Source organism: Arthrobacter sp. KNU40, from assembly GCF_051515115.1.
Lineage (GTDB): Bacteria > Actinomycetota > Actinomycetes > Actinomycetales > Micrococcaceae > Arthrobacter.
Map to the genome: position 1 here is coordinate 1016193 of NZ_CP195850.1, position 53904 is coordinate 1070096.

Sequence of the window (53904 nt, forward strand, 5' to 3'; positions counted from 1 at the left end):
TGAACCCCAGGGACCGGTAAGTGCCACAACGCTGCTGTCGTTGCTGTTGGTCAGATTCTTTAGTAGGTCCGCAACCATGCTGAGGAACGGCTGTCTCCCAAGGAGGTCATCCTTCGGATTCCTCAGCGGCGCGTCTGTCCAGGGTTCGATTAAGGCTTGTTGGAGGTGGTCATTCATCCCTGGAGCTCCTCGTAAACCAGCTCACTCAGCATCTTCAGCAGTGCCCTCATCTTCGTCTTGTCACCCAAGGCCTGCAGGCTCAGGTTGTAGTGGCTGTCCATCGAGTTCGACACGGCATCGGTGACGGCCTTCTCTAGATGGGGACTGCCGCCGAAGTGGCTTCGCGAGTTGTTCTGTGCCTGTTTCTGCAACGTCTCATTCTTCACCAGCTCGCGCCGCACGCCTTCGACGAAGTGTGCAACCGCATCCAGTTCCTCCCCCTCGAACGGCAAATTGGCCTGCCGGATGATCTCTTCCCACGTCGCCAGAACAGGATCCTTAGCCTGCCCGGTGCCCACCTCGGTCGGTGGTTTCAGAAACGCATCCTCGCCAGAGAGCTGAAGCTGGGCCTGCCCCTTGTCCTTGAGCGCGTACTTCGCAAGCACGACCCCGGATAGGTCCAGCGCCACCTTCGCATCGTTCACGCGGAGAACGGGAAGGAGGTGCTTGTAGTAGATGGAGCGCTTCTCCAGGTCCGTGTCGGCGAAGTCTACGATCTGGGAGAGGAAGTCGTAGGCGCGGACGAAGGAGCCGAGGTCCTTCCGGAACAGGTCCAGCTCCTCTTGGGCCGCCTTGTCACACTCAGCCACGGCGGCGTTGTACCGAGTGTTGAAGCGCGATTTTGCCGGAGCCACCCAGCCGGAGAGCGCGTTGTTACCTGCCTCCAGAACGTAGGACTTCACCAGCCCGTCCACCTCGGACTCGAGGTAGATCTGGGCGGCGTCGAGCTTGGCCTGAAGGTCGTGCACGACATTCGGATCCGAGACGCCCTCCAACGCGGCCTCGCGGAAGTAGGGCTGGAAGGAAGCGAGGATCTCGTCCGGATTGTTGACGAAGTCCAGCACGAAGGTCTGGTCCTTGCCCACGGCGGTGCGGTTCAGCCGGGACAAGGTCTGGACGGCCGACACTCCCGAGAGCTTCTTGTCCACGTACATGGCGACAAGCAGCGGTTGATCGAATCCAGTCTGGAACTTGTTGGCCACAAGCATGATCTTGTATTCGTCGGTGGAGAACGCCTCTGAGAGCGTGCGCCCCTTGAGCCCTGGGTTCATGTTGATCTCGGTGAATGCCTCGAGGCCCGATTCGTCGTCGTTCACTTCCCCGGAGAAGGCGACCATGGCGCCCAGGCCGGAGTAGCCGGCGTCGTGGATGTATTTGTCGATGGCGAGCTTGTACCGGACGGCTTCCTTGCGGGAACCGGTGACCACCATCGCCTTGGCCTTGCCGTCGAGGCGCCAGGCCACGTTGGCGCGGAAGTGCTCGACGATCACCTGGACCTTCTGGCTGATGTTGTACGGGTGCAGCTTTACCCAGTTCATCAGCGACTTCAGTGCCTCTGATTTCTCCACTTGAGTGTCGTCCGAGTCGTAGTCCCGGCCCTCGTGGGCTAGCCGGTAGGCCACCTTGTAGCTGGTGTAATTCTGCAGCACGTCCAGGATGAAGCGCTCCTCGATGGCCTGCTGCATGGAGTACAGGTGGAACGGCTGCGGCAGCCCGTCCGGGCCCTTGCGGCCGAACAGCTCCAGGGTTTTGGCCTTGGGCGTGGCAGTGAAGGCGAAGTAGCTGATGTTCTTGGCATCGGCACGCTCGGCCATCTCGGCCGCCAGATAGGATTCGACGTCGAAATCGCCGCCGTCGTTGACGTCCGCAAGTTCCTCCGCAGAGAGGACTTTCTTCAGCTTGTTCGCCGTGGACCCGGTCTGGGAGGAGTGGGCCTCGTCCGCGATGATGGCGAAGTTCCGGCCCTTTAGCGACTGGGATTCGGCGATTGCTTTCAGCGCGAACGGGAAGGTCTGGATGGTGACGATGATGATCGGTGTTCGGGCCACTAGCGCGGCCGTGAGTTCGGCGGACTTGGAGCCGGCGTTGCCGCGGATGGGGACCACGACACCGGACTTGTGTTCGATCTGGTAGATCACGTCCTGCAGCTGGGCATCCAGGACGGTCCGGTCGGTCACGACGATGACGGAGTCGAAGATCTTCTGGTTGCCGGCGCCATGCAGGGAGCTGAGTTGGTGAGCGGTCCAGGCGATGGAGTTGGTTTTGCCGGAGCCCGCGGAGTGCTGGACCAGGTAGCGGTGGCCGGGGCCTTCATTGCGGGCGGTCTCGATGAGCTGGTTGACCACGTCCCACTGGTGGTAGCGCGGGAATAGGAGGGATTTGCGGACTACCCGTTCTCCGGTGACGGGGTTGGTTTTGTCGCTTATCTGTAGGTGCAGGAATTTGCCGATGATGTTCAGCCAGGAGGCGCGCTGCAGGACCTGTTCCCAGAGGTAGCTGGTGGCCGATCCTTTGGCGTTGACCGGGTTGCCGGCGTGGCCGTCGTCGCCGAGGTTGAAGGGCAGGAAGTAGGTGTCCTTGCCCTTGAGCTCGGTGGTCATCTGGATTTCGTTGTTGCTGACCGCGAAGTGCACCAGGGCCCGGCGGCCGAAGGACAACAGCGGCTCGTCCCTGTTCTTGCCGTTGCGGGGCTGTCGGTCTTTGCGGTACTGCTCGACGGCATCATTGATGTTTTGCGTGAAGTCCGTCTTGAGCTCGATGGTCGCGACCGGCAGGCCGTTGACGAACAGGACCAGATCGATGCTCTTCATGGTGTCCACCGTGGAGTAATGGACCTGCCGGATCACTCGAAGGCGGACCTTGCCGTAGCGTTCCAGCGTTTCGGGGTTCAGACCCATGGCCGGCCTGAACTGGCACATCTCAAATTTCGCAGCGACGTCCTTGAACCCCGTACGGAGGACCGAGAGCATGCCGGCTTCCTTGGCAGCGGGCTTGTCCAACACCTTGCACAACCTGTCCAGAAGGAGACCCTTAGCGACGTCATGCTCGGCCGGGGAGTCCGCGGGTTTCAGGACCTTCGCCAGCTGCTCAGGCTGGGTATCCGCCAGCCATGCGATGACATCTTCAGGGACGATGGCCCGGGTGGCGTCGTAGAGGCTGCGAGCCGGCCGGTGAGGCTCGTAAATCCAGCCCTCGGCCGCGAGGGCCTGACAGATCTCCTCTTCGAATGTCACTTCATTGTGCTGTGCCATGGTCACCAATCCGGATGTTCTTTAGACATGAACAGGACGTATGCGAGAAAAGCAGTCATGCTGGATTTACTATGGGCAACTTTAGTTGCCGTTCCAGACGAGTGGTGAATTTTCTCAAGTCCGGGCCCGCCAGTTGGCTGTTATCAACGCAACTCCGCCTCAATGTTTCTAAGCAACTCAACCATCTCCCATTCCAGATTCTCAGGTGACACTGCCGATGCGAGCTTCCTGGCCGACAGCACTGGAAACCTTGTTTCCTGCGTTCGTCGGTTCCAAGATGCAATGAAATCCTTTGGCGGTATCATGCCAAGACGTCGATCCAAGCCCTTATCCCATAAAGCCTTGAAATCTCTCAGCGCCGTCGTTATCTTCGTTGACTCGTCATAGTGAGCAGGTAACGTCTTTGCAACGCTTGAAGAATACTGTCCGAAAACGTCGTCGAAAAATGATTCAGCAATCAGTTCCAGCTCTGATCGAACGATTGAATCGTTGAGTTTTGTAAATGTGGAAACTATTTGAGGGGAGATGAGATAGCTTTCCAATTCCTTCTTATTCCACACGTGGGCTTTTACGCCAGAGGCTAAGAGATCTTCTTCAATCTTCTGGCACTCGATTTGCTGGCGATAGTCTCTATCCAAGATCAGCCTAATATTTATGGTTTCGCCCATATATCGAGAAGAAAGCCAAGCAAATGACTCAACGCTTGGCCATCGGCTGAAGCCCCCAATTGGAATGATGGCTAGATTGCGCTCCATTGCGAGTCCAGCGCAACCAAGGCGTTCGGCCACCACACGCAGAATCTTCATGTCCTGCCCTTCCACGAAGAGAGCATTCTTCGCCTTGAGAGCTCGAGCCATTGAAAGGTTAAAAGAACTGCCGAGACCATCGGCAATCACACCTAGCCCATTCTGATTCGAGGTGCGGACGGCAGACGCTGCAGTTCGTTCTATCCAAACCAGGGATGATGGTTGAGCTTCGGACGCCACTTCTGCAGCGTGCGACGACATGATGACCTGCTGTTTGGCAGCCTCGACGACCCTGACCAAGCGGCGCTGGAGATCAGGGTGGAGAAAAACGTCAGGCTCGTCCAAAAGGATGGATGCGCAATTCCGATTTCGCCAAAGATGAAATAGAAGCTGTAGCCAGATTTGAATGCCGTCTCCAGCCCAGAAGATCTCTTTCTCGGTGCGGCTACCTCCGTCCATGTAGAAGACGTCTAACCAGTCTTCCCCATCTACGCGTCGAGACGTTAACGCCAATGTTGTAATTTCCGGAGTATTCGTCAGAAGGAATGAGATCAAATCATTATGTTCATCCGAATCGCCGGATTGTGAAACCTTTAGATGATTTCGGAAGTGTCGGCTTGAAAGTCGCGTTTCCAAGTGCCCCTTTAGGTGAATCGCGGTCAATCGCTTTTCATTGCGTTCAAGTGGCGTCAGAGTCGGGACGATACCAATTACTGATACGAGTGCCTTTGCCGCCGCAGCAGTTTGTACATGGCTGCCTTTATGTTCGAGCCAGAAAAATGGAGGATCGTCGGCGGGCCAGGTGATTCTGAGTATGGCGCCAGAAGTGTAGCGCAATTCTAACTTAGATTCGGTGTCATCACTAAATTCATGTCGCACATTTTCGAGATTAAATGATTCGGTTCGAATTTTCCCGAGAAAATATCCATTTATCGTTTTGCCGTTACTCGAAAAGTATTCCTGGGGTCTGTTTCGCGTGGCAAACCGGGCGGCTTCATTGCAAAGTCTTATTGCCGAAATTAGGGTACTTTTTCCAGCGTTGTTCGGCCCGAGAAGGAGTGCACTTCCAGAGAAAGAAACAGAGTATGATTTAAAGCCCTTGAACATTGTGAGCCTCAATGACTTAATCATTTGGTTCCTTTGGTCTGAACGTCGATCACACCGGTGACTGCGGCCGAGATGAGGGCGGAGCGACGTTCGCGCAGGAGCGAAATCGACCGCCGGGCTAATTCAAGCAGATCATCGATCCGAGTCGTCGACTCATCGAGATACCGGGTTATCTCGATCTGTTTGGATGTCTCGGGCACCGGAATCCAGAGTCTTTTGATGTCTTCGAGGCTTAGTTGGAGCTTAGTTCCCCCGTAGGCACCCTGGTTCAGTTGGCGCTGCCCGAACTCTGAAAGGACGAAGTACGCGAGGAATCGTGACTGGAGTCGATTTTGATCGAGTCGAGTGAGAGCTACGTGCTGACTAACGTACGAGCCGGCCTCCTTTTCCGATGCCACTCCAACGGACCCAAGATACGCGGTGATCGAGAAAAGAACGTCGCCCGCTTCAACCACAGCACGTGTGCCCTCCGAATCACGAGGGATGTCGACGTGTTGAGTCTCGGACATATCTAGGTGGAGGTGTCCTCGCGTAAGATTGCCAATTCGAACAAATGGCGTTCCATGGTCCGCATAGAATTCTGCCCATCCTCGCGAGCCGCTGGTAATGAAGGTGAGAGCCCGCTTCAACTCTGTAGTCCACCATGTTTCAGGTATGTGGCCGAGCCATGGGATGCCCGAGGGCTTGGTGGGTGCGGTGGGGTCGAGGCCCTTGGTGACGGCGTGGGTGATGATGGCCTGGCGTTTCTCGGCGAGCAGTTCGATGAGCCGCTCCTGCTTGCCGATCAGTTCGTCGATCTGGGCGGTTTCGCGGTCGAGGAAATCAGAGATCGCACTCTGGATCGCGTGGCTTGGGTATGGCATTTGAAAAGAACGAAAATCATTCTGGCTGAGGTTCTGCATGCTACTGCTGGTGCCAACACATATGGCGGCAACCTGGTCGCGATATTCCCGAGTTTGCATCCACCAGTAGACAAATCTTGCGACTGCGGCTTCGGACGTCCGCACTTGCCAAAGACGATCCGGAAGATACAGATTGTCATAATCACGCTGAGTGTGGCCAGCAGCACCCACAAGAGCCGGCGTGTTCATGCGACTGACGATCAGCCGGTCGGAACGAACGGGACAGGACGCGCGTTCAATCTCGTCTGGATCCACGACTTTGTTTTCCGTTGCATCGAAGAATCCGTTGGAAACACAACTGGTCTTCAGCACGCCTACTTCGTCTTCAGCTGATGGGAAATCAATCGCATTTACGCTGGTGCCGCTTTCGATCGCTGCCACCGCACGGCGGACCGCCAATTGAGGGTGCGTCACTTCTCAACCTCGGACAGCAGCATCGTGATCTCGCCGATGAGCTTGTTGAGGTCCTTATCGATTTCCTCCAAGGACCTGGGCGCGACGTATTTGTAGAAGTGGCGGGTGAAGGGGATCTCGTAGCCGACCTTGGTCTTGGCTTCGTCGATCCAGGCGTCGGGGACGTGGGGGACGACTTCGCGTGCGAAGTAGTCTTGAATGTCCTCACCGAGCGGCACATTTTCGGTGTCGCGCAGGTCCGTGTCCGCCTCGGGAGTGCCCTTGGGGCCCTGGCAGATGTCGGCGGTTTCGTCGCGTTCGGAGAGGCCGGCGAGGACCGCTTTCAGGACGGGCGCGCCGAGTTTGAGACCAGCACCTGCGAGACCCGTCTTGAGGGCCTTGAGGAATGTCTCACGGTTCTTCCAGAGTTTCGTTTCGCTTTCGCCGAGCCGGGTGAGCGTCTTCTCGAGAAGCTGCCGGTCGTCGTCGGACAGTTTCTCGACCGGTTTTTGCGCCAGCACGGCGTCGACCCGCTCGGGCGTGCAGGCGAAGTTGAGCTTCAATGGGCGTTCCACCGTAATGGTGGAGTAGCCGAAGTCCTGGTTGTTGAAGATCTTAGAGGTCTCGCCGTCGTCCTCGAAAGTGCCATAGAGCCGGACGATCTTGGTGATGTCTTTGGGCCCGAGTTCCTTGCGTTTGGAGCCGAGGCTTTTGCGCATTTTCTGGAAGAAGTCCACGCCGTTGATGAGTTGGACCTTGCCGACACCCTCCGGGTGTTTCTGCTTCTTGTTGTTGGAGAGGATCCAGACGTAGGTGGCGATGCCGGTGTTGTAGAACATGTCCGTGGGGAGCGCGATGATGGCCTCCACGAAGTCGTTCTCGATCAGGTACCTGCGGATCTCGGACTCGCCCGAGCCGGCGCCGCCGGTGAATAGCGGTGAGCCGTTCAGGACGATGCCGATGCGGGAGCCGCCGTCGTGCGACGGGCGCATCTTGCGGACCAGGTGCAGCAGGAAAAGCAGCGAGCCGTCGCTCACGCGGGGCAAGCCCGGGCCGAAGCGGCCGTCGAAGCCGTGGAGTTCGTGTTCCTTCTGGATCTGCAGCTGGATCTTCTTCCATTCAACGCCGAAGGGCGGGTTGGAGAGCATGAAGTCGAACTGCTGGCCGATGTTCTGATCGTTGGCCAGGGTGTCGCCGACCGAGATCTTGGAGATGTCCTGGCCCTTGATCAGCAGGTCCGATTTGCAGATGGCGTATGACTCGTCGTTGATTTCCTGCCCGTAGGCGACGAGGGATGCGCTGGGGTTGAGTGCATGGAGGTGTTCCTGGGCGACAGTGAGCATGCCGCCCGTCCCGGCGGTTGGGTCGTAGATGGACCGGACGATGCCCTCTTTGGTGAGGACGTCGTCGTCGTAGTTCAGCAGCAGCTGGACCATGAGCTGGATGACTTCGCGCGGGGTGAAGTGCTCGCCGGCGGTCTCGTTAGAGGCTTCGGCGAAGCGGCGGATGAGTTCCTCGAACATGAGGCCCATCTCGATGTTGCTGATGGTCTCCGGGTGGAGGTCGATCGCGGCGAAGTCCTTGGTCACGCGATAAAGCAGGTCCGAGCTGTCCAGCTTCTCGAACGTCTTGTAGAACTCGAAGCGCTCGAAGATGTCGCGGGTGTTCTCCGAGAACCCCTGGACGTAGTCGAGGATGTTCGCCTTGATGTTGGTGGGGTCATCCAGGAGCTTGGCGAAGTTGAACTGGGAGGTGTTGAAGAAGCTGTGGCCCGAGGCCTTCTGCAGGAAGGTGTCCAGCGGGATATTCAGGTCTTTCTTGGCCTGCGCTTCCTGCAGGACGGCGTCCTTGGTGGCGTCTAGGACGCAGTCCAGGCGGCGGAGGATGGTGAACGGCAGGATCACCGAGCCGTACTGTGCCGGTTTGTAGGTGCCTCGCAGAATATTCGCGATGCTCCAGACTAGGTTGGCGTTGTTGTTGCTGGCCACTGTTCCCACTTCCGTTGCTGCGGGCAATGAGGGGACCAGCTTCTTAACTTGATGCTGGCATCGTCCCCATTGCCGTGCAGCATTCATTGATCACGCACGTACTCGCTTTGCATTCTATTGGGAGCAGGCGATCGGAGCTGACGGATTGGCCAACTTGAGGGCCCGCGTGTCCTGACGCGACGCTACGTTTCGCAGGACCGTGCTGAGCCAGCGGACCTCCGTTGGCGACCGAGCTCGCGGAGGTGGATGTCATGGCGGCGCCGGCGCAGGAGAGGAATGGGTTGCAGGCGAAACGTGAGTTGCTCGCAAGGTGACGTCCCCGTCAGCCGCTTGCTGCTCACCAGAATCGTCAAGCGATTGACCGTGCTCGTCAACCAGTACCGAGTGGTCGAGCGCCCGCGTCCAAGTTCAGGACTTACTGTCCGACCGTCCTAACCGGCCCTACTTCTTTCTTGTTGGGAACCAAGGAACTCCTGGTTTGATGGCAAGAGCGAAGAACGGGAAGATGATGCTGAACATCACCAAGCTGGCTAGAGTGGGCTTGGGTGTCCAACCAGAGGTCGCCCAGTAAAGCAACCATTGAGCTGCCCACATGCCGCCTACCGAAGCGACGTAAACATAAAGTCGTCCCCACCCGGTCTTTGGGGTCGTTATCTTCGGTTTGGCCGAAATTGTCCGGCGCCCGTCCTATCTGCAAGCGTCATTCCAGTTTGTTCCCGCGCCAAATGCTCCGGATCCGGCCCGTGTAACCCGCCCAATGCCGAGACTGAACCCCAGACGGCCCCGCAGCTCGCCTCGTCGCAGCCGAGTGGTCTCCCATGGCGGACCACCCTTGCCAGCACGACGGGCCCGACCAGCCTGCGGTGGTGATCGCCGCCCGGGGATTTGCAGCTTCTTGTAGACAAACCACGTTGCAAGACTCGTCCCCGAATGCTTTCAGGATGCTCGGGCCGAAGGTGAAGGTCGCGAACAGCGGACCGACCTGAAGTGGATAGAACCAGAAACGTGCCATCCGAGCGGTGACGATGCTAGCTGCAGCGGGATAGCAGCCGTCTACGTGTTTCGGTCTTGAACACGTAGACGCTCCTTTTGTGACACGTAGATGGAGCCTTTATTACACGTAGATTGGCCATTTTTGCACGTATTTTTCGTGGTCTCACCACTTAGATGGCAAATCCAGACATAGCCTTTTTACGGCGAACTGGGCGGCCCTTGCGCCTCCCAATTGCCGGAATGACGTGATTGCTACAGCAAGCTCGCACCTGAAGGGGCGCGAACCGGACATTCCCGCCGAACAACAAAATCTGGAGGAAACGTGAAAATTAGTTCAGTATCCTTAGTTATTTCGGTCTCAGCCGCTGCAATACTTTCTTTGTCAACTATTTCTCCCAGCGTGGCGGCCGAGAGCGTGCCACCGATAAGTCCGGCAATCCGCGCCATCGAGAATTCGGCACCGGGATTCATTCCGACGGCCAACGTGCGAGGATCTGCAGATTTGAACACCTCGCAGGCCAGGGCCCTAGCCGGGAACGCCTCGAATGAGCTTCCCACGAATTCTAGTGATCCTGTGGCAGTCCAGAGTTCGAGTGGGGCCGTGATTAGGTTGGGGCTTCCCTTCCGTGAAAAGGCCGTTGAGGGCAAGAAACAGTCCAACGGGACAGTCGTTTTTGATAATGAGAACGGAACGAGTTCCGTGCTGGTGCCTAAGGAAGGAATGGGCGTTGCCGCAGTGACCGTCCTTTCCGACTCCTCCTCACCCAGTCGTTTCAACTACAATCTCACGGTTCCATCCGACGGCACCGCAATTTTGAATAATCGAGGTGCCGTCGAAATCTTCGATGCCAAGGGCGCTTTCTCGGGCGTGATTGCCCCCGCCTGGGCAAAGGACTCCAGAGGCACGGTCGTGGCGACTCATTACGAGCTAAATGGTCCCACTCTCACCCAGGTTGTAGACCACACGTCCCAGTCGTACACGTACCCCGTCGTGGCGGATCCATGGCTAGGAATCGACTTGATTGACAGGTTTAGCTGGGACGGAAACAATATCAAGGTTCACGTTACCCCCATGATGGGCTTCGTGAACGAGACTGTCGCCGCCGGCGCAGGCTGGGACGAGCTGAAGACAAAGACCCGTAACCGGGTGAACCAGGCTACCCTCCATCAGCAATGGCTCTGCCATGCCCTAGGAAAGTTCGTGATCTTCTTCGAGCCGCCACCCAACAATACTTGGGATCTGGAGGGTTGGCGCCGAGTTGTGACCAACCCACTCGACTTCATCTGGTACCGGTGCAATTGGTAGCACGTAAACGAAGGACGAAATGAGTAAACGAACAGCCCCCATCATCATAGGTGCCCTTGGTCTCGTAGTCTTTTCAGTCGTAACAGTGATCTGGACAGTGCGGACATTTGAGATTGACGCTGCCAATCTGACAGAGGCCACCCCACCACTGCAGGCGGCCCTCTGGCTGGGGAGCATCCTCGTGGTTGCGGGATCTATTACTTGGCTCATTGTGCTCAGAAGACGGGGACCTAAGGAGTAGCAGCCACTCGATCATTTCATCGACGAGCGCGGGTTCGCGGATTTCGCTCGCGGAGGTGGATGTCTCGCTCACACCCCATGCGCTTGCTGAGGCGGCCTCGACTTTTGGCAGGCGTCCGGGGAGGTCGTCCGTTACGAATAGCTCCCATGGCGAACCATCCTTGTCAGCAGGATTGGCTCGGCCGGCCTGCGGTGATGCTCCTTGCCCGGTAGAGCAGGCTGTTGGTGGTGCTCAGAGCGACGGAGGGTTTGGCGCTTTGCCAGTCGATAGCTCTAATGAGAGCGGCTCTGACCGCCTTTTCCTACCCGGTAACGGTGAATCGCCGGGACCCCAAGAAGGATGTACCCAAACGCTATGGCCGGGTAGCCGGTCCACAGCGGTCCAAGCAGCTCGCGCAGGGGGCTGATGAAAATCATGGCGACGCCCAAGAGCGCAATTGCGAGCGTCAGTAAGCCGCTCCGACCATGAAGCATCACATGACGCGCTTGTTCTGCGGGGATCATTTGATTGCTCCTGTTTCTTTGGACAGTGCGGTTTTCACCTGGTTGTCATTCGAGCTCGAATTGCCGACGTGATCTCTTCGGGATGGGCGGTTGAGACGATCCATCGGCGCGTCTTCGTTTCCAAGGCGACCGCAGGCCCTCCCACCAGCAAGCCTCGGGTGTTTTTGCCCATGATCCGGAAGCCATATCCGTCAGCGAGGGTTGTCTCCGGGACCCCAGCTACGGCCACAACGTCTGAGATCGACATTTCGGTTGAATAGAACGGCGCGAGGCGCAGCACGATTTTCTCCTCAGTTATGGCGATGGAGACGGTCATCCGAACAATCGCCCAGGTGAAGGCGACGATGCCGGCGGCCATGAGAAGCCCGGGCAATACGATGCCCGAGACCAGAGCTGACACAACCAACACGATGACAGACGCGCCTACAATTCCCCAGATCAAGACTTGGGAGCGTCCTGCCAGCCGGGCCTCTGATATCACCATGTCTTTCCCACACTTCCGCGTCCGACTTGGACCGGACTCTCTAAGATCTTTCGTACGGCCTGCGGAGCCCCCGATGCCGCGCTTGTGAGTAAATAATCCATGCGATTGAGCCTGCAAACGGCACTGCAAAGATCACGACGGCAACGGCCACCTTACTTAGAGGGGGAATCCACTTTGATGCCATAAGCGATGCAAGCGCTACGACTACCAACACGAAATAGACGATGCCCAAAAAAGGCGTAGCCCAGGCGTCGCTGACGACTGGGTTATCCGTATCAGTTGGGCTCAACACGACCGACCTGCTTTGTTTGCTTCTTATAGACAGGCCACGTCGCGAGATTCGCCCCCGATGCGGCCACGGAGAGGATCCCCATGATGGTCTGATTGTTAAAGAACGCGATGGTAGCGACGATCAAGAGCAATACGGCTGGGAAGAGGGTCAGAAGTTTCATCACGCCGTCACCCACACCCCAAGGCAAGCGACGGGCCGCCAGTTGGTGCCAGTTCATAATCCCCCCAAGGGTTAGGTCGACTTCGCTTGGTTAGGAAAAATCGATCAGCCGTTGAGCTGCTGACGGTCCCATCCTGAGAGAAAGATAAACCTGCGAATGCCCGTCTCCGTGTGGATTTGGTGAATCTCCGTGCGTTTTGGGCGAATCTCCGTGTGAAAACCGCAAAATTCAGTGTGGAAGAGCCGGCGTCTACGTGTTTGGGACTACCCGCGTCTACGTGCGACGCACCCCGCCGTCGTACCCCGCAACTGAACCACGCAGGAAGTGAACGCAACCGCCCAAGTGCCGCCCGCCGTCGTGCACCCCACCCCCGGCGACGCAAGTTACCGTCTACTCCTCAGACTCCGGCAGTTCCTGCGGCCCGGATCCAGGTTCTTTCCTTGGGTGCTCGCCATCCGGGCCAAGTTCGTCGGAGTAGGGTGCTCGACCTTGGGGGGAGGTGTCGATGAGTTCGTTGGCGGCCATCGCCAGGAGGTCGCGTTGTAGGACGGGCAGGGAGAGGAGGCCTTGGAGATAGGCTTCCACCTCGTACTCGCCAACTTCGCCGCCCAGGCTGAAGTACTTGAGCCAGAGTTCGCCGACGTTGATTTGTGCTGACTTCATGGCAGCGGCCAGCATGCGCTGCTGTTGTGGTTCGTGCTGATCGAAGCCCACGGGCCGGCCTTAGTCCAGGGCCGCCGGAATCCCGGCGACGAGATCGGCACTGATCTGACCCAGTGTGCTGTTCTGCCGCCGGGCCCGGCGCATCAGTTCGGCAAGGGCCAAGTCAACGGTCAAAGAGTGGCGCTGCATCAGTATGCCGCAGGCCCGGTTGACGAGGTCGCGACTATGGAGGGACTCGGCCAGGGCTTCACTGATGCGGTGAGGTGCTTCGCTGGCCTGGATATTCGCAAGCAACGTTGCAGCCGGGGCGGCAAATAGTTCCAGCACCCCGGCCGCGTCCTCGCCGAAAGCGCCCGCACGGTCCGAGTAGATCTTCAGGGCGCCGATGCATTCTTGCTCGGCGATCAAAGGGGTGCTGATCACCGAAAGGATAGGCATGCCCTTCACAGCGTCAGACCATTGGCGCCAGCGCGGATCTGTTGCGACATCCTGGACGATCACTGTTTCTTCCATGGCCCAGGCCGTCAGGCACGGTCCCTGGCCCAACTCATATTGGAGGGCATCCGCGCGGGTGACCACTTCGTCTGTGGAGGCGCTGCTGGTCAGCCTGCCTCTCGAATCCACAATGGAAACTCCAGCGCCGGTGGCTCCGGACACGGATTCCTTGATGGCACGGGCAAGCAACCGCACGGCGCGGTCCACTTTCTCTTCCGTCAGCAGCAGGCCCTGGATTCGCGCGATAACGGTCGACAGTTCATCCAGCGGTAGTTTCCGCGCCATAGTCCTCATTCATCTAGGTCCAGTGCATCGAGCCGCAAGCGTTCCTGTGAAAGAGAATCCAGCACGGCATTTGGTGCGCTGTTCCTAGCTTAGTCCGCACCATTCCCCACGTTTTGGCTATTCGTCGAAGTAAACTTCCGGATCCGTCTCGCCCGACACAGAGGCAATGACATGAGCGGCTATATCCCGGAGTTTGACGTTTCGGCTGTTCGAGGCCCGGGTCAAAACCTTGAAGGCGGTGTCGCGTCCGCATCGGTTCTGCGCCATGACAATCCCGACGGCGGTGTCGATCGTCGAGCGGGACTGCATGGCTGCGGTGAGATCGTCCCGGGCGTTACGCAACTGGGAGATCATCAAAGCCAGACGCAAGGACTTCGCTGCACTCTCGGCGAATTCTTCTGCAGCCGTAATGTCCGGTCCGGTAAACCCGTGTGGGGTGGTCGAATAGAGGTTCATGACGGCTTCGGCTTCACCGGCCAGATCAAGCGGGACTGCCAGGATAGATCCGATGCCGTTCCGCCAGACTGCCTCGATGTAGTCACCCCAACGGCTTTCATGGCGGCTATCGACGACGAGCATCACTGAATTGTGCCGAAGCGCCGTGAGGCAAGGCCCGTCTCCGAATTCAATTTGCAGTTCATCGAGCGCGCGCACCCGCTCATCGCTGCTGGCTGTGGTGATGCCCTTTTTCTTCGTGACAACGGTGAGACCGCATGAGACGGCGTTGGAGGCCGTTGTGAGAGCAGCCCCTGCCAGGGTCGCAAGGTTCGCGAGGAAATCGTCAAGGTCGACGCTCTCCAAACAAAGATCCTGGAGGGTGATGCCAAGGTCCTGGTTCGGGTGGGCAGGCAATCCGGCCAACGCGTTGTGGGTCGGGCGCGGCTCTGAGCTAGTCATGTGCCTGCGATCCTTCCCGAATCGAGTTCCCGCATCGCTTCTGTGTCTAGTTCCCGCATTGCCAAGGCCAGAAGGTTCATTTGCGATGGGGGGAGCTCGCCGAGCTCATGAAGATACGCGTCCACAGCCATTTCATCCACATCGCCCCCAATCCCGTAAAAGTAGGCCCATACCCCGGCCAAGGCCGTGCGGCCGTCCCGGTACCAGTCGGCGGCGCTTCTCCGTTGCTCGGATGCCCACTCAGGATGACGCATTCCCGATCCCTCACGATTATTCATGGGATGCACCCGGGGAGGTCCAATCGAGGGGGACTGACGCGTTCAGGATGTCGGTGGCGATGTCATGAAGGCGCCGGTCGTTGTCCCGGGCAGCAAGCTGAAGCAGTTCCATGGCACGGTCCCGTCCACAATGGTTCTGGAGCATGATCAAGGACAGCGCCGCGTCCACCACAGCGCGTGACTGCAGCGCAGATCGGAGGTGTTCGGGGTACGGCTCCGGAACATGAAGCCGCAGCGCCAACCTCAGCGTTTTCGAAATTGTCTCGGCATGCTCCAAAACGCGGGCGACGATGGCCGGGTTAAATGTGCCGGGCGCATAGGCGTAGCAATTCAATGCTGCGCGTGCCGAAGAGTCTGTCTGGATAGGGACTGCGAGGACAGAGCGAATACCTTCGCCGTCTACCTGGTGGGCGTACTGTGCCCAACGATCGTCGGCCTGCAGATCATCAATCAGCACGCGGTGTTGGTGCCGCAACGCCGTAAGGCAAGGGCCGTCGTCGAACGTGTATTGCTTTTCGTCCAAGCGCTGCGCCGCAGCGGTACTACTGGCCACCGTTGAGGGGCCGGCATCCCGCTCGACGGTGATAGCGCACAAGAGAGGTTCCCGACCGTCCAACAAGGATGCTGAGATGGTGGCCAAGCCCAGGAGAAATTCGGTGAAGCCGGGACTTTCAAGCAGGAGGTCCTGCAATTGTTCTGTGGTGGGTACAGCGTTGTTGCTGGCCATGCGGCCTCGATTCCAAGGGGCGCCCGGATCCCTAACCCAGGCCGGTAGCCATGCCCGCTTGCGCGCTGCATAGCCCTTATATTCAATCCCTGGACCCGAACGACCATCCTGAAATCTCCTACTTCGACACTACGCCCTCCCGGGAGCTTTGGACACGAGAGGCCGTGGTCGTGAGCGGAGACGGCTCAGACCTCACCTTTGGTGGTGCTGGCTCGAAGGTCCCGCGTGAGGTTGGGGGACTGGACTATATTCTCGGTCGCCGCCCAGGAGGCGAGGAGCTTCAGGGCTTCTTCCGAGGGGCTGCCGGGAATGGCGGGGTAAACAGTCAGGGTGTGGCCGGGGTCGTCTTCGAGGTCCATGGCCTGGTAGCTCAGTTCAAGGAGCCCGACCACGGGGTGGTTGAAGAATTTGGTGCCTGAGTAGTGGCGGCGGACGTTGTGTGCTGCCCAGCGCGTGCGGAATTCGTCGCTGCGCATGGAGAGTTCGCCCACGAGTGCTGCGATGTCTTTGTCGTGGGGGTTGCGGCCCGCGTCGCGGCGCAGGATCGCGACGTTGACGTTCGCAGCACGGTCCCAGTCGGGGTAGAAGCCCTGGGCGCGGGGGTCCAGGAAGATGAAGCGCGAGTGGTTCGCAGGGCGTGCCGGGCTGCGGTACATCTCGGAGTAAAGGGCATAGCCCAGGGCGTTGGCGGCAACGATGTCCATGCGGTTGTTGCCGATAAAGGCCGGGGCTCCGGTGATGGCGTCGAGCAGATACTGCATCACGGGCCGCACGGCTGACGCGGGTGTGTCGCTGGAGCGTTTCCTTACCGAGGGGACGGCCGCACGTGCCAGGTCGTAGAGATGGTCGTGTTCGGCGCGGTCAAGCTCAAGAGCCCGGGCGATCGAGTCGAGGACGCTGTCCGAGACCCCGGTGAGGTTTCCACGCTCGAGGCGGGTGTAATAGTCGATGCTGACACCGGCGAGACGGGCGACTTCTTCCCTTCGGAGACCCGCCACTCGGCGCCGGCCGCCGATGGGCTCGATGCCCGCCTGCTCGGGGGTGATGCGTCCTCGGCGGGAGACCAGAAACTCTCGTACCTCGGCTCGGTTATCCATATGGAAACGGTACGACCCAACCAGGGACGGTTGGGAGGTTCTGTCATAACCCGTTTCGACAGAGCCCTCGCTACGCCTGCGGATTGCGGGTTTCATGGAAATCGAAGTCAGGCATTCGATGAAATGGAGCACCAGCGTATGCGCGCAACCATCATGCACACCCCCGGAGATGTCCGCGTATGCGGCTCGGACCGGTGGTCCTACCGCCCGTGAGTACGACGCCGACCACCACACGGGCTGCGACGGCCGGGACTGTCCCGGCAGCACTAGTCGCCACTGTCGTCTTCCTTACCGCTGTCGCACCGCTTGCAACCGACATGTACGTCCCGGCGTTCCCGCGCGTGTCGGAAGAATTCGGCACCTCGGCGTCGTCGGTTCAGCTGACTCTGACGACGTTCTTTGCCGGCATGGGACTGGGGCAGCTGGTCGGCGGCCCGTTCAGCGACCAACGCGGCAGACGCATGCCGCTTGTGGCAGGCACGATCCTCATGACCATCGCGACGGTTGGCTGCGCCCTGGCCCCGAGCATCGGATTCATGATGATTGCCCGGTTGCTGCAGGGCTTTGGCGGGGGATGGGCGATGGTGATCGGCCGCGCCGTCATCGTGGACCTGGCCCACGGCCCTCAATTGGTCCGGGTGCTCAACATCGTGATGGGGATCGGGGGCGTGGCGCCGATCATCAGCCCACTGCTGGGCGCCGTGATCCTGCAGTTGACCGGGTGGCGGATGACCTTCTGGACACTGGCGGCCCTTGGTGTCCTGATGACCCTTTGTGCGCTGTTCGTCGTGCCGGAATCCCGGCCGCCCGGGAAACGTCACGCGGGCGGACTGCGTGAATTCGGGCGTGCGGCGTGCACTGTCCTGGCGAACCGCCGGTTCGTTGGATACGTGATGGTGGCATCTTCGGCATTTATCGCGTTGTTCGCCTACGTCGCAACGTCCGCATTCATCCTGCAGAACATGAACGGATTGTCGCCGGTGGCGTACTCCATCGTCTTTGCCGCGAACGCTGGCGGGATGACTATCGCTGCCCTCGTCTCGGCGCGGCTGGCAGGGCAGGTGCCCACGCGACGGGTCATCCTCGTAGGACAGACCATCGCGCTCGCCGCTGGAGTCGTCATGCTTGCCGGCGCCCTCTGGTGGGGCACTCCTTTGCTCGTGGCAATGGGCAGCTTCTTCGCGCTCATGGTGGCCCAGGGACTGATCAATACCAATGGCGGTGCCCTTGCCTCGGCTGAAGTGCCGGCGCACCCGGGCACGAGTTCTGCCGTCCTGGGTCTGGTGCAGTGGACCACTGCCGGCATCATCGCGCCGATCGCAGGGTTGGGCGGTACGGACACGGCCGTCCCGATGGCAGTCATCATGATTGTCGGGGCCCTGCTGTCCCTCTTCGGTCTTGTCATTGTGGCCCGGCCCAGCGCAACCATCAGGGCGTTCACCAGGCCCGTTACTGCTCGAAATAAAGTCAAATCGATTGACATGACCTAAGTCACATTCTATATGCTGGTATCGGTCAAGCAGCTGGCTTCTCGATTTTCGTACGAGGAGGTCAGTCATGGCACCTATTCAACCCAGTCATCCCCATCTTCATGGTCAAAGGGCCTTCCACCTCGATGTTCGCGCTGCACGGCGCGGTGCAGCCTGGACGGCGGACACCTCCGGTGAAGCCTTGCGGGGCTACCTTCCCAGGCCAAGCGCGGTTCAACAACTGTTTCGGCGATGGCCGTTCGTGCCCTCGCGGGAATTGGAACGCATCCGTCTCGTGCTTCTTCATTGCGACGAAATAGCCCACGCGGCCGCAACCCGCCGGCTCTCCGAACCGGCCCAGGCGTTGCTGGATCTCGTGACGAGCGAGCTGGAGCGGCGACGCGAACCAGGACATCATCACCCTCTCAGCAACGGGCCGGCTACCCGGCATCCCGCACTGCCCACGCTTGCTCCCGGCCGCCGTCGGGGAGAACTTCTCTGATGGCGGGACACTTTGAAGTTTTCACTGACAACGGAGGCAGCTGCAGGGTGCGGCTGGTCGACGAGTTCGGGAAAGAGCTTGCCGTCTCCTCACCATTCCGGGACACGGACGCCGCGGTCCGCGGGATCTATACCTTCCGCGAGATCGCGGCGAGCGGACTGATCGAAGACCACACGTCCCGATTCTGAGTCTTGTGCCCTGGTCCTGGTGCCACGGGCCGTCGCCGCAGCGGCAGCTACTTCTTCGACGAACGGGGCTTCGCGACCTTCGGCGGAAGGGTAGCAACGTAGGCGAAAGCCTTCTCAATCCATTCCGCCGTTTGCTCCTCGTCGTCGCTCAAAGCTTCGGGGAGCCCGACGTAGCCACCCATGGCGCGGCCTTCGGGGCCGAACGGGAGCGTTTGGTGGCTGGCCTCCAGTGCCTCGCGGTCGGCGTCGGAAAGCTTGACGCCGATCATCGGGCCGAACAGTCCGGCGAACATATTGCCGTTCACGAACGCGCCCAGGTTCCCGAACATCGGCTTGACGACGACATCAGGGTTCTCTGGCACCACCGCGCGGAAGCGGTCTTTGTCGGCGTCGGACGGTTTGGGGATCTGCATGTGCGTACTCCGCGGTAGGGGATCGAAAGCCTAGGACTGCATGCAGCATACGACGGCGGGATGCGGGCCGCCAGCGTCGGGGCACCGTTCTCCTTTGAATCCAGAACAGGTCAAACGAGGAAAGTAGGATGGGCGAATGCCGAGTTCACCCGAAAACGAGCCTGCAGACCAGCTTCAAGGCATTCTGGACCTCCAGTCTGTTTTGGTGGGCGCAGAGAATGCTTCTGATCGGTGACGGCCCCTGCATCGCGGCGCTCCGGGAGATGTCTCCTGTGATTATCGACGACGGTTCGACAGACCTGCGCTGGCCGGCTCTCACCAAGAAATTCGCAGAGATAGGTGTTCATAGCTCGTTGGGGATTCCCATGGAAATCAGCGAAGACGCCAGTGCTGCGCTGAACTTTTTCACATCCAAGCCAGGTGCATTCACAGGTCTCGGGGAGCGGGATCGAAACTCACTTCGAGGGGTAGGAACGGGTGGACGTTTTTGGGTGCCTCGGCTGTTTGGATGGACCCGGACAGCTACTTGTGGATGGGCTTGGTCAAGGCGAGGCTGATTGTCTGGCCGGGGGCGAGTTCGCCGTTGGGTAGGTCTGTGAAGGCATACCAGACCGCTTCGGTGCCGGTCAGCGGGCGGTTCGCCCATCTCAGGTCTGTCACGCTGAACCGGGACGAGATCTGGCGCTCGGTGTCCCCGGGCGCAGTGGTATAGGTGAGCGGGACGCCGTCGGGGTCGGCGGTGAAGGTGCCCTGCGCTCCGTCGATCTTGAGTTCCCCGGGCATGAGCCTCACCCTGGTGCCTGCGGGGATGGGCTTGTCAGTGGTGAGGGACGGGTTGTACTGCAGCAGTTGGGTCGTGGTGGATCGGAATTTGTAGCCGATGCTGTCGAAGGAGTCACCGTCGACGGTGGTGTAGAAGATGGTCTGGCCGAATGAATTGTTGACCGTTGTTCCTGTACCGGACCTGCTGTCGACGGGATTCTTCTGCAGTTGGATACGGTTCCCGGCACGGACAAAATAGGTGTTGCCCTTCTCGTACACGTATGGGACCTTGTTCGCTTCCGCCAACTGCTCTCCCGTGATTCCGAACCGGTAGGTGATCCCGCCAAGTGTGTCCTCGGATTCGATGACGTAACTCGTGGGGATGCCGTTCTCGTCGACGGTGGCCGCCCCCTTCGCACCCTTGATCGGGCCTGGAGACGGGATCAACCGAAGCTTTGTATTGGGTGCCAATGCGCTCCCGGGCTGAAGCCCATTGAATTCAGCGAGTTTCTCCTCGGAGATGCGGAAGGCTGCGGCCACTCCAGCAGAGGTGTCACCGGAGACGGTGGTGTAGTAATCCACGTTCCCAAATGAATCGGTAACAGTGGGCCCGGCCAGGGAAGACCTCCCGGCGTTGGACGGTGTCGCCATAGCGGTGACGCTCGGCGCCGCAACCGTGTTGACCGGACCCGTTACTAAACTCGAGGCCACGAGTACGCCGGCCGCGACCGCCGCGGCAGCAAGCCCCGCAGCGGCGAAACGCACCCAATGACGTTTGGCCGGTGTGCGGTGGAAGTCGTGGACGGATCCGCCGACGGCGATGTGAGTGACCTCGGAATTCACGAACGACAGAGACCGATCGCGGCTGCGGTCCAATTCCTCGTCGGTGATCATGAGCGCAGGATCGGCGGCTGACAGCAGATCGGCGACGGACTGGTCCTTGCTCATTCTGTTGCTCCTTCTGACACTGTCTGCTCCTGAAGTATTCGGCCTAGTTCCTTGCGGGCCCGGTGCAGGCGCATTCGCACGGCAGTCGCCGTCGTGTTGAGGAGATGGGATACTTCGACGGCGGTGAGTCCGTCCCAATACGTCAGCAGCAACACCTCCCGTTCCTTCGGACCTAGGTAGTCGATGGCATCCCGCACGGCGGATTCCTCCGCGGGTGTCCCGGGGACGCGCTCCGACAGCAAAGCACCGATAAGCCCCGCCGACCGGGACAAGGACCTGTCGTGGTTTCGGAGCACGTTCTTGGCTATTCCGAAAATGACGAGCACCGGGAGCTCAGCATCCTGTCGGGACTTTTCCCAGGCAATCCTGAAAACCTCCGCGCACAGATCCTCGGCGGTGGCGGGGCCGTCCGTCCTGCGCCGAAAATAGCGGTAGATGCGGTCGTGGGACCCCGTGTGGGCGGCAACGAACCGTTTTTCCCTCTCCAGATCCACCCGTTCCCCCATTGTTTGCAAGCTCATGCCCTTGTTAATGTCCGGCAGCCAACAAACTGTAACGAGAATCTTGAAAGAATCTGGGCCATTCAGAAATCCAATGGGCGCTGAACTGCTCGCGTGCGGTATGCGGAGGAAGCTCGGAGAACGCAACTCCCTGCGCGCGCTGAGTGCGTGACGCTTGAGGATTCAGGCCGGAGCACCATTCGGGATAGACGCGGAAACCGCGCTTGCCGGGATGAAGGTCGGAGCTGACGTAGCCGAACGAGATCAGGTGCGGCTTGGTGAATTGGAAGACCCCGAACCGTTCCTGCTCCTCTACGAAGACAAGCAGTCCGGACATCGACTCTTCAGCCGTGAAGGGCCTGGTCGATCCGCCTTCACCGCGCTTCCAGACCGCGACGAAGGCGCCGGGTTTCGTCGGTGTGATCCGGGCCGTGCGGATTCGCCATTGCTCGTTCCCGATGCGGGCGACCCCAGATTCGTAGTCGCTGTTCTGTTCTTCAACCTGGAGGAGAGGCTGAGCATCGGCAAGAGCAGGCGCGAGATCGATGAAACGCTTGAAGGCGTGGAAATTCACTCTCAAACTGTATTCGCTCAAGAGTCGGCCTGGTGGGCATTTAGTATCGCGGAGTAGCGCGGCCGGTTGGTCCCGCTGGGCCCTTACCAAGCCTGCACGGAAACTCGGTCGACCTTCGGGGGCTGGCGAGCTCACGATGCTCGTGCACACGCGACCGATGCAGTGGGCCCGTCAGGCGAGCAGCTGCTCGCTGAGATCCCAGAGCCGTCGCGCGTCTTCGGGGTTGAGCATGGCCGAGTTCGCGTCGGCCGGGATGTTGTCCGGGGTTAGCGGTCGCTCTTCGTCGTCGAGCACGGCCACGTCGCTGTCTTTGAGATACACGCCGCCGATCCCGTCGAGCAGCGGGCTGGCTGCGCCGAACACGAGGGTGGCGGCGCCCTGCTCGATGGTCTTCTTTCCAGCCTCCGGGTCGATGATCGCGTCACCTTGCTCGTCGACGAGGCCCTGTGCCCGGAGGGAATCGAGGCGCTGGGGTGAGTGCGGGCCGGGTCCGATGACGACGCCGGGGTGCGCGGCGAATGCGCGGATGCCGTCCCCGGCGAACCGTCGGTCCAGTTCAACGGTGAAGAGGACGTTGGCGCGCTTGGATTGCGCGTACGCAGCGACAGGGTTGTAGCCGGTGGAGAAGTCGAGGTCATCCCAGTGGATGTCGCCGAACCGGGCCGCACCGGAGGTCACATTGACGACGCGAGCACCGTGCGCCGCGCGCAGTGCCGGGAGGAGCGCCCGGGTGAGCTGGAAGTGACCGAGATGGGAGGTCGAGAACGCCAGTTCGTGGCCACGGGCGTCAAGACGCAGCTCCGGGCCGAACAAGACCGCGGCGCTGTTGACCAGGATGTGCAGGGGGCGTCCGGAATCGAGCCAGCGCGCGGCAAAGGCGTCAATCGACTCCGGGTCTGTGAGGTCGAGCTGCTCGACGCGAACGCCGTCGATCCGGCCGACCGATTCGGCCGCGCGCTCGGTGTCGCGCGATGCGACCGTCACGTAGGCGCCGGCGGCGGCGAGAGCGCGGGTGACCTCCCTGCCAAGCCGGCTGTGCCCGCCGGTGATGATCGCCTCACGCCCGCTCAGATCGACGCCCTCGAGGATGTCGGCGGCGGTGTACGCGGCGGTGAATGGAGTGTGGAGAGGGGTCTGTTCCGATGACATGAGTCCAGTGTCATCTACCGAGCGCGGACGCGGAAGTCCAAGGCGTCCGCCCTGCGCCCCCTGCCCTTGCGGCCGCGAGCGTTTGCGGTCAACCTTCATGCCCGAATTCTTTCCTCACTTAGACGGCGGATTCTTCCAACGCCTCCGGAACCGGGAACCGATTCAGCCATTCCCTGGCCTCCTCGACGGACTTGAAGTATCCTTGCGGGCACTCGTGCTCACGCAACAGGGCCGCGGCCATCACCCGGTCGACCACTGTGGCCCCGACCAGTGCCACAGCGGACACAAACCGCGTCCCGGAAGTCTGCCCTTGAACTGGCTTCCTCTCGATCGAACGTGGTGCGTCGCTAATGACCTCCATGAGGTTCACCATCCCTGATCGGTGGAATACTGGGCGATCCTAATTTGGAGGCTTATTACATTCGGCCCAATCGCACGTTCGTCGGGGAAGATTAGGATTGGGATAAGCCAAGCCAAGTGAGCCAGTTGGTAAACACCCGCAGAACTCATCGTATCTACGCCTCAGGGCTGTGGCCTCGGAAGTGAGTCGCTCAACCAGCGCCGTTGCTGAGGTTCATTGGCGACAGCTGACGGCGGGAACGTCGGCGGGAGCTACGGGGCGTGAGATCAAATAGCCCTGGGCGGTGTCGCAGGCCATGCCGCGGAGTGCAGTGAGTTGCGTGGTTCGCTCGACGCCCTCGGCAGTTGTCTTGACTCCCGCGGCTTGCAGGACATGGATGAGTCCGTTGACGATGGCCGCTGCACGTGCGTCCGTGTCGATGTCGTCGATGAAGGACTTGGCGATTTTGACGGTCGTCAGGGGAAGGGCCCGAAGTAGCGCGAGGGTGGAATGGGCGGTCCCGTAATCATCGAGAGCGACCCCGACGCCGGCGTCGATAAGTTGCTGCAGTTGCACAGCGGCCCCGGGCATGTCGGTGATCGCGGTCCCTTCGGTGAGTTCGATCTCCAGGAGGTCGGCCGGGACGCCGTGACTGTTCAGTGCGCCCAGGACATCGCCGACCAGCGTGCCTGATGCCAGTTGCAGGGGGGAAACGTTGACGGCGATCCTCAGCGGGGTGCCGGCATCGGACCACAGCCTCGCCTGCGCACAGGCCCGATCGATGACCCAGGCGCCGATCCTGAGAATCTCCCCGGTATGTTCCGCGACTGGAATGAACTCGGCCGGAGGGACCTGGCCCAGTTCAGGATCCATCCAGCGCAGGAGGGCCTCCACACCGTGATCCTCTCCGGTGGCCAGGTCCCGGAGGGGCTGGTATTCCAGGCTCAACGCGCCGTCCCGAAGAGCACCGGGAAGCCGGCGGCGGATGAGCGCTTCGCGGGCGAGCCCTGCCGCATTCCCCGCAGGGCAAATCCGCCCGACGCGGCGTTTGCCGGCATGTTTGGCGTTGAGCATCGCATCGTCGGCGTGCCGGAGGACTGCCTCGAGCCGGCTCAAGGCACCCTCATCGGTGACATCACTCGCCATAGCAAGGCCGAGCGTGGCGGTAACGTCCAGGTGCTGCCCGTCGACGTCGAAGTGCTCGTCCATGCATTCCAGCACACGGTCGGCGACGGCTCCGGCTTCGGCTACGTCCACGCCGACCAGCAGCACAGCGAATTCGTCCCCGCCGAGCCGGACGACGGTGTCGCCGTCCCGGACGCATCCGGAGAGGCGTGCGGCGAATTCGGCGAGCACGATGTCCCCGGCCCGGTGCCCGTAGGTGTCGTTGACGCCCTTGAAGTCGTCCAGATCGATGAAGAGGATGCCTATCCGGGACCGGTGCGTGTCGCGGGTCAGGGCCGGCGCTTCCAGCTCAAGCATGCGCCTGTTCGGAAGGCCCGTGAGCGGATCATGCAGGGAGGCATGCCGGAAGACGGCCGACAGGCCTTCGAAGACCTCCGAGACCGGCACGATCCGCGGCACGCCATCGCCGACAACTAGCAGATCCTGGTAGCGGGTCGCTTCGGGCCTCTCCAGGATGACCGCGACCGCTTCGGACATCCCGAGCCCGTCCGGGACGGTGAAGTGGGATGCGCCCAGCATGTCTGTAGCCGTCGCACGGGCATGCAGCGCACGGCCGAACCCCAGACGGCCCGACATCTTGTATTCGAGCTGATCTCGGCTCAACAACGCCGGCCCGGCCGGGGAATCGACCACCACCCCGCGCAGGCTGCTGTTCGCCCTGAAGAGTTCGTCAACTTCGAGGGCCTGCGTGGAACCCGGCAGCACAATCGCCTCAAACCCGAGCGCTCCCAGCACCAGAGCATTCTGCTGGCGGTACGGTGTCGCAATGCTTTCAGTGTCCCTCACCGACTGTTGATATCACGCCAAGACCGCGTGCGGACGCCGGTTTTACTGCCGATGGATGAACAGTGCGTTGCATTCCGGCAACGTGAAACCCGGCGCCTGGGTGCGGCTCTGACCGCCTTCGCAAGATCACCAACGATCACTGTCGACGGAACCGACTTCATCCCCGGTGGAGCAACGCCCCTCTTTAGTGGAGGTTGCCGATCGATGGTTGTCCTCCGACCAGTTCGGAGGAGAAACCTTCGGAGAACCGGACGCCGTCGGCCACTTTCGCTAGGCGTTTCTTGGCGGCGTGTTCGACCAGCACCGGAACATAATCCCGGATCCGGCCACCGCTCAAGCTCGAGTGTTCTTCGGCAACTACATTTTCGACGACCGAGCGTGGAATATCGGGGAACCGCTCGATCAAGTGGTTGATGACAGCCACAAGGGCCCGTGCTTCGTCGTCCCTGATCATAGGCTCAGTGTCCAATGCTGCTGTGGGGACGTCAACATGACCACAGGTCAGTACGGCCTGCCCGCTGAGTGGCAACGGGTGTGCCGTCCATGACGGGCCCGCAGCCGCGGCGCGGCAACGGACGAGCGCCAGCCAGATCATGCGGGTCCATCGGACAGCATGCACGTTGAGGGATCGGCTACCGCACCGTTTTGAAGTGCTCAACCACCGGGAATGGATCGTAGAAATGGTGCAGCAGCTCCTTCCACCGCTCATAGTCGGGGGACCCACGGAAGCCGTCGGAATGGGCCTCGACCGAATCCCACTCAACGAGGAGAAGGTACAGGCTTGGGGACTCTATCGAGCGTGAAATCGAAAGACTCCGGAAGCCTTGCTGCCGGCTGATAAGAGGTCGCGCCCTTCGGAATGCCTCTTCGAAATCAGACTCGCTGCCGGGACGGACGGGGAGAATCGCGTGCTCCAGAATCATTCCCTCAGCTTCTCACGGTCGTCCGGTTGAGGATCGGCTAGCGGTCAGGGGGTGACATTTAGCACTGCGAAAAGTCCGCCACTTATCGCCGCGAATCCGGGGCTTGTCGCGTGTTCCGAAAGGGGAGCGCATTCAACACAGCATTGCGGATCGTGATGCCCGATCGGGTCTTGGGTACGAGGAGGCGCGATGCGATGCCGGCGCCCCGTTGTAGCGAGTGCACGTGTTTGCGGTGGCTGCGTTCATAGCCGGCGAAAGCGGCGGTGTGGTCATCCGGGTGAGCGGCAATCGCGTCGGCGAGGGTCTTGGCTCCAACGATCGCGCTGCTGGACCCTTCACCGAACAACGAGATGCAACTCGCCGCGTCACCGAGCAGCACCACGCGGCCGGCAGCCCACTGCGGTACGTCCATGCGGGTGACGGCGTCGAAGTACCTTTCGTCGGACGCGCCCCATTCCTCGAGCGCGAGCGGGGTGAGCCATCCGCCGTCGGCGTACGTGGCCTCGACGAGGCGTCTGCCTTGGTCCGCGTCGCGGTAGTCGAAATTCTGCTGCCCCCGGAAGATGAATGCGAACCCGGGTTTTCCACCCGCCGGGTGGATGGTCAAGGAGGTTCCCGGTTCGTTGTACAACAGCACGGTGCGCGGATCTTGGATCGGTGCAGGGGCGCGCACGGTGCCCACGAACATGCCGAATGGGCGGGAAAAACGTTCTTCGGGGCCGAATACCAAGCGCCGAACGGTGGAGTGGAGTCCGTCGGCTCCGATGACCAGGTCGAAGCGACGGGAAGGGGTCCGCTGAAACTCGACGTCGATTCCGCCGCCGTCCTGGTGCAAGGCGGTGATCGAGTCGTCCCGGATGATGAGGCTTGTCTCCTGGGCCTTCTCAAGCAACAGGCCGACGAGGTCAGTGCGTGAGACCTCGACCTCCCCGTCGCCGTCGGCACGTTGGCGGGTGCGGATGGTGTCCTGCGGCCGCCCGTCGGCATCCACAAAGACCAGGCGTTCGACGCCGGTGGCAGCCTCCTCCAGGTGCGACCAGATGCCCATTTGCCGTGCGATAGCGACTGCTGCTCCGCGCACGTCGATGGGGTTCCCACTAGATCGTGTGGCGGCCGCTCGTTCCACAATCGTGACCGACCAACCGGCCTTCGCCAGCCAGTACGCGGCGGTCAAGCCGGCAATGCCGCCACCGGAGACCAGTACGCTGCGATCCACCATGCCCCCATTCAAGCACTCAACACCGCGGGTAAGCCCGCATCGCGGGTGGTTCCACGTCGCCTATCTATGCGGGAGAAGATACTGTCGGCGACATGATGATTTGGATCAACGGAACCTTCGGCGTGGGGAAAACTACTGCCGGCAAGGCACTGGTCGAAGCGCAGCCCGCTCTACGGCTCTTTGACCCCGAAGCGGTCGGATATATGCTCATGCACAGTTTGAAGGACCAGGCCTTCGGCGACTTTCAGGACCTTCCGGCATGGCGGGCACTGGTTCCAGCCACGGCTCTCGAAATTTGTCGGCATACCGGACAACACTTGGTGGCCGTCCAGACCGTGCTGCGGCAGGACTATTGGGCGGAACTTCAGGCAAGTTTCAATGAGTTGGACGATCAAGTCATCCATGTAGTGCTAGACGCCGACGAAGCAACCCTTCGGAGCCGAATCGAGAACGACCAGGTCGAGTTGTCCGGCAGGCAGTGGAGGTTGGATCACCTCGAGAGGTACGCGGCGGCCCGCACGTGGATGATCAAAGACGCTGACCTCGTCATCGACACGTCCCGGCTATCAGCGGAAGATGTTGCTTCTCGAATCGCCGACGCTGTCACTGCGGAACTCCCTGTCCAATAACGCTGAGCGGACAATACGAGGGGTGCCCCTGCGGGCTGCCGGGCGACAATAGCGTGTGCCCTCGGCCGGTTTCGTCCCGGACGGGCATATTTTGGAGATGCAGCTGCCGTCTATGGATCCGAGCTGGTTTATCAAGGCACCCTTCGAGCGAGTCGGGACCGGGCCAGCTATCAGTCCCGCTGGCTATGGACTCTCTTCGGCGATCCGCAACCTTTCGAGAACCTCGATAAGTACACGGCAAAGAAGATCCCCGACCGGTTCACGCTTGCGTCTTTGAACGAGTAATGCCGCGCTCTCGGCATCGAGCGTGACAACTCAGGTTTCTACGGTTCAAACGGGCTGCTCGTCGGAGAAGACACGAGTAGTTGGACTAGCAAACCGGGCGACAAACTCAGTCGCGGCCATCTCACTTAGACGGCGGATTTTTCCAACGCCTCCGGAACCGGTAACCGATTCAGCCATTCCGTGGCCTCCTCGACGGACGTGAAGTATCCGTGCGGGCACTCCTGCTCACGCAACAAGGCCGCGGCCATCACCCGGTCGACCACTGTGGCCCCGACCAGTGCCACAGCGGACACAAACCGCGTCCCCTGCAGCGTCACTCTGGACTCGAGACTCAAACACACGTCCACCACTTCGACGAGCATCGGTTGCAACCGGCCTCCGGTCACGCCACGGACGGCAGCGACGACATCGTGAACATCGGCGGCCGACACAGACGAGCCCGGCGCCCACCGCAGATGGAAGGTACCCTCCGCATCCACATTCAAGGTTGCGTTTGCGCAGGTCAGCGCGATTTCCATCATGAGCCCCCCTTAGTCCTCAGATGAGGCTAGCGGTTCCCGAGGCACAAATGTGATTTATCGAACAGTTTCGCTAATTCTTCCGTCGGCCGAAGCCCCATCCAGGCGCCAATGGCCCACCATCTGCAAACAGGTTCGTTAACGCCCGCAGGACCCATCGCCACAAACTGCCCTCTGAGGTCGCTTTGAAGATTAGATACGACGCCGTTGCCAACGCTGCCTACATCTACTTTGCAGCAGAGGGAACTCTTGCCGGGAATATAGCCAAAACCTATTTGTGCGACACCCGTGAAATCAACGGAATGATCAATCTCGACTTCGACGGCGATGGCCGGCTCCTTGGCGTGGAGGTCATGGACGCGCGCTCAAAGCTGCCATTTGAAGTGCTGAAACAACTCGAATGATGACAGCGCCGTCCTGCCGGAACCCCGGGAAGGCACCCAGGCGTGCTCCGTGTCTTACGAGCGCGACGCCCAGTGACGACGGCCGCCGCACACACCAGGATCCCTCAGCACGCATTCCCGTCGATGCGAGCAGGTTCCGGAACTGCTTCGATCATCGAGAAACGGGCCGGGACTCGGATAATCGTTGCTTATGAGCGTTGGGGGCTGGGCGGACCGATACAGGCAGGGCGATCGGGAACGCGTGTGGACGGAGTTGGGGCGGCTCGGGTCGAATGTGCGTGACCGCCAAGTCATCCGCGGCGGATCCGCTGGTGATCGAGCTCGAGGGAACAAGGTATTCCGGGGAATCGATCTCCAGCTACTTCATCAGCGAGCACGAGGCCTGGGCAGAGGAAGCTCGGGACGACCCTGCTGTCGGGCCTTTCGTACTGCCGGTTGCGCCTGATCGGTTGCATAAGGCGAAGGTCAGCGGCGGTGCGCCGTATGGATTCCGGGTCCCCGACAGTGGAGCTGACGGCGTCTTTGCCGCTGAGAATGACATGTCGTTTGTGTCGTATCTAAACCAGATATTCCGGAATGGCGGCTTTGCCAGCTTGCCTTTGGGAGACAGACACGAGCGGCTGCGGAAGTCACTAACCGACGGACTGCTGTTGCTCTAGATGTGCTGCGCAGGCTGAGTCTGACGTGGCATGGATTTGTCCGGTAACCGATCCCTCTACGTGCCGGTATCGATATCACTCGGCGTGCAGGCTGGCCGATGTAGTGGTCGCACCAATAGCACGCCCTGTGTGCGGGTCGCGGGCTTGGGTTATTGGGCCCAGATGCTCCGAACGTTTTCTTGCGCGGTGATGAGCGGTGTCGTTTCGATGGTGATCGACGCTTCATTGAACCTCAGGGCGGCCCAGTCATATACCAGACGCAGCGAACCGGCCTGCGGCGCCGGCCACAACCAGGCGTTAATGCGATAGTCGTAGTTCTGGTCCGAGCCTCCGCCCCCGCGTCCGTGTGTGGTCAGCTGCGGCCCCTCTGGTTCCGCTCCGTCGAACGGATAGCGGTGAGCCCTGAGGCCGCCGATGGCCTTGGATCCGTCAGGCATTTCCACTCCCACCCGGAGCGATCCTTCGGCAGATTCTCTGCGGAACGGACGGTGTGGTTGGAGATTATCCATCAGCTCAAACCATTGCTCGTCTGTCATGTCGGCCTGACGGCTGGCGCTCACGGAGAAAGCGAACACGCAGCCCGCCCGGTATACATCGATGCGACGCAGGCACAAGGCGGCACCAGGCCGGCGAGCAAGAACTGCCGTCACCGGGACCGGTACAGGCAACTCATTCTCCGGCGGGCTTACCCAGATCGGTGTTTCTACTCGTACGGGGCGCGGTTCTGCCGACCGCTCAACCTCCGGAAAGAATGACATGGCCCTCACTCTCCCACCACCCGATGGACATGTCGAGCCTGCCCCTCAGGGGATTCTCGAAGGGGCCACTCCGGTGACCAGGGCGACGGATTCCAGAGGGGATTGCGCCGTTCTGGTTCAGACGGATTCGTTCTGTCCGGAATCCGCCAGCGTGACGCCGGCAACAGACCAGTTCTCGCGGGGAAGCTCGTGCAAGATCACCCGGATCGTGTCGGGACGGATTTCCATAACCTCAGCGTAAGTGGCCGTGAGCGCAGCCAGCAGCTGACGCTTCTTTTCAATAGAGGAGGGGGATGCATTGAGAACCTGAATGAGGGGCATCCACAGATTGTGGCATCCTCCGCGGAGGAACGAGTGGACTCCGGCTCCTCACCGGCCAGATGCGTCTCGAAATGAGCGAATCGCGCTACCGCGCTCAAGCGCAGCCGAGGGATCCGTTGCCGGGCATTTCGAACCTCCCTGATCAATTGCGCTTTAAGAGTCGGGACCTGCTGAGCTGCCTGAGGCAGTGTGAGCGGCACTACGGCGGCGGTTCAGCCGTCCTCTGACCGTGCTGCCCTCTTCAACTCAGCGATCCGCAGCCGTAAGAAGATGATGGTTAAGACCAAGGCATACACGGCCAGGACGGCCACTGCGATCACGAAGACAACGTATAGAATTCCGATGATTCCGAAGGCCGGACTTAAATTCATTGCTACCCCCAAGAGTCGTTGGGTCCCAATGCTACACAGACTCTTCAGCGATTCTTCGTGGCGAAGTTGGACATTAGGCTCATGAAAGTTTCAGTCTGCTTCGTTGGATTGGATCACGACCTCATATGGTGGTGCCATGACCGAGACGATCGCTTGGAACTTGGCATTTCGTTGTGGCAATGGCGTTGGCAAGGCGCCGGGGCGAACTGCCGATGCAGCCATTCCCAACCAGCCGCCTTCCGGCTGGACAGGAAGCCTTGGGCCGGGCGTTCGTTGGGAACAGTGGCCACGAAGCCTCAACACTGGTTTGCCCATGATGCATGTGCTGACGATCTGGCTACCCGGTGACTTTCAAAGGCGTGGGCCACAGTTTCCTGGAATCGCCATATTTGCTGGTGAGGGACAATTCGCAGACGACAGCAAATCTCCGATCCCCAGCGCCGAATCAACCGATCCGTTCTTACGCGACCTTGCAGCAACCGAGGACCATCCCGGCCTACTTAGGCGCAGAGACGTGATCGACGGAGAATTCGCGATCCTCTGGCTCACAGATGATGAGTTGGCGGCCGGCCCGACGGCGCCTCGTCCCGATCTTCGTGCCGAGGGTGAGCATGCGGACGAGTCAGAAGGTACGAATGCTTGGGATATCGTCGAGCCGACCATCGACATTTGGTTGATTCCGCGCGTCGATCCAAATGCTGGCAAGGCCCCCGTCGAACTCTGGGGAGATGAGGTCGGCCCCGGTGGGTATGTCAATCCTTCAACAGGTGGGAGGAGCCTTGCGGGCTGGGCTGAACCGCTTTTCGCGTTAAGCCACTTGGGCGGAACGGCCTTCCCCGTCCAGGCGATGCCTGAAGGCCTTACTCCTTGGTATCTCGAACTAGAAGAGATCTCGGGACTCAACTTCGGCGGTGGCGGCAACGCTCAAATCGATCTGGAATCTGATGCCTTCGACTGGGCTTGCGGATAGCGCACAAGGGGATTGCCCTCGAGAATCCGGGCTTCCGGGTTAGGCTCGCGGAATGAAGCTCCGGGGGCTACTTCTGGTCGTGCTTGGGGTGCTGGCCGTTGTCCTGGCCCTGGCTGTGTTTATCCGTGGGGGTGTCAGCACCGTCTGTCCCGCGGTCGGGCACGCCTACACAGGCGATGTGGAGTTGGTATTTGTACATAAGCCAAGGTCGGTTTCCGCATGCTTCGGGGAGGGCTGCACTCCGGCCCCAGTGGACAAGAGCCGGGACGGCAGGTGGTTGGTGCCCCAGTCTGCGCCTTACCTGGTGCCGCCCGTCAGTGTCACCTCTGTCTTTGTTGACGCGGTGGACTCTTCAGGTGTCCGTGTCGCCCGCGTTGTGGCGATCGAAACGGAGCCCACCGGGGAGCACCCTGACGGCCCTGAATGCGGCGGGCCGTTTCGGTTCAAGCCGGTACAGGTGCCGCTCGGTTGAGAACAAATGGTCCCTTTGCCCGGCCTCAAGGCTTCCGGACCTGCAACGCGTTCTTCGGCAGGCTCGTCCGAGGGTCGAGGTTTGTGGACTCCACGCGCCCAAAGGCCATCTTCCGTCCGGTCGGGGATCCTTTACCGGACGCTTGGACAAGAGGCATTGTCATGAGATTGCGTCGATAAAGTGGGAGCAGGCAAGCTCCATCAACTCGGCTGGGAGCTCGTGCCCGCCATGAAACAGATGTGTGTCGCAGACTCCAGGGCCGAAGCCCGCGAGCACGGCACCCACCCCGTCAGTAGGGAACCACGGATCAGCGGATCCGGCTGAGACAAGCACCCTCTGTCCTTCGAGAGCTCTTACGACCGCAGGCACGTCGCCGGACGCCGTGAGGCCAGGTACGAACCATGCCGGATTGTGCTTGATGCGGTGAGATGCGAACGAGGCAACGGTGCCCACGCCGCAACTCACCACACCGACGGAGAGGCGCGCATCGAACGCAAGGCTGAAGAGCGCTACCTGACCGCCAAGGGAATGGCCCATGATGCCCAGAATCCCGGCCATCTCGGGCTCCTCAACCAGCCACGTCGTCAGAGTTGCGATGTCTTTGGTGTGCTTGGCCTGGAGGCTGCTGCCGTGCGCTATGCGAAGGAGCGCATCGAGTTGCTCGTCATCCGCGCCGGCGGGCGACCAACACCGTTGACGTTCTTCGAAGCCGATCAAGTCGGGGATGAGCACCCGGACTCCGTGTTCGGCGAGGCGGAGCCCGTATGCCATCGAAGGATCACCGCGGAGACCGGCCACTTCACTCTTGCCGAGCGAGAACTCACCGCCATGCTGGTGGACGGCGATCACTGTGCTTCCGGAGGGCGACTCAGGGCTGAGAAGAAGGCATGGGACGGTGTCGCCGTCGCTCGTGTCCACTTCAATCCGTTCCCGGGCGATCGAACCATCAGAGCCAAGCGGGCGACGGCGCACGGCCGTCGGGCGGTGAAGCTCAGGCGGGTCCAAGCCCAGGAGCCGGCGGACCCATTCGCGGTTCCCTGAAAGGTCTTCCATAAGCCCATCGTCTCAGCCAGTCACTGCTCCAGTCACAAGCAGCGCACGCCGAGGGATCCTCTGCAGGACAGGCGGAACCGGGAGCTGCGGGGACGTAGGGTTGCTTTATGGAGGAAATGCTTTCCGGGGGAAACATGAACGAAGTGGTCCGCGCCGGAGATACGGTGCGACATCCCAGCGGTCCCTGGACGAGCACCGTCCATGAGGTCCTCCGTCGTCTGCACCTCAAGGGAATTAAATGGGTACCGCAGGCCTATGGCATCGATAATGCAGGTCGGGAGATCCTGGACTTCGTGCCAGGCTCGGTTCCCTCGTACCCGATGCCCGCGTGGGTCTGGGAGGACTCCTTTCTAGTGACAGCAGCCGGGAGGCTCCGCGAGTTCCACGACGCCACAGCAGGGCTGAATATCGTGGATGCGGTCTGGAAGACGCCGGTTCACGAGCCGGTCGAGGTGGTCTGCCACAATGACTTTGCCCCGTATAACTTCGTCTGCAGTGGCAGCCGCTTCGCCGGGGTGATCGACTGGGACACGATCTCGCCCGGCCCTCGGATCTGGGATGTCGCCTACCTTGCGTACCGCCTCTGTCCCCTCGCCGCGCCGACGAACCCGGACGGCCGCCCCGGGGACAGCGCCGAGGATCAGGGCAGGCGACTTGGGCTCCTGCTAGGCGCGTACCGCGCCGACTTCAGCGCCTCAGAGGCGCTCATGGTGGCGGTGGAACGGCTTGAAGACTTGGCGCGGTTCACGGCCGCTGAGGCCCAGCGCCAGAGCAGATCCGACCTCGCCGGTCACGTGAACCTCTACATGAGTGACATCGTCTATTTGAAAACTGCAAGGTCGAGGATCGTGGGCGCCGCAGAAACAGGCATCCTCTAGTTCTCGCTTCGAGGAAGCGACGCTCCAAGTTTCGCGTCCGGTAAAGGATCCCTTTGCGGACAGCCAAAACCTTCTCCTATTCCGATCGATGTGCTGTGTCCAGAATTCTTGGTTTCCAGGCCTAGAGGAGACAGCTGAGCCAATTTGATAGGGAGCCGTGTCTGTGTCTGACCTGGTGATAGGTTCGGCTCATGACCGACGAGGATGCTTCGCTTCCGCCCGTCTGGGCCGCCGACTCGCCGAGTAGGGACACGTGTCAGCAAAGGCCCAGATGACTAGCCAGAACATTCAAGTGATACCGAGGAAGAGATGGAAAGCCATGCCGGTGCAACCATCGGCCGGCAACTACCGTCTTGTCACCTTCTACACAACCTGGTTCCTTTTTGGAACCCTCGCCCTTTTTTTCGTGGGTGCGTTTGCATCGGCCAGGAGCACGTGGTTTCCGCAGTGGCTTTTTTACGCATCTGCCGCGCTGGCGTTCCTCGAACTCGCAACCATGGGGTGTGCAGCTGTTCTGGCCATCTCTAAATATCGAGCAGAAAGAGCCTTGGGATACACAACCTGGCCGTCTGGAGATGAACTCGGGCAATGAATTCCCGCCCGGTTCGGGATGGTTCACCGGGACCCTCCTTCACTGCCTCTGTGATGTCCGACCGTTTTTCGATAGTTGTTCGTCAGTAGAGAAGTCACCAAGGTACTCGGGGCTGGAATGTGTTGGCAGTTCCTCGTCACCAGTTGGCTGGTGGCGGTGAACTTTCTGGTAAAAGTTGTTGGATTCCTGACGCCCTACAAGAGCGAGGACTATGGCTGAGAGGATCGCTGAGACACCGTAGGAGATACTTGCCACTACAGTCAACCTGCTGCTCAGTGTCAGGAATGCGATCGTTGCTGCTAGCAGAGTCAAAATTCCCAGGCCGATGGTGAGGTTCCTGGCCCAAAGCCGTCCCTGGTAGTTCTTCCAGCCCATCCATAGCCACAGGGACGCCGCCACTAGGAAGAGAAGACTCCTTATGACCCCTATTGGGGCAAAAGGGACACCTGGTGAATTTCCGTCACCCTGAAGAATCCCAGCGGTCAAGAAGAACTGCACGGCTGCGAGGACCACAGCGACCACAGCCCCGGCGACCATCATCGAGCAAACGACTGCGACATTGGTCGGAACACGGGGCGTCATGATCTGAAGCGTACCCGGTCGCGTAAGCCGGTCCCTCTCCGGACCTCTACACCGGTTATAGCAATGTGCACGGTGAGGGATCCTTCAGCGTGCACGTCGCGGAAGCCAGGAGGCGTTCGCTTCGATTATTTGGCTGGGGGTTCGCTGAAAGGGAAGCGAGATGTGGTGTCCCAGGTGAAGGTGCCTCGTTTGGCATCCTGGTGGACGGCTATGAGATGCATTTCGTTGATGGCCAGGGGAGGAAGGGCGGTTGCCCTCAGCTGGTCGGACGCTTGTTGAATGAGTGCGGTACTGCCTTCGGCCAGGGCGTAGCCCAGGGTGAGATGGGGGTTGAAGGGGGCTCCGGGCAGCGGTTGGCCCTTGTTGATGGTGTCAGCGGCCGCGTCGCGAACCGCCGCGGTAAGTTTCGCCCATGCGGACGTACTGGTTCCTTTGACTCCAAGCGAGTAGTCATCCGCTTCCGGTTCGCCCAGCCCGATGCTGAACGGTTTGGTGTCGGCGGCGAGGCTCTTGAGCCTGGCCATGAAGGCATCCATATCTTCGGGGCTGACCTCGTCGGAGGTAACCGCGAACTGCTGCACCGTTGCATGCAGGTAGTTTGCTGGCTGGACGGAGCAGTAATCGAACGCCTCCAGGACGCGCTGACGTTCTTCCAGCGCCGATCGGAGGTCGGGGGCGGGCAGTGCGTAGATGTGCAGGCGGTTCCGCATAGACGGCCACAAGGTGATGGGGTGCCCAAAGAAGCGCTTCACGGGTAAACCGTAGCGTCGTCGTATGAATCGGAGGTGAACCGCCTGCCTGATGGGCAGCAGAACGCCCACACGACCTTGATGGTGTGCGTCAGGCGATCCGTCTGGAGTTCTCTCAGCGGCCAAGCACCGAATCCGCAATCTGCTGCGCGGCTTGGTCCGGTGTGATGTGTGTGGTGTCGATGACCTCGGCTTCTTCGTGCAGCCAGGTACGAGCTGCCTCGGCGTATGGCTCCAAGTACGCGAAGCGGAACGTTGAGGGTCCGAGGTTTTTGTCGTTCTGTATGCGGTCGCGGAGCGTGGCCTGGTCGGCGTGGAGCACGAAATGCTGGATCGGTATGGCGTGCTCCGTAAGACCATCGCTGATCTCCCGCCAGTAGTTCTCGACCAGGACGGTCATCGGCATTACGAGTGTGCCTCCGGTGTATTCGAGCACGCGTCGAGCCGTTTCGACGACGAGCCTTCGCCACGGCTCCCAGTGCTGGAAGTTGTCCGTTGCAGGAAGTCCCGGCTTGATGTCCATGAGCACCTCGCCGACTTTCTCAGCGTCGAAGACGCGCGCGTCGGGCAGTAATTGCTGCACGAGCGCGCTCGTCGTCGTCTTTCCCACTCCGTGGGTGCCGTTGAGCCAAACGATCATGGACCGAACTCTAGCGCCAGTAGGTGTCCTTTCTGGGGTCCCGATAGCCGATCCGAGAACGGGCTATGCCACGTCAGTCCACAACCGCAGCGATAGCCTCAATCTCGACGAGCTGGTCGGGGTAGCCAAGAACCGTGACACCCATCAGCGTGCTCGGCACATCGTGGCCGCCGAATGCCGCCCGGACCACATCCCACGCCGTTACAAGATCAGCGTGCTGGCCGGACGCGACGAGGACGCGGGTGGAAATCACATCGTCAATACCCGCAGCGGCGGCTTCCAGAGCAAGGTGCATGTTCTGGATCGCCTTCTCAGCCTGTGCCGCGTAGTCCCCGACACCAGCCGTCGATCCATCCTCATTCAACGGGCACGCTCCGGCCAAGAAGATGAGCCGCGCATTGCTGGGAGCGGTTGCCGCGTACGCATATTGGGCAACATCGGCAAGTGCGCCCGAACGAATAAGAGTGATCGAGGCCGGCATGGTAGTCCTTCTTGGTTGTTGGATCGTCTGGTGTCACCGTAACAACGGAGGACGCCAAGCAATCACCACGTCCCGTAAGCCGATCCTTTTCCGGGCACCGCGCCGCTCCGTTTTGCGTGGTCAGCCTCTGATTGGCCTATTAGGCGAATACGGTCGTCGGAGCTACGAGGGTAAGCAGCAATCGGGGGAACGGGTCCTGTTTCAGGCTTCGGAGGAGTGTCGGTAGGTAACCGTGGCGAATGCGCTGCCCACCAGAGCCCCTGTGACGCCCGAGACTACCCAGGGGTTCCCTGACTGAACCAGGCTGCAGAGGGCGAAGGCCATTGCGCCTGAAGTCATCAGTGCAACGACTCCCGTGACAACTGCCCGCGTCTTGCGGGTCGCTTCCTCGGCCACCGCCAACCTGGCAACGATTACTGCGCCGGAAACTGCCACCCCAAGCACCGTCATAACAAGCACTTCAGCGAATAGGTAGAACAGATAATAAAGGACGAAGACAGGGTTGAAGGTGGGCAATGTGTAACTGAGAAGATGAACTAATTCCGCTGCGATACCCAGGGTGACGCCGAGGCAAGCAAGCCTCGACCACAGCTTTCCCCTGCACCACCAGCCGAGTTGGCCGTTACTTTTTGCCACTATTCAGCACCTCACGTCGAAGATTGCTGCTTGTGTTCCCGGCTCTTGCCCATGCTTCCTGAGTAGGTCAACCCAATTGAGGACCACTGAGACGGCCTGATCCAGGACCACCTACGAGCCTGCTGACCAGGTCGCCGAATTCGGACCGATCAGGGATGTATCCGCCTCGTATTGTGTGAGTCCGGAGCTATCCGTGTGGCGTTTCGTCTGAACGGTCCTCAGGCAATCGCGACAAACCTCGTGATTCACTGGGGCATGGGTTATTCAAGCGAACGAAGCTGGCCGACGTGAGCACTCTGCCCTCCGACTTACTCAATGGTGGATATGGAGCGTTGACTTGGTAACCAGCGATCCTGATCGTCGGCTACTGGCTGGGCCCACAGCCTTCGCGCTGCTGCGCATGCGTTTCAGATGTTCCACGGTGGCCTTGGTCTTTCTCGCCATCATCCTCTTCCTGAGCGTTTCGGCTGTGCTGCCCCAGTCGTGGTTCACAAATACCCTTGTACTTGCGATGGGCGTGAGCGCTCTTTCAGTCGGGATCCTAATCCCATATGTAGCCATAAAAGCAGAGGGGGAGGGCGAAGCCGGTTACACCACACTGCAACACGGGAACAGGAAACTGGAACAACGCGACCCCTACCTAGGCAGGGTCATCCGCGGACCAGGCGAGGACTACCTGCAGCGGGCGGATTTCCTCGAGATGGTTCAGTCCGCCAAAGCCGAGGCAGAAGAATCTGCACAGAAGAGCCGAACGTCCCGCCGCTGAGCGTTAGCCTGCGGTTTGTTGGGCGATGGTGTGGGCGAGCGTGTCTAGATGACATGGTTGAGGTACAACGCGATCAGGAGGAATGAGGCGATGAGCACCCATACCGGTGCCAGGCCCCTGCGCGGGGCGACTTTCCTGATGACGGTTGTCCGGCCGATGACATAGACCGTCGGCAGGAAGGCCCAGATCCAATGGAAAGGCCGTACGACCCCGACGCCGCGCAGCCTCCGCCAGTCCAGGTAGCCCAGAAGACCGGGGGCACCGAAGGACATCACGGCAGAGAAAAGAACCACAGTGGCCGGTGTGACCGAGCCGGTGTGGGGGATCGCCGCTACCATGCGCACGACGTCGCCGCGAGCAGCCAGGACAGGCACGGCAAGGAGCATCCAGATGTAAGGGGTGTACACGGGCACGTGGGCTCCGAGCATAGGCCGGGGAAGCCGTAGTCCGGGGATCCGTGCGGCCAGCGGACTCTGGGTCCCGGTATCGCCTTCGGCTTGCCCGGCGCTGTCTCCCCATTTGGAGGTTCCGGACCCGTAGGGATCCGCAGACCAGCCTCCCGGTGGGAGTCCTGGTTTCTGACCCGTTGGATCCATCAGTCATCCTTTCCATTCCGGACGCTCGTTCAAGCGCTACGCCGTGATCAATTCTCCGATGCCTTCCCTTCATTGGGTGCCCCCGGCACGCCAGGCCACGGGCTTTTTCGCGGCGCGGAGTGCCGACGAGGGAACCGCGGGGTGCAGGCGAGGGAACAATGACACCGAACCCTTGTTGGCGACGGTTCGGTCCAAATAGCCCTCGCACCTTGCCCGTAAGCCGGTCGACCACCGTGCCGCGGTAACCCGCGGGGCCGGCCCGCGGAGTTGCTGATCGCGGCTATGTACGCAAGACCCGCACGATGAAATGCACGATGACGGGGGGGATTACTGCAACCATTCCTCACCGCCCCGCCACGCACCCCGCAACGTACTCCGCATCCACGCCCACCCCGCCGACGATCGACGAGTAGTGGCCCGTCAACCACGGCAACCCGACCACATAAAGGCCCGGACATTCGGTGACGCCGCGGACGTGACGTGGATAGCTCCAGGCGTCCAGGACAGGAATGTCCACGAAGCTGAGGTCGAGCTTGTAACCGGTGGCCCAGAGCACCGAGGTGATGTTCTCGGCGGCCAGGTTGACCCGCGCCGGTGAGGCAACCGGTAGCCAGTCGTCCGACGGCGCCTTCTGCTGTTCAGGAGCATCGATTCCCGCGGCGGCGATGTAGGCGTCGAGAGCCCGTCCCATGCGCTGGCCGAACCCGGCCTCGACTGTTGCGAGGCGTTCGGGGAGATCGTCCGTGAAGGTGAGTTCGCCGTCGTCGGCTGCTTCCAGATGCCCGTGCAGCCGGACCCCCTGGCGGCCGAGTTCGCGGAGATGGATGTCGTGGCCGCCGTGGGTGCCAGAGAGCAGGGGGTTGCAGGCGAACCGCGCGGCGGGGGAGGGCAGCTGCCCGACCGTCAGGGCGTTGACCCCGTACTCGGGCCCGTGGATTCCGGCTTGCAGGAGCCAATAGAGGATGTCGTGCCCGCGATACCGGCGTGGCGCCTCCGGACACGTCGACACCGCCAGATGCACCTCACGCCCGGCCGCGAGCAGGTCTTCCGCGATCTGCCCGCCCGACTGCCCGGTCCCGACAATCAGCACGGCGCCGTCGGGCAGCTGCTCCGGATTGCGATAGTCGTGCGTGTGGAGCTGGAGGACGCTCGCGGGAAGTCCTGCGGCAGGGGCTGGGATCTTAGGTATTTGATATGCGCCGGTCGCCAGCACCACATTGCGTGCCAGCCAGCCGCCGTCGGACGTTTCGACGCTGAAGCCGCCATCCGACGTCGTGATTCGTGTGACGTCCGTGCCGGTCCGGACCGGGGCGTCGATTTTCTTCGCGTAGTCGCGGAAATAGTCCACGGCGTCGTCACGCGCCATGAATGCCTCCGGCCCCGGGCCCACGTAAGGCATGCCCGGCAGGTCCAGTGAGAAGTTCGGCGTGTTCAGCACGAACGCATCCCAGCGATCCTGCCACGCGCCACCCAGCGCGGCCCGCCGTTCAAGGACCAAGTGCTCGACGCCGGCCCGGCTGAGGAAGTAGCTCGTGGCCAGTCCCGCTTGGCCTCCACCGACGACGAGCGTGCCGATTTCGAGGGGGCGGTTCTGTTGTGTGGTTGTGTCCTGTTGTACGGCTCTGGGCTGGTCAGTCTCCATGAGCGGTCCTCCCGGTCCCTTGGCAGAACTTTACGCCCGGAGATTCGGGTGCGGGAGGGTGGACAGCATTGTCAGCCGCGTGGTTGCGTGGAACTGTCGCTATGACCGCCAACGGGAGGAATATCAGTGAGCAAGCTAGCACTTATCACTGGCGCCAGCTCCGGTATCGGCTGGGCATTCGCCGAACGCCTGGCCGACGACGGTTACGATCTGGTGATCGTGGGCCGACGACAAGAACGCTTGGAACAATTTGCCGCGTCGCACCCCAAAACCGCGGTCCGGACCGTCGTCGCCGACCTCGCCCCCACCATGCTCAGCCGTGCGGCAATCGCGGGCATGCAGGAACGCGGCGTGGGCACCATCATCAACGTGGCGGGCATGATCGCCTTCGGCGGCCCCGCCCCGCACTCCCAGATGCCCCGTCGCGTGGTCTACGGCGGGAGCCTGGCGTATCTCGTCGCGATGTCCCAGACCCTCAGCGCCGAACTCGAGGGCACCGGAATCACGGTGCAAGTCGTGTGCCCGGGGGTAGTGGCAACTGAGTTCCACGAACGCCAGGGCATGGACTTGAGCATGATGCCGCGGATGAGCGCCGGCGACGTCGTCACCGCCAGCTTGCGCGGCTTGGAACTGGGCGAAACTGTCTGCGCCCCGGGCGTGGAGAACTCCGGGCTCCTCGACGCCGTCTTCCAAGCAGACCTCGCCGCTTTCGGAGCGCAGAACCCCGAGCTCGCCACGCGGTACCGATAATTCCCGCTAATTCCGGCGCACGAACTTGATGCGATCCCCCGGAATCGGTCCTAGAGTGTTGGCCATGGCTATCGCACGCTTCCCCGTTGTAGTGCTCGACTGTCCCGACCCCAAGACCCTGGCCGAGTTCTACAGCGCATTGCTTGAGTGGAAAATCGAACGGAACGACGACGACTGGTGGTCCGTCCGAGCCGAGTACGGCGATTCGCTGGCCTTCCAGAAAGTCGACTCCTACAGGGCGCCACAATGGCCCGGCCAGGACGTCCCTCAGCAGATGCACCTCGACGTCGTGGTCGATGACCTCGACACCGCTGAGGCAGCTGTGCTCGAGCTCGGCGCCACCAAGCACGAAAACCAACCGGGAACGACGTTCCGGGTGTTCCTTGACCCCGCCGGTCATCCTTTGTGCCTCTGCCTGGACTGATTGGTCACAGTTGTCGATCTGTGCTCCTGCCGCGCGTCGTATGAGTAAGGGCCCCGAAAGGAAGGGGTAACTGACAGCGACGAAAGGAACAGACCAATGTCAAAGAACGAGCCCACCGACGCTCAGTCCGAGGCGACCGACGAGATCCGGAGCCTTTTCGGCGAGATCTACGCCGCATGGGCAGACAATGATGCGGATGCTTTCATGGCATCGTATCGGGACGACGCCACGGTGGTTATGCCGCGGGCGTATCACCGCAACAAGGGGGAAATCCGGAGTTCCATGGCTGCTGGCTTCCAAGGTCCGCTCAAGGGTTCCCGGGCGGTCGATGAACCTCTGAGCATCCGCGTTATCGGGGACCACACAGCGATCGTTGTCAGCAGGGCCGGCATTCTCATGGCGGGAGAAGCCCAACTCCCGGTCGACCGCGAAGTCATTGCCACGTGGGTATTGGTTCGAGAGGATGGGCGCTGGCTCGTCGCCTCGTATGCCAATGCGCCGGCCCACTGAAAATCGTGTCGAAGAGCCGAACCCGCAAGGTGTTCGGTGTTGGTGGAGCGAAAAATCAAACCAGGGTTCAGACGAAGGGACTGCGAAATGCCAAAGTATTTGGTCCTGATCTTCCAGGATGAGGTGGCTACGAAAGACGTCGCGGGCGAGACGGTCAGCGCCGACTACCAAGCGTTTATGCAGCGCCGCGGGCGGTCACTGCTTGGCGGGGCCGCACTTGAGCCGGCGGAGACGGCCACGTCCTTACGACGCGACGGGTCCGGTGGATTCTCGGTGACGGACGGTCCCTTCGCCGAGTCGAAGGAGACGCTTGGCGGCTACTACCTCATCGAGGCAGCCGACCTCGATGAGGCGCTGGAGATCGCCAAGGAGGTTCCCGCCGGGGTCGGAGTCGAGGTTCGGCCCGTTCGAGTGGCAAGCTGATGCCGGCCGCCAGCTCAGAGGTCGCTGCTGCGGTCGCGGAGGCGCACCGTCGGGAGTGGGCGTTCGTGTTGGCGGCCACCATGCGTATTGCCGGTGATATCGACACAGCGGAAGAAGCCGTACAAGATGCGTACGCCAGCGCATTGTCGACGTGGGATACGCGTGGCATCCCGGAGAACCCCGGAGCGTGGCTCACCGTGACTGCGCGGCGAAGAGCGATGGACATGCACCGACGGGCCGCGACGGCACAGCGGGCGCTCCCCAAACTTCACGACCCGGAGGTGCAGTTGCTCGACGACCCGGGCCGTGAGACGGAAGACATCACCGATGACCGGCTGCGATTGATATTCACGTGCTGCCACCCCGCCCTCGCGCCTGACGCTCAGGTAGCCTTGACGCTACGCCTTTTGTGCGGGCTGTCCACGGCCGACGTCGCGCGGGCGTTTCTGCTCCCGGAGTCGACGATGGCCGCGCGGATTACTCGGGCGAAAAAGAAGATCGGGGCCGCGCACATCCCGTACCGCGTGCCAGCGGCGTCCGAGCTGCGCGAGCGTGTCGACGGCGTGCTGTCCGTTGTCTACCTGGTGTACACGACCGGGCACACCGCCCCATCAGGAGCGAACCTGATGCGCAGAGATCTCGCCGAACGAGGCCATGAGCTGGCGAGAATGCTGCGCGTCCTGCTGCCCGGCGACCGCAATGTCGCCGGGCTGCTCGCCCTCGTGCTACTGACCGACGCCCGCAAGGGCGCCCGGCTTGATGAGCACCGTGAACTCGTGCTGATGGAGAACCAGGACCGATCAAAATGGGACCGATCGGCCATTGATGAAGGGGTAGCGCTCCTGCGCGAGGCCTTGAATCTCCGGCCACCGAGCCGTTTCGCCCTCATGGCGGCGATCGCGGCCGTCCATGACGAGAGCAAGTCGTGGTCCGACACTGACTGGCAGGAGATCCTGGGTCTCTACGACCTGCTCACGGAGACGTGGTCCTCTCCGGTCGTCAAACTTAATCGGGCCATCGCCCTCGGCTTCGCGGTCGGCCACGCGGAAGGTCTGGCCGAGTTGGATGCGCTCGGAGCCGAACCGCGACTCGCTCGATACCCGTATCTTGCCGCTGCACGCGCCGACTTCCTGACCCGGCTGGGCCGTTTCGACGAGGCCCGGGTTGCCTTTGAAGAGGCGTTAATCCTCACCGAGAACGACACCGAACGAAGCTACCTCCAGTCCCGGCTAAGTGAACTCATGGAATGAATCCAGCGCGGGTCAGCCACGGTCGTGGAGGGTAATTTGGTATCCGTCGGGGTCGGCGAAGGTAAAGGTGCGCCCAAATGGGCCGTCGAAGGGTTCGACCACGATTTCGGTACCGACGGCCGCTAATTTGTCATGGATCGTTTGCGTGTCCGTGGCGTGCAACCACAATCCGATGCCGAGGCCGGGCTGTGGCGTGGAGGCAAGGCTGACGCCCGGCGCAAGGTCCCGGACGGCGAACGCGACCGGTTTGGTGTCAAATACCACCGCGTGCGGCGGCCCCGCTGGGGAACGGGTCAGCCCGAGGTGCTGCTGATAGAAAGCGGCAGACGCTTCGAGGTCGCGCACCTGGATTGAAATGAAGTCGGGTCCGGTGACCGGCATGAGGAGCTCCTTAGTGTCAGTTAGTTGACACTAAGGTTATGTCAGAATATTGACATGAGTCAAGACGTTACCGGAGTCAGCCTCGATACATCGCTCGGATATCTCCTTAAGGAGGCGGCCAGTGCGCTTCGCGCGGCAATGGAGGGTGTGTTGCGGCCGCTGGGCATGAACATCACCCATTACGCATGCCTTGAGCTCCTTGCGCAGCGGCCGGGGCTGTCCAACTCCGAGCTCGCGAGAGGCGCGTTTGTATCTCGACAGTCGATGAACGTTCTATTACAGGCGCTAGAGCGTGAGGGTCTCGTTTCTCGCGCGACCGAGGCTTCGGTCGGCCGAATACTGCCGACTGTACTGACGGCGCATGGCCGCCAGCAGCTCGAAGCCGCCAGTGCTGCAGTCAAGGCTGTGGAAGACACCATGCGCTCTGGCCTCACTGAGGACGAACAGAAACAGCTTCGAGACATGTTGAGGACGTGCGTCGCTTCCCTGCAACCGGCCAGCTAATAGAAAAGACGTCGCAACTTGGAAGTGAACAGGTGACCGATAAAGCTCGGCACCCAGGTGCGGAATACATCGGTCAGGATTGGAGAAGCGGTCAGTGGGGCCTCGGCATAAAGTCGAAATCACGAAGCAACCCACCCACCTAAGGACCTGTCATGACCGCCATCGAATCAGTCACCCTCGAAGTTCCTGACCCCGCGGCCGCCGCCGCTTTCTACGACGCCGCCTTCGGATTGGGCTCGCGTGTGCGTGTGCGGGCCTCGGATGCTCCTACTGACGGCTTCCGCGGATTCACGCTGTCGCTCGTCGTTTCGCAGCCGTCTACCGTCAGCAGCCTCATCGACTCCGCGGTGGAAGCCGGGGCCACGACGCTCAAGCCGGTGGCGAAGTCTTTGTGGGGCTTCGGCGGCGTCGTGCAGGCTCCGGATGGCGCAATCTGGAAGGTCGCCACGTCGGCCAAGAAGGACAGCGGTCCCGCCACGCGGGAGGTCGACAAGATCGTGCTCCTGGTGGCGGTCGCGGACGTTTCGGCGAGCAAGCGGTTCTACGGCGAGCGGGGCCTCGCCGTTGGGAAGAGCTTCGGAAAGTACGTCGAGTTCGCCATGCCGTCGAGTCCCGTCCAGCTGGGTCTCTACGCGCGCCGCGCCCTCGCCAAAGACGCCGGCGTCTCTCCCGACGGTACCGGATCGCACCGGCTCGCGATCAGCAGCGACGCCGGCCCGTTCACCGACCCCGACGGGTTCGCGTGGGAGCCAGCCTCAGCGTGAGGCGGGCGCCGGGTCTCAAACGACCCGATCCGCACGTTCCCAATGCTCCCGCAGTAACGCGCCAAGCCGGTCGGGTTCGATCCGGTGCGGGGGATCGAAGTGGTGGCGATCCGGGAACACTTCGAGGCGGAAGTTTGGGAATACTGTGGACAGTCGCTCGGCAATCTCGCCATAATCGTCGGGGTTGCTCAGGCCGCCGAGGACGAAGAACACCGGACGATCGAACGCAGCGAGCCGCGCCCTATCCAGATCGTAAATCTTGAAGTCCCGCAGAAACGCCCTGATCCCCGCCGGCCGCTTGGCCATCCACGGCGGCGGTCCGCCCTCGGGCGGTGGCGGAAGGACGACGTCGGGCTTCACTCCCAGCCTCATGAACGCCGCCATGAACTGATCGGGCGGGAGCGTTTCCAGCGTTTCATATTCCATCCAGAGCCGGGCGTGCGCCGGACTCCAGCCCCAACTTCCCGCCCACGCGGGCTCCAGGAGTGTGAGACTGAGCAGCCGCTGTGGATGCTTGGCCGTGAACGCTAAGCACGCTGCCCCGCCGCCCGAGTAGCCAAGCAGATGGAACTTCTCCCAGCCGCGGGCGTCGGCCTCGCGGAGGACACCGTCGACTTCGGTGTCCAGGTTCCAGCCCGGTGGCGGCTCGTCGCCGTCGTAAAGTTCCAGGTCCTTCGCGACGGTATCGACGTCGGGACCCAGCGCTTCGATCAGCGCCCCATAGGCGGGTTCGGCGGGAAGAACGCTCCCAGGAAGAAGAACGACCCGAATCGGCTCCATGGCGGAACTCTACGCCGCTTGGGGCTCCAAGGGAGGGGGAGAGGGGACTATTTTCCGGGGGCCGAGGACTGTGACGCCGGCGTCAACGGCAGCGGCGAGAAGCTCGCCGTCGTAGGCCACCGGCAGACCAGTTTGGAGCCTGATCGCGGTTGCCAGATGGATCGCATCCGCGCTCCTCGGCCGGCCGGGGAACGCGGCGGCGTACATCAGATCGGAACGGGCTATGTCCACCCATGATTCTGGCATGGCGAGCTACTGGCGCGGAGCGCAGGAGAGGCCCTTGGCGGCGCGCGGCAGATGAAGGTTTTTGACAAATAGTGGCCATCCGCCCAAAGCCCTGTATGCTTGTAGCTGTTGTTGTGTTTGGCATTTGGTAGTTCAGGCAGTTCCCGCGGTTCATCAACCGCGACCTTCTGAAGTAACGGTGGAGAACACCCCACACCGGAGGCCCGACAGTCGGGACAACCTCCACCTTCAGTAAGGAAACTGAAAAAATGGCTACAGGTATCGTCAAGTGGTTCAACTCCGAAAAGGGCTTCGGCTTCATCTCCCCGGAAGATGGCAGCCAGGACGTTTTCGCTCACTACTCTGCAATTAACTCGGGCGGCTACCGCTCCCTCGAAGAGAACCAGAAGGTTTCCTTCGATGTCGAGCAGGGCCCCAAGGGTCCCCAGGCAGTAAACATCCAGGCTCTCTAAGCTTCGGATTTCAAAAAGCAGGGCCGGTCAATGACCGGCCCTGCTTTTTTGTGCTCATTTCGGGTTATAGGGGGTTATAGGACAAAACGTGTGTAAATCCCGGGCGCGTCATGTCCATCGGTGGATCGTCTTCGCCCGGATGCGGGATTCTGCTCAATCACTCGAATGGACAATTGCCGGTCCCGCGGAATCACGGGACCGGCAATTTCGGCGAGGAGAGTGATCCAGCAGAATCCGACAGTGTCCCTGGATCGTCCTGGTTAACCCTTATTCGCAGGCTATGCCGTCGCCATCCCTGTCCAGTGCGGGCCGGTAGCCTGGCTGCCCCCGATAGATCGGTGCGGCGCCGGCGGCCCGGGCGGCCGTACAGTTCGCGTAGTAAACGGACGACGGCGCCACGGGCGGCGCGACCGGCTGTGCCTGCCTCGCCTGGGCTTGGTCTTGTTGTGCCTTCACTGCAGCAGCATCGGCGTCAGCCTTTGCCTGGGCCGCAGCCTGAGCTGCCGCTACCTGGGTTGCTGCGGCATCGGCAGCCGCTTTGTCAGATGCAGCCTTGTCTGCCGCCGCCTTCGCTGCCGCTGCGGTTGCTGCCGCACGTGCATCCGTCACTCGCTTGGACTCTGAGCTTTCCATCCAAACTAAAGCGCCGGCCTCGGATTTTGTGCAGATGTACACCTTCGGTGGATAGCTCTCTGTTGCGTTCTCCGTCACGCAGGACACTGATTTTGGCGCGGTCGGCGTCGGCGTTGGTGTTGGGGTGGGAGTCGCCGAAGCCGAGGCCGATTGGGTGGCGGCAGCCTGCGAAATTGTTGAGCCAGCTCCGCCGCACGCGGCAAGGGAGAGCGCTGCGGCTGTTGAGGTGACGAGGGCAAAGACCTTGAAGCCGGCCTTGCGAGATTTCAAAAAGTCGTGCGACGCGTGCTTTATTTCCCCGTTGTTTTTTGGCGCGCGAGTATTCATTTATTGCCCCCAATGATTCAGTTTTCGACGCGAATGTCAGCAGATCCTAGCATCTGAAATGCGAGAAAAGAAGAAGTTGTCCACATAGATGGGATGGCCTCTTGACGGGGCTCTCAAGAGTGCGGCGCAGAGTCGAAATTAGAGATTATATTCGATCCGGAAAAAGAAGACTCGAATAAATATCCACATGCGCGAGGTTCGGTCTAGAGGCGGCCACGAAACCCCCGTAGCGTCAAAAGCAACAGACCACCACCAGGAGAGCCATGGAGAATCCACTGCCAAACGTCACCTCCTTGGACGCCGGGGGAACACTGAGTTTTCATTGGCTCACACGGAGATGCGGAACAAAACCCCACGTCGGCACACGTAGACGCCTCCCGGCGCACACTGAGTTTCGCCAAAACCACACTTAGACGGCGGTTTCGGACTTTACGGTTTCCCTTGGAACGAGGTTCGTCAGTGCCCCCGGGGGTTCCGTGGGAGTGCTTGGGAGTCCCCCTGCCAACGCCCGGCTTTGGGCAGGAAACAGTTGAATCGTCTGGACCTCGCACCACCTAGGGCCGGAGAGTGCTGGATTAGCGCATCAGAGAAAGTTGGATCGCGAGTGTTCGATCAAGAAGTTCGGCGAACGCTGGACTACGTTGCTCGCGGAATGATGGTTCGAATTGTCGGAGCGCCGGGCAGTGGCCGAACGAGTGTCGCGCAAAAAGCTATCGCCGATCTGGAAAATACCGGAGCAACGGTTTACTCCATTTCGGGACTCCGCTCACATCGCGGAATACCTTTTGGTGGAATACATAGCCTGAGCCTGGATATTCGAATTGGCCAATTGGGAGTTCTCGGTGTTGCCGACACCCTGGCAAGCCGACTCTCGAGGCCAGGTGAGCGTGTCCTTGTAGTCGATGACCTCGAGTTCGTCGACACGGAGACTGTAGCGGTTCTGGACGCCGTCCGGCGTCGGACAAAACGGCCCATGATCGTCACCATGAGCGAGTCTTCGATCTCCCCGGTGGCACAGCCTGCGGTGCTGAGCCCCGGCCCGGAAGCCAGGGTTCACCTGAATCCGCTTCGATACGAGCAGGTGAACGAGCTCCTCACCGACATTCTGGGATCTCCTGCGGACGCCGACACCACTGCCCGGATCCTCACGAAATCGGCAGGGAACCCCCGGCTTGTGGTTCGCATCGCGGAAACGGCTTCCCTCAGTGGCTTGATTGTCCTCCGCCAGGGGCAATGGCATATGACGGGCGAGACCCTGTGGAACGAGCACCTCCATGGCACGGTGGAATCCCTCCTCGAAGGGCTTGAACCCGACGAACTCACGGGCCTTCAGGCGATGGCCATCGCTGGGACAACGCCCCTCGATGTACTGCAGCAGGTAGTCCATTCCGACGTTCTCGACAGGCTCGAACAGCGCGGCCTCATTTCCGTCTTGGAAGATCTCCACAACACGGTGTGCGCTTCGATCACGCCACCAGTTTTGGCCGACTACTTCCGCGGTCAAAGGGTCCTCACCAGCAGGCGGGTCTTGAAGAGCCGAATCACCCGAGCCCTCAGCGGTTTGCCCCAGGAATCGCACGTTGACGTCAACTCGGCTGATTCGCTGATGAGGGTCCTGGCCGCGCTGCGCCTTGAACGGAGCTCAGACGCAGCCGCCGCCCGCCATTTTCATGAGCAAGTTTCCGTCCTGGAGCGCCAGCGCTACGAGCTGTGGAATGCCGACAGGTCGGTATCGAATGCTGTGGCCCTTCTGAAGGTCTACTGGGGCTCGCCTATTGACGCATCGAGGATTGAGCGTGTCCTTTCCCAGACCTTGACCTCGGAAGGAGAATCGTGCGATCTCCTGTTCCTGGCATTTACCAAAGCGCTTTGGGGGATCCATAAAGGCAAAGGACTGGATTCTGCAGCCGGCGCCCTCAGGAGCTTCGGGGAGGAACGTCCCAAATGGTCCGCGGAGGCCGAAGCGGCGGAGCTATTCCTCGTGGCGTCCTACGATCGAATGCCGGAGAACCTCGACGAACTCTTCGCGCGGCTCCACGATCGCCACCCTGAAAGCGGCGTCATATCCAGCATCCGAGGCATCTTGGAACTCTACCGATTCAACCCTTCCGCCGCGCTCAAAGCCATCGACACTTCAGGCGGGCTAAAGGGGATTCCGGGAATCGAGCCGTTCATCCGCGGAATGGCTTTGTTCACCTCGGGGCGGGCCGAGGAGTCGATTGTCTTTGCGCTTGACCAGCGCACAGAGGCCCGCCGCAAGCTGGACCAATTCGGGATGGTTTCCAACACCTATGTGGCTGCCCAGGCCCTTATCTACCGCGGCTATTTCGACGACGCCGAGTACCTCATGGGCAGTGTCTTTGCCATGGGGCGGCCAGGCTTCCTGGTGGCTTCCCTCCACGACGCCATGCTCAGGCTCGCCGGGCTAAGGACCGCGACGTCCGCGATCTTGCCTGCGGCGACCCTTGCCACCCAGGCGCGACGCGAAGCTGAAGACATCGGCCCGCTTCCCGGAACCGCGAGAGGAGTCTACGAGCTCGTCGCCGCGCGGCCGCTCATCCCCGCTGTCTTCGACGGGAAAGCCGCGAAACTCATTCAACGGCAGCTCGAACGCGGCTATGTGCTCGAGGCGATCTATTCCGCGCTGTTCTTCACGTGCCTTCTCCCCGGCCGCAAAGTTCTCGAACTCCTTCGGCAGACCTTGAAAGAGTATGCCCCGTCCACTTCCCATGATCAGCTTTTGGCAATTGCCGGTGCGGTGGTGGAGGACGACTACCAAATGCTGGGCGTGCTGCTCGAGCATTACGAGCCCGACGCCGATTTCTACCAGGTACGGATGCTGCTCCGCGGTGCTTTCAAGCGGTATGCGTTCGTGGACAACACCATCGGTGCGGCCGCGATGGACCGGGCGTACTCCATGTTCGCGACACGATTTCCGTCCCCGGATGAGCCCGTCGCGTTTAGTTCCGGAAGCTATTCGCCCCTGACTGTCCGTGAAATCGAGATAGCAGCCCTGGCCGGACATCGCTCCAACCCCGAGATCGCCGAGCACCTGGGAATCAGTATCAGGACCGTGGAAAGCCACATCTCCAACGCGCTGCGCAAGACAGGAAGCCCGTCCCGCACGGCCCTCTTTGACCTTGTCCGGGATTCTGCTCCGTTCCGCGAGAAGCGGCCCTCCGAGTGAGCCGGCAAATGGGCTTCGGTCTACAACGTTCCTCCTTCCTGCTTGAAGACGAAGGAATGCCTAACGGTTAGCTGATCCGGAACTGTGTGGGAGATGAGGACGACTACCTTGTGCTGTGCCCACTCGCCGAGCTCGTCGATCAGGGCGTCGATGCCTCGAACGTCCATACCGTTGAAAGGCTCATCGATGGCGACCACAGGGGTATCGGCGACAGTGCACATGAGCAGCCAGAGCTTCCGGATATTGCCCGTCGACAGCATGGAAACGGGTTGCTCCACCCAGTCTTCCAGTCCATACTTGGCCAGCCGGGTGAGCCCGGTTTCCGGGCCGACCTGACGGCTACGTGCCGCAAGAGCCAGATGATCGTGAACCGTCATGGAGGGGTAGAGCGCCGGCGTCGTACGGCAGACGCTCCGCACGTGGCGCGCGTCGGGAGAGCCGGCGTCGATCCCGCAAAGACGAACGCTTCCGGCCCAAGGTTGGAGGAATCCGCTGATGAGCTCCAGAAGAGTCGATTTCCCGCTGCCATTGCTGCCGGCCACCCGGTAGAGCCCCGGCTCGTTCAGACTGAGACTGAGTCCGTCCAGGACGGGTGAGCCTTGCCGGTAGCCGGCGGTTACAGAATCAATTTCGATTGAAGCCTCAAAAGACGTTGGTGCAGGCATACGGTGGCTCCCAGGATCAAGAGGATGGAATAGCCCAACAACAGCACGGTGCTGAACTCAGGGCTGACAACAAGGATGAGCGAGCAAGGAGAAATCAGGAGGAGTGTGAAGAGTCCATCCATCACATCGTTGGATTTGGTGCCGTCAGTGGTGGTCGGCGGACGGGAGAGTGATTCCGCGACGACCCCGGACGCTGCGACGATCAAGCCCGCGAGGACAGCGCCAGGAGCCGGAAGGTCCAGGGCGAGAAGCGCCCCTAGGAAAGCAAATCCACCGACGGCCGCCCCCGCCATAACGTAAATCCCTACGAGCCGGACAACGATCGCGGCGGCGGAGAAGCCGTTCTCCCACGCAAAGCGGTAGTGGTACAGCTTCGCAGTGGGCCCGATCCGATAGAGCATCGGTTCCGTGACGCCCAAGCTCAAGAGCACGGCAATGCCAACCAAGGATTTGTGCAGCTCCCCGGAGCCGAGAGCAGACGGCAGGGGGAGAATGCCCCTCGCTCCCAGGAGGGTGCCGACGACGGCGATCCAGGCGAGGACGATGGTGGCGATCACCGAGCCCTGTTTGCTGCTCAACAGATCAGTGAGAACGAATAGCCCGAAGTTTGTCACCGCTCGCTGGCTGCCGCCCCGTTCCGTGCCGAGGGAAATCCTGCGGTAGCTGAGGCGGCGCCAAGCGCGGACGCTGAGGAGGACCAATATCCCCGACGCGGCCGCCGCGAGCACATACAACGCTGGAAGGAAGCGCGACGGGTCCTCGGCGAGTTCGTCAATCCGGGAGAGGTGAGGCAGGAGAAAGCCAGTGGCAACTCCGAGCAACAACCCGAGGATGAGAGCC

Annotated in this window: 64 protein-coding genes (2 of these 64 running past the window's edge); 21 read left to right on the top strand and 43 right to left on the bottom strand. The window is 61.1% G+C overall.

The features are described from left to right. The 6 genes from ACSKT0_RS04810 to ACSKT0_RS04835 all read right to left on the bottom strand — a co-directional run. Window positions 1-177 carry the start of a KAP family P-loop NTPase fold protein gene (locus ACSKT0_RS04810; protein ID WP_437772744.1) on the bottom strand. It extends 1449 nt beyond the left edge of the window, so only the first 177 of its 1626 coding nucleotides appear in the window; the start codon lies at window positions 175-177; its stop codon lies beyond the left edge, outside the window. Then, window positions 174-3251 carry a type I restriction endonuclease subunit R gene (locus ACSKT0_RS04815; RefSeq protein WP_437772745.1) on the bottom strand — a complete coding sequence of 1026 codons (3078 nt, stop codon included), beginning with the start codon at window positions 3249-3251 and terminating at the stop codon, window positions 174-176. The genes ACSKT0_RS04810 and ACSKT0_RS04815 overlap by 4 nt, the downstream gene beginning before the upstream one ends. Before the next feature lie 143 nt (window positions 3252-3394). Beyond that, on the bottom strand, window positions 3395-5128 hold the full coding sequence (locus ACSKT0_RS04820; RefSeq protein WP_437772746.1) for an ATP-dependent nuclease: 1734 nt from the start codon (window positions 5126-5128) through the stop codon (window positions 3395-3397). Next, window positions 5125-6420 carry a restriction endonuclease subunit S gene (locus tag ACSKT0_RS04825; RefSeq protein WP_437772747.1) on the bottom strand — a complete coding sequence of 432 codons (1296 nt, stop codon included), beginning with the start codon at window positions 6418-6420 and terminating at the stop codon, window positions 5125-5127. Before ACSKT0_RS04825 ends, ACSKT0_RS04820 begins: the two co-directional genes overlap by 4 nt. Continuing rightward, window positions 6417-8414 carry a type I restriction-modification system subunit M gene (locus ACSKT0_RS04830; RefSeq protein ID WP_437772748.1) on the bottom strand — a complete coding sequence of 666 codons (1998 nt, stop codon included), beginning with the start codon at window positions 8412-8414 and terminating at the stop codon, window positions 6417-6419. Before ACSKT0_RS04830 ends, ACSKT0_RS04825 begins: the two co-directional genes overlap by 4 nt. 1218 nt (window positions 8415-9632) lie before the next feature. Continuing rightward, window positions 9633-9851 carry a hypothetical protein gene (locus ACSKT0_RS04835; RefSeq protein WP_437772749.1) on the bottom strand — a complete coding sequence of 73 codons (219 nt, stop codon included), beginning with the start codon at window positions 9849-9851 and terminating at the stop codon, window positions 9633-9635. A 31-nt stretch (window positions 9852-9882) separates the two neighbouring features. On the opposite strand from ACSKT0_RS04835, the gene ACSKT0_RS04840 reads away from it, so the two are divergent. Beyond that, complete coding sequence (locus ACSKT0_RS04840) at window positions 9883-10686, top strand: DUF2599 domain-containing protein (protein WP_437772750.1); 804 nt, start codon at window positions 9883-9885, stop codon at window positions 10684-10686. Window positions 10687-11199: 513 nt separating this feature from the next. Here ACSKT0_RS04840 and ACSKT0_RS04845 read toward each other — a convergent pair. The 9 genes from ACSKT0_RS04845 to ACSKT0_RS04885 form a co-directional block, all read right to left on the bottom strand. Next, complete coding sequence (locus ACSKT0_RS04845) at window positions 11200-11430, bottom strand: hypothetical protein (RefSeq protein ID WP_437772751.1); 231 nt, start codon at window positions 11428-11430, stop codon at window positions 11200-11202. Between the two features lie 34 nt (window positions 11431-11464). Continuing rightward, a complete protein-coding gene (locus ACSKT0_RS04850) occupies window positions 11465-11914 on the bottom strand; it encodes a hypothetical protein (protein ID WP_437772752.1) in 450 nt (149 codons plus the stop codon). Window positions 11915-12189: 275 nt separating this feature from the next. Beyond that, window positions 12190-12423, bottom strand: coding sequence for a hypothetical protein (locus tag ACSKT0_RS04855; RefSeq protein WP_437772753.1), 234 nt, complete (start codon window positions 12421-12423; stop codon window positions 12190-12192). A 333-nt stretch (window positions 12424-12756) separates the two neighbouring features. After that, entirely contained in the window at window positions 12757-13080 is a 324-nt protein-coding gene (locus tag ACSKT0_RS04860) for a hypothetical protein (protein ID WP_437772754.1), read from the bottom strand. A 9-nt stretch (window positions 13081-13089) separates the two neighbouring features. Further along, on the bottom strand, window positions 13090-13809 hold the full coding sequence (locus ACSKT0_RS04865) for a GAF domain-containing protein (RefSeq protein ID WP_437772755.1): 720 nt from the start codon (window positions 13807-13809) through the stop codon (window positions 13090-13092). Between the two features lie 117 nt (window positions 13810-13926). After that, window positions 13927-14706, bottom strand: coding sequence for a GAF and ANTAR domain-containing protein (locus ACSKT0_RS04870; protein WP_437772756.1), 780 nt, complete (start codon window positions 14704-14706; stop codon window positions 13927-13929). Next, a complete protein-coding gene (locus tag ACSKT0_RS04875; RefSeq protein ID WP_437772757.1) occupies window positions 14703-14984 on the bottom strand; it encodes a hypothetical protein in 282 nt (93 codons plus the stop codon). Before ACSKT0_RS04875 ends, ACSKT0_RS04870 begins: the two co-directional genes overlap by 4 nt. Beyond that, a complete protein-coding gene (locus tag ACSKT0_RS04880; protein WP_437772758.1) occupies window positions 14977-15711 on the bottom strand; it encodes an ANTAR domain-containing protein in 735 nt (244 codons plus the stop codon). The genes ACSKT0_RS04875 and ACSKT0_RS04880 overlap by 8 nt, the downstream gene beginning before the upstream one ends. Window positions 15712-15896: 185 nt before the next feature. After that, a complete protein-coding gene (locus tag ACSKT0_RS04885; protein WP_437772759.1) occupies window positions 15897-16808 on the bottom strand; it encodes a helix-turn-helix transcriptional regulator in 912 nt (303 codons plus the stop codon). Between the two features lie 209 nt (window positions 16809-17017). On the opposite strand from ACSKT0_RS04885, the gene ACSKT0_RS04890 reads away from it, so the two are divergent. The 3 genes from ACSKT0_RS04890 (at window position 17018) to ACSKT0_RS04900 (ending at window position 18967) form a co-directional block, all read left to right on the top strand. After that, window positions 17018-18298 carry a multidrug effflux MFS transporter gene (locus ACSKT0_RS04890; protein ID WP_437772760.1) on the top strand — a complete coding sequence of 427 codons (1281 nt, stop codon included), beginning with the start codon at window positions 17018-17020 and terminating at the stop codon, window positions 18296-18298. 67 nt (window positions 18299-18365) lie between these two features. After that, window positions 18366-18779 (top strand): hypothetical protein, encoded by a 414-nt coding sequence (locus tag ACSKT0_RS04895; RefSeq protein WP_437772761.1) that lies wholly within the window; start codon window positions 18366-18368, stop codon window positions 18777-18779. Then, window positions 18779-18967, top strand: a complete 189-nt coding sequence (locus ACSKT0_RS04900; RefSeq protein WP_236816014.1) for a YegP family protein — start codon at window positions 18779-18781, stop codon at window positions 18965-18967. Before ACSKT0_RS04895 ends, ACSKT0_RS04900 begins: the two co-directional genes overlap by 1 nt. Before the next feature lie 47 nt (window positions 18968-19014). Here ACSKT0_RS04900 and ACSKT0_RS04905 read toward each other — a convergent pair whose 3' ends face one another. The 10 genes from ACSKT0_RS04905 to ACSKT0_RS04950 form a co-directional block, all read right to left on the bottom strand. Continuing rightward, on the bottom strand, window positions 19015-19380 hold the full coding sequence (locus tag ACSKT0_RS04905) for a TfoX/Sxy family protein (protein WP_437772762.1): 366 nt from the start codon (window positions 19378-19380) through the stop codon (window positions 19015-19017). 522 nt (window positions 19381-19902) lie between these two features. Then, complete coding sequence (locus ACSKT0_RS04910) at window positions 19903-21090, bottom strand: LysM peptidoglycan-binding domain-containing protein (RefSeq protein ID WP_437772763.1); 1188 nt, start codon at window positions 21088-21090, stop codon at window positions 19903-19905. Beyond that, on the bottom strand, window positions 21087-21611 hold the full coding sequence (locus ACSKT0_RS04915; protein ID WP_437772764.1) for an RNA polymerase sigma factor: 525 nt from the start codon (window positions 21609-21611) through the stop codon (window positions 21087-21089). Before ACSKT0_RS04915 ends, ACSKT0_RS04910 begins: the two co-directional genes overlap by 4 nt. A gap of 7 nt (window positions 21612-21618) precedes the next feature. Next, window positions 21619-22164 (bottom strand): MepB family protein, encoded by a 546-nt coding sequence (locus ACSKT0_RS04920; protein ID WP_437772765.1) that lies wholly within the window; start codon window positions 22162-22164, stop codon window positions 21619-21621. Window positions 22165-22335: 171 nt separating this feature from the next. Next, entirely contained in the window at window positions 22336-23313 is a 978-nt protein-coding gene (locus ACSKT0_RS04925; protein ID WP_437772766.1) for an SDR family NAD(P)-dependent oxidoreductase, read from the bottom strand. A gap of 118 nt (window positions 23314-23431) precedes the next feature. Further along, complete coding sequence (locus ACSKT0_RS04930; protein ID WP_437772767.1) at window positions 23432-23674, bottom strand: hypothetical protein; 243 nt, start codon at window positions 23672-23674, stop codon at window positions 23432-23434. A gap of 213 nt (window positions 23675-23887) precedes the next feature. Then, window positions 23888-25624, bottom strand: coding sequence for a putative bifunctional diguanylate cyclase/phosphodiesterase (locus tag ACSKT0_RS04935; RefSeq protein WP_437772768.1), 1737 nt, complete (start codon window positions 25622-25624; stop codon window positions 23888-23890). Between the two features lie 184 nt (window positions 25625-25808). Next, window positions 25809-26078, bottom strand: coding sequence for a three-helix bundle dimerization domain-containing protein (locus ACSKT0_RS04940; RefSeq protein ID WP_437772769.1), 270 nt, complete (start codon window positions 26076-26078; stop codon window positions 25809-25811). A 178-nt stretch (window positions 26079-26256) separates the two neighbouring features. Beyond that, the gene (locus ACSKT0_RS04945; protein WP_437772770.1) at window positions 26257-26547 is read right to left on the bottom strand and encodes an antibiotic biosynthesis monooxygenase family protein; all 291 of its coding nucleotides are present in this window, start codon (window positions 26545-26547) and stop codon (window positions 26257-26259) included. A gap of 82 nt (window positions 26548-26629) precedes the next feature. Next, window positions 26630-27766 carry an FAD-dependent oxidoreductase gene (locus tag ACSKT0_RS04950; protein WP_437772771.1) on the bottom strand — a complete coding sequence of 379 codons (1137 nt, stop codon included), beginning with the start codon at window positions 27764-27766 and terminating at the stop codon, window positions 26630-26632. Window positions 27767-27858: 92 nt separating this feature from the next. Between ACSKT0_RS04950 and ACSKT0_RS04955 the strand changes: the two genes are divergently transcribed. Further along, the gene (locus ACSKT0_RS04955; RefSeq protein ID WP_437772772.1) at window positions 27859-28395 is read left to right on the top strand and encodes an AAA family ATPase; all 537 of its coding nucleotides are present in this window, start codon (window positions 27859-27861) and stop codon (window positions 28393-28395) included. Window positions 28396-28805: 410 nt separating this feature from the next. On the opposite strand, the gene ACSKT0_RS04960 is transcribed toward ACSKT0_RS04955, so the two are convergent. After that, complete coding sequence (locus ACSKT0_RS04960; RefSeq protein ID WP_437772773.1) at window positions 28806-29201, bottom strand: DUF7793 family protein; 396 nt, start codon at window positions 29199-29201, stop codon at window positions 28806-28808. A gap of 182 nt (window positions 29202-29383) precedes the next feature. On the opposite strand from ACSKT0_RS04960, the gene ACSKT0_RS04965 reads away from it, so the two are divergent. Together ACSKT0_RS04965 and ACSKT0_RS04970 are read left to right on the top strand one after the other, a co-directional pair. Beyond that, the gene (locus ACSKT0_RS04965; RefSeq protein ID WP_437772774.1) at window positions 29384-29602 is read left to right on the top strand and encodes a DUF2283 domain-containing protein; all 219 of its coding nucleotides are present in this window, start codon (window positions 29384-29386) and stop codon (window positions 29600-29602) included. Between the two features lie 278 nt (window positions 29603-29880). Further along, a complete protein-coding gene (locus ACSKT0_RS04970; protein WP_437772775.1) occupies window positions 29881-30261 on the top strand; it encodes a hypothetical protein in 381 nt (126 codons plus the stop codon). A 149-nt stretch (window positions 30262-30410) separates the two neighbouring features. On the opposite strand, the gene ACSKT0_RS04975 is transcribed toward ACSKT0_RS04970, so the two are convergent. The 3 genes from ACSKT0_RS04975 to ACSKT0_RS04985 all read right to left on the bottom strand — a co-directional run bounded on the left by ACSKT0_RS04975 (window position 30411) and on the right by ACSKT0_RS04985 (window position 31711). Continuing rightward, the gene (locus ACSKT0_RS04975) at window positions 30411-30821 is read right to left on the bottom strand and encodes a hypothetical protein (protein ID WP_437772776.1); all 411 of its coding nucleotides are present in this window, start codon (window positions 30819-30821) and stop codon (window positions 30411-30413) included. Between the two features lie 315 nt (window positions 30822-31136). Next, a complete protein-coding gene (locus tag ACSKT0_RS04980) occupies window positions 31137-31340 on the bottom strand; it encodes a tautomerase family protein (protein WP_437772777.1) in 204 nt (67 codons plus the stop codon). A gap of 212 nt (window positions 31341-31552) precedes the next feature. After that, window positions 31553-31711, bottom strand: coding sequence for a hypothetical protein (locus ACSKT0_RS04985; RefSeq protein ID WP_437772778.1), 159 nt, complete (start codon window positions 31709-31711; stop codon window positions 31553-31555). Window positions 31712-31847: 136 nt separating this feature from the next. On the opposite strand from ACSKT0_RS04985, the gene ACSKT0_RS04990 reads away from it, so the two are divergent. Both ACSKT0_RS04990 and ACSKT0_RS04995 read left to right on the top strand, forming a co-directional pair. Beyond that, window positions 31848-32681 (top strand): hypothetical protein, encoded by an 834-nt coding sequence (locus ACSKT0_RS04990; protein ID WP_437772779.1) that lies wholly within the window; start codon window positions 31848-31850, stop codon window positions 32679-32681. Window positions 32682-32733: 52 nt separating this feature from the next. Then, the gene (locus tag ACSKT0_RS04995; protein ID WP_437772780.1) at window positions 32734-33153 is read left to right on the top strand and encodes a hypothetical protein; all 420 of its coding nucleotides are present in this window, start codon (window positions 32734-32736) and stop codon (window positions 33151-33153) included. A 159-nt stretch (window positions 33154-33312) separates the two neighbouring features. On the opposite strand, the gene ACSKT0_RS05000 is transcribed toward ACSKT0_RS04995, so the two are convergent. Beyond that, entirely contained in the window at window positions 33313-34206 is an 894-nt protein-coding gene (locus tag ACSKT0_RS05000; protein WP_437772781.1) for a dienelactone hydrolase family protein, read from the bottom strand. A 107-nt stretch (window positions 34207-34313) separates the two neighbouring features. On the opposite strand from ACSKT0_RS05000, the gene ACSKT0_RS05005 reads away from it, so the two are divergent. Together ACSKT0_RS05005 and ACSKT0_RS05010 are read left to right on the top strand one after the other, a co-directional pair. Beyond that, on the top strand, window positions 34314-35084 hold the full coding sequence (locus ACSKT0_RS05005) for a phosphotransferase (protein ID WP_437772782.1): 771 nt from the start codon (window positions 34314-34316) through the stop codon (window positions 35082-35084). 253 nt (window positions 35085-35337) lie between these two features. After that, the gene (locus ACSKT0_RS05010; protein WP_437772783.1) at window positions 35338-35676 is read left to right on the top strand and encodes a hypothetical protein; all 339 of its coding nucleotides are present in this window, start codon (window positions 35338-35340) and stop codon (window positions 35674-35676) included. A gap of 39 nt (window positions 35677-35715) precedes the next feature. On the opposite strand, the gene ACSKT0_RS05015 is transcribed toward ACSKT0_RS05010, so the two are convergent. The 5 genes from ACSKT0_RS05015 to ACSKT0_RS05035 all read right to left on the bottom strand — a co-directional run bounded on the left by ACSKT0_RS05015 (window position 35716) and on the right by ACSKT0_RS05035 (window position 38764). Continuing rightward, the gene (locus ACSKT0_RS05015) at window positions 35716-36258 is read right to left on the bottom strand and encodes a hypothetical protein (RefSeq protein ID WP_437772784.1); all 543 of its coding nucleotides are present in this window, start codon (window positions 36256-36258) and stop codon (window positions 35716-35718) included. Between the two features lie 125 nt (window positions 36259-36383). Continuing rightward, window positions 36384-37010: a 2'-5' RNA ligase family protein gene (locus ACSKT0_RS05020; RefSeq protein ID WP_437772785.1), complete on the bottom strand. Its 627-nt coding sequence runs from the start codon at window positions 37008-37010 to the stop codon at window positions 36384-36386. A gap of 112 nt (window positions 37011-37122) precedes the next feature. Beyond that, on the bottom strand, window positions 37123-37647 hold the full coding sequence (locus ACSKT0_RS05025) for an AAA family ATPase (RefSeq protein WP_437772786.1): 525 nt from the start codon (window positions 37645-37647) through the stop codon (window positions 37123-37125). 73 nt (window positions 37648-37720) lie between these two features. Next, window positions 37721-38128, bottom strand: coding sequence for a RidA family protein (locus ACSKT0_RS05030; protein ID WP_437772787.1), 408 nt, complete (start codon window positions 38126-38128; stop codon window positions 37721-37723). 201 nt (window positions 38129-38329) lie between these two features. After that, window positions 38330-38764 carry a hypothetical protein gene (locus ACSKT0_RS05035; protein WP_437772788.1) on the bottom strand — a complete coding sequence of 145 codons (435 nt, stop codon included), beginning with the start codon at window positions 38762-38764 and terminating at the stop codon, window positions 38330-38332. A 337-nt stretch (window positions 38765-39101) separates the two neighbouring features. Between ACSKT0_RS05035 and ACSKT0_RS05040 the strand changes: the two genes are divergently transcribed. Continuing rightward, entirely contained in the window at window positions 39102-39530 is a 429-nt protein-coding gene (locus ACSKT0_RS05040) for a hypothetical protein (RefSeq protein WP_437772789.1), read from the top strand. A 44-nt stretch (window positions 39531-39574) separates the two neighbouring features. On the opposite strand, the gene ACSKT0_RS05045 is transcribed toward ACSKT0_RS05040, so the two are convergent. Both ACSKT0_RS05045 and ACSKT0_RS05050 read right to left on the bottom strand, forming a co-directional pair. After that, on the bottom strand, window positions 39575-40126 hold the full coding sequence (locus tag ACSKT0_RS05045) for a hypothetical protein (RefSeq protein WP_437772790.1): 552 nt from the start codon (window positions 40124-40126) through the stop codon (window positions 39575-39577). 343 nt (window positions 40127-40469) lie between these two features. Further along, window positions 40470-41768: a flavin-containing monooxygenase gene (locus tag ACSKT0_RS05050; protein WP_437772791.1), complete on the bottom strand. Its 1299-nt coding sequence runs from the start codon at window positions 41766-41768 to the stop codon at window positions 40470-40472. A 126-nt stretch (window positions 41769-41894) separates the two neighbouring features. On the opposite strand from ACSKT0_RS05050, the gene ACSKT0_RS05055 reads away from it, so the two are divergent. The 5 genes from ACSKT0_RS05055 (at window position 41895) to ACSKT0_RS05075 (ending at window position 45125) form a co-directional block, all read left to right on the top strand. Beyond that, a complete protein-coding gene (locus ACSKT0_RS05055) occupies window positions 41895-42518 on the top strand; it encodes an SDR family NAD(P)-dependent oxidoreductase (protein WP_437772792.1) in 624 nt (207 codons plus the stop codon). Window positions 42519-42582: 64 nt separating this feature from the next. After that, window positions 42583-42942 (top strand): VOC family protein, encoded by a 360-nt coding sequence (locus tag ACSKT0_RS05060; RefSeq protein WP_437772793.1) that lies wholly within the window; start codon window positions 42583-42585, stop codon window positions 42940-42942. 96 nt (window positions 42943-43038) lie between these two features. Continuing rightward, on the top strand, window positions 43039-43452 hold the full coding sequence (locus ACSKT0_RS05065) for an SgcJ/EcaC family oxidoreductase (protein ID WP_437772794.1): 414 nt from the start codon (window positions 43039-43041) through the stop codon (window positions 43450-43452). Window positions 43453-43539: 87 nt separating this feature from the next. Continuing rightward, window positions 43540-43875, top strand: coding sequence for a YciI family protein (locus tag ACSKT0_RS05070; protein ID WP_437772795.1), 336 nt, complete (start codon window positions 43540-43542; stop codon window positions 43873-43875). Then, on the top strand, window positions 43875-45125 hold the full coding sequence (locus ACSKT0_RS05075; RefSeq protein ID WP_437772796.1) for an RNA polymerase sigma factor: 1251 nt from the start codon (window positions 43875-43877) through the stop codon (window positions 45123-45125). Before ACSKT0_RS05070 ends, ACSKT0_RS05075 begins: the two co-directional genes overlap by 1 nt. 12 nt (window positions 45126-45137) lie before the next feature. Here the strand turns inward: ACSKT0_RS05075 and ACSKT0_RS05080 are convergent, their stop codons facing one another. Further along, on the bottom strand, window positions 45138-45506 hold the full coding sequence (locus tag ACSKT0_RS05080; protein WP_437772797.1) for a VOC family protein: 369 nt from the start codon (window positions 45504-45506) through the stop codon (window positions 45138-45140). 54 nt (window positions 45507-45560) lie between these two features. On the opposite strand from ACSKT0_RS05080, the gene ACSKT0_RS05085 reads away from it, so the two are divergent. Further along, a complete protein-coding gene (locus tag ACSKT0_RS05085) occupies window positions 45561-46010 on the top strand; it encodes a MarR family winged helix-turn-helix transcriptional regulator (RefSeq protein WP_437772798.1) in 450 nt (149 codons plus the stop codon). A 152-nt stretch (window positions 46011-46162) separates the two neighbouring features. Next, window positions 46163-46774, top strand: a complete 612-nt coding sequence (locus ACSKT0_RS05090; protein WP_437772799.1) for a glyoxalase — start codon at window positions 46163-46165, stop codon at window positions 46772-46774. Window positions 46775-46789: 15 nt separating this feature from the next. Here ACSKT0_RS05090 and ACSKT0_RS05095 read toward each other — a convergent pair whose 3' ends face one another. Together ACSKT0_RS05095 and ACSKT0_RS05100 are read right to left on the bottom strand one after the other, a co-directional pair. Further along, window positions 46790-47554: an alpha/beta fold hydrolase gene (locus tag ACSKT0_RS05095; RefSeq protein WP_437772800.1), complete on the bottom strand. Its 765-nt coding sequence runs from the start codon at window positions 47552-47554 to the stop codon at window positions 46790-46792. 9 nt (window positions 47555-47563) lie between these two features. Continuing rightward, entirely contained in the window at window positions 47564-47800 is a 237-nt protein-coding gene (locus tag ACSKT0_RS05100) for a hypothetical protein (RefSeq protein WP_437772801.1), read from the bottom strand. Between the two features lie 248 nt (window positions 47801-48048). Between ACSKT0_RS05100 and cspE the strand changes: the two genes are divergently transcribed. Continuing rightward, a complete protein-coding gene (gene cspE / locus ACSKT0_RS05105) occupies window positions 48049-48252 on the top strand; it encodes a transcription antiterminator/RNA stability regulator CspE (RefSeq protein ID WP_028266315.1) in 204 nt (67 codons plus the stop codon). Window positions 48253-48519: 267 nt separating this feature from the next. On the opposite strand, the gene ACSKT0_RS05110 is transcribed toward cspE, so the two are convergent. Further along, entirely contained in the window at window positions 48520-48861 is a 342-nt protein-coding gene (locus tag ACSKT0_RS05110) for an excalibur calcium-binding domain-containing protein (RefSeq protein WP_437772802.1), read from the bottom strand. A 1180-nt stretch (window positions 48862-50041) separates the two neighbouring features. Here ACSKT0_RS05110 and ACSKT0_RS05115 point away from each other — a divergent pair. Next, complete coding sequence (locus ACSKT0_RS05115; RefSeq protein WP_437772803.1) at window positions 50042-52399, top strand: LuxR C-terminal-related transcriptional regulator; 2358 nt, start codon at window positions 50042-50044, stop codon at window positions 52397-52399. Window positions 52400-52419: 20 nt separating this feature from the next. Here the strand turns inward: ACSKT0_RS05115 and ACSKT0_RS05120 are convergent, their stop codons facing one another. Both ACSKT0_RS05120 and ACSKT0_RS05125 read right to left on the bottom strand, forming a co-directional pair. Beyond that, window positions 52420-53064, bottom strand: a complete 645-nt coding sequence (locus ACSKT0_RS05120) for an ABC transporter ATP-binding protein (protein WP_437772804.1) — start codon at window positions 53062-53064, stop codon at window positions 52420-52422. Continuing rightward, window positions 53016-53904, bottom strand: the 3' portion of a protein-coding gene (locus ACSKT0_RS05125) for a hypothetical protein (protein ID WP_437772805.1). Its footprint extends 641 nt past the window's final position; the window shows 889 of its 1530 coding nt (coding positions 642-1530); its start codon lies off the right edge, out of view — the gene reads right to left on this strand; its stop codon occupies window positions 53016-53018. Before ACSKT0_RS05125 ends, ACSKT0_RS05120 begins: the two co-directional genes overlap by 49 nt.

Excerpts from the sequence above, each read along its gene's own strand:
- ACSKT0_RS05065 (WP_437772794.1), top strand. The coding sequence starts at position 43,039 with ATGTCAAAGAACGAGCCCACCGACGCTCAGTCCGAGGCGACCGACGAG.
- ACSKT0_RS05025 (WP_437772786.1), bottom strand. The coding sequence starts at position 37,647 with ATGATCGTTTGGCTCAACGGCACCCACGGAGTGGGAAAGACGACGACG.
- ACSKT0_RS04895 (WP_437772761.1), top strand. The coding sequence starts at position 18,366 with ATGGCACCTATTCAACCCAGTCATCCCCATCTTCATGGTCAAAGGGCC.
- ACSKT0_RS04990 (WP_437772779.1), top strand. The coding sequence starts at position 31,848 with ATGACCGAGACGATCGCTTGGAACTTGGCATTTCGTTGTGGCAATGGC.
- ACSKT0_RS04845 (WP_437772751.1), bottom strand. The coding sequence starts at position 11,430 with ATGATCCCCGCAGAACAAGCGCGTCATGTGATGCTTCATGGTCGGAGC.
- ACSKT0_RS04835 (WP_437772749.1), bottom strand. The coding sequence starts at position 9,851 with ATGAATCCCGGTGCCGAATTCTCGATGGCGCGGATTGCCGGACTTATC.
- ACSKT0_RS05045 (WP_437772790.1), bottom strand. The coding sequence starts at position 40,126 with ATGGATCCAACGGGTCAGAAACCAGGACTCCCACCGGGAGGCTGGTCT.
- ACSKT0_RS04925 (WP_437772766.1), bottom strand. The coding sequence starts at position 23,313 with ATGTCATCGGAACAGACCCCTCTCCACACTCCATTCACCGCCGCGTAC.
- ACSKT0_RS05000 (WP_437772781.1), bottom strand. The coding sequence starts at position 34,206 with ATGGAAGACCTTTCAGGGAACCGCGAATGGGTCCGCCGGCTCCTGGGC.
- ACSKT0_RS05120 (WP_437772804.1), bottom strand. The coding sequence starts at position 53,064 with ATGCCTGCACCAACGTCTTTTGAGGCTTCAATCGAAATTGATTCTGTA.
- ACSKT0_RS04855 (WP_437772753.1), bottom strand. The coding sequence starts at position 12,423 with ATGAACTGGCACCAACTGGCGGCCCGTCGCTTGCCTTGGGGTGTGGGT.
- ACSKT0_RS04880 (WP_437772758.1), bottom strand. The coding sequence starts at position 15,711 with ATGGCCAGCAACAACGCTGTACCCACCACAGAACAATTGCAGGACCTC.
- ACSKT0_RS04900 (WP_236816014.1), top strand. The coding sequence starts at position 18,779 with ATGGCGGGACACTTTGAAGTTTTCACTGACAACGGAGGCAGCTGCAGG.
- ACSKT0_RS05050 (WP_437772791.1), bottom strand. The coding sequence starts at position 41,768 with ATGGAGACTGACCAGCCCAGAGCCGTACAACAGGACACAACCACACAA.
- ACSKT0_RS04980 (WP_437772777.1), bottom strand. The coding sequence starts at position 31,340 with ATGCCCCTCATTCAGGTTCTCAATGCATCCCCCTCCTCTATTGAAAAG.
- ACSKT0_RS04865 (WP_437772755.1), bottom strand. The coding sequence starts at position 13,809 with ATGGCGCGGAAACTACCGCTGGATGAACTGTCGACCGTTATCGCGCGA.
- ACSKT0_RS04850 (WP_437772752.1), bottom strand. The coding sequence starts at position 11,914 with ATGGTGATATCAGAGGCCCGGCTGGCAGGACGCTCCCAAGTCTTGATC.
- ACSKT0_RS04930 (WP_437772767.1), bottom strand. The coding sequence starts at position 23,674 with ATGGAGGTCATTAGCGACGCACCACGTTCGATCGAGAGGAAGCCAGTT.
- ACSKT0_RS04940 (WP_437772769.1), bottom strand. The coding sequence starts at position 26,078 with ATGATCAGGGACGACGAAGCACGGGCCCTTGTGGCTGTCATCAACCAC.
- ACSKT0_RS04870 (WP_437772756.1), bottom strand. The coding sequence starts at position 14,706 with ATGACTAGCTCAGAGCCGCGCCCGACCCACAACGCGTTGGCCGGATTG.
- ACSKT0_RS05080 (WP_437772797.1), bottom strand. The coding sequence starts at position 45,506 with ATGCCGGTCACCGGACCCGACTTCATTTCAATCCAGGTGCGCGACCTC.
- ACSKT0_RS05030 (WP_437772787.1), bottom strand. The coding sequence starts at position 38,128 with ATGCCGGCCTCGATCACTCTTATTCGTTCGGGCGCACTTGCCGATGTT.
- ACSKT0_RS04945 (WP_437772770.1), bottom strand. The coding sequence starts at position 26,547 with ATGATTCTGGAGCACGCGATTCTCCCCGTCCGTCCCGGCAGCGAGTCT.
- ACSKT0_RS04875 (WP_437772757.1), bottom strand. The coding sequence starts at position 14,984 with ATGAATAATCGTGAGGGATCGGGAATGCGTCATCCTGAGTGGGCATCC.
- ACSKT0_RS05095 (WP_437772800.1), bottom strand. The coding sequence starts at position 47,554 with ATGGAGCCGATTCGGGTCGTTCTTCTTCCTGGGAGCGTTCTTCCCGCC.
- ACSKT0_RS04885 (WP_437772759.1), bottom strand. The coding sequence starts at position 16,808 with ATGGATAACCGAGCCGAGGTACGAGAGTTTCTGGTCTCCCGCCGAGGA.
- ACSKT0_RS04905 (WP_437772762.1), bottom strand. The coding sequence starts at position 19,380 with ATGCAGATCCCCAAACCGTCCGACGCCGACAAAGACCGCTTCCGCGCG.
- ACSKT0_RS04985 (WP_437772778.1), bottom strand. The coding sequence starts at position 31,711 with ATGAATTTAAGTCCGGCCTTCGGAATCATCGGAATTCTATACGTTGTC.
- ACSKT0_RS05085 (WP_437772798.1), top strand. The coding sequence starts at position 45,561 with ATGAGTCAAGACGTTACCGGAGTCAGCCTCGATACATCGCTCGGATAT.
- ACSKT0_RS04955 (WP_437772772.1), top strand. The coding sequence starts at position 27,859 with ATGATGATTTGGATCAACGGAACCTTCGGCGTGGGGAAAACTACTGCC.
- cspE (WP_028266315.1), top strand. The coding sequence starts at position 48,049 with ATGGCTACAGGTATCGTCAAGTGGTTCAACTCCGAAAAGGGCTTCGGC.
- ACSKT0_RS05100 (WP_437772801.1), bottom strand. The coding sequence starts at position 47,800 with ATGCCAGAATCATGGGTGGACATAGCCCGTTCCGATCTGATGTACGCC.
- ACSKT0_RS05075 (WP_437772796.1), top strand. The coding sequence starts at position 43,875 with ATGCCGGCCGCCAGCTCAGAGGTCGCTGCTGCGGTCGCGGAGGCGCAC.
- ACSKT0_RS05090 (WP_437772799.1), top strand. The coding sequence starts at position 46,163 with ATGACCGCCATCGAATCAGTCACCCTCGAAGTTCCTGACCCCGCGGCC.
- ACSKT0_RS05060 (WP_437772793.1), top strand. The coding sequence starts at position 42,583 with ATGGCTATCGCACGCTTCCCCGTTGTAGTGCTCGACTGTCCCGACCCC.
- ACSKT0_RS05005 (WP_437772782.1), top strand. The coding sequence starts at position 34,314 with ATGGAGGAAATGCTTTCCGGGGGAAACATGAACGAAGTGGTCCGCGCC.
- ACSKT0_RS05015 (WP_437772784.1), bottom strand. The coding sequence starts at position 36,258 with ATGACGCCCCGTGTTCCGACCAATGTCGCAGTCGTTTGCTCGATGATG.
- ACSKT0_RS04950 (WP_437772771.1), bottom strand. The coding sequence starts at position 27,766 with ATGGTGGATCGCAGCGTACTGGTCTCCGGTGGCGGCATTGCCGGCTTG.
- ACSKT0_RS04960 (WP_437772773.1), bottom strand. The coding sequence starts at position 29,201 with ATGATGGAAATCGCGCTGACCTGCGCAAACGCAACCTTGAATGTGGAT.
- ACSKT0_RS05070 (WP_437772795.1), top strand. The coding sequence starts at position 43,540 with ATGCCAAAGTATTTGGTCCTGATCTTCCAGGATGAGGTGGCTACGAAA.
- ACSKT0_RS04915 (WP_437772764.1), bottom strand. The coding sequence starts at position 21,611 with ATGAGCTTGCAAACAATGGGGGAACGGGTGGATCTGGAGAGGGAAAAA.
- ACSKT0_RS04820 (WP_437772746.1), bottom strand. The coding sequence starts at position 5,128 with ATGATTAAGTCATTGAGGCTCACAATGTTCAAGGGCTTTAAATCATAC.
- ACSKT0_RS04815 (WP_437772745.1), bottom strand. The coding sequence starts at position 3,251 with ATGGCACAGCACAATGAAGTGACATTCGAAGAGGAGATCTGTCAGGCC.
- ACSKT0_RS04910 (WP_437772763.1), bottom strand. The coding sequence starts at position 21,090 with ATGAGCAAGGACCAGTCCGTCGCCGATCTGCTGTCAGCCGCCGATCCT.
- ACSKT0_RS04995 (WP_437772780.1), top strand. The coding sequence starts at position 32,734 with ATGAAGCTCCGGGGGCTACTTCTGGTCGTGCTTGGGGTGCTGGCCGTT.